This window comes from Massilia sp. IC2-278 (assembly GCF_020708045.1).
GTDB lineage: Bacteria > Pseudomonadota > Gammaproteobacteria > Burkholderiales > Burkholderiaceae_D > Telluria.
This window is the reverse complement of record NZ_JAJFES010000008.1, coordinates 56,319-113,989: the sequence shown is the minus strand read 5'-3', so window position 1 is coordinate 113,989 and position 57,671 is coordinate 56,319. Positions and strand designations below refer to the sequence as shown.

General features: G+C 64.6%; 50 protein-coding genes and 1 tRNA gene (2 of these 51 cut by a window edge). 31 read left to right on the top strand and 20 right to left on the bottom strand.

Going from position 1 to position 57,671, the window contains the following annotated elements; translation table 11 throughout:
• Positions 1-454 carry the 5' end (the start) of a flagellar biosynthesis protein FlhB gene (gene flhB / locus LK540_RS16190; protein ID WP_229438336.1) on the bottom strand. Its footprint begins 710 nt before the window's first position, so the window shows 454 of its 1,164 coding nt (coding positions 1-454); it begins with the start codon at positions 452-454; its stop codon lies off the left edge, out of view.
• 210 nt (positions 455-664) lie between these two features.
• Positions 665-1,780: a glycosyltransferase gene (locus LK540_RS16185; protein WP_229438335.1), complete on the bottom strand. Its 1,116-nt coding sequence runs from the start codon at positions 1,778-1,780 to the stop codon at positions 665-667.
• A 391-nt stretch (positions 1,781-2,171) separates the two neighbouring features.
• Here LK540_RS16185 and LK540_RS16180 point away from each other — a divergent pair, with 391 nt between their 5' ends.
• Complete coding sequence (locus tag LK540_RS16180) at positions 2,172-3,326, top strand: hypothetical protein (RefSeq protein ID WP_229438334.1); 1,155 nt, start codon at positions 2,172-2,174, stop codon at positions 3,324-3,326.
• 7 nt (positions 3,327-3,333) lie between these two features.
• On the opposite strand, the gene LK540_RS16175 is transcribed toward LK540_RS16180, so the two are convergent.
• From LK540_RS16175 to LK540_RS16165, 3 genes are all read right to left on the bottom strand, one after another.
• Positions 3,334-4,353 (bottom strand): fumarylacetoacetate hydrolase family protein, encoded by a 1,020-nt coding sequence (locus LK540_RS16175; protein WP_229438333.1) that lies wholly within the window; start codon positions 4,351-4,353, stop codon positions 3,334-3,336.
• A 60-nt stretch (positions 4,354-4,413) separates the two neighbouring features.
• Positions 4,414-5,454 (bottom strand): phospholipase A, encoded by a 1,041-nt coding sequence (locus LK540_RS16170; protein WP_229438332.1) that lies wholly within the window; start codon positions 5,452-5,454, stop codon positions 4,414-4,416.
• A 146-nt stretch (positions 5,455-5,600) separates the two neighbouring features.
• Positions 5,601-6,323: a pseudouridine synthase gene (locus LK540_RS16165; RefSeq protein ID WP_229438331.1), complete on the bottom strand. Its 723-nt coding sequence runs from the start codon at positions 6,321-6,323 to the stop codon at positions 5,601-5,603.
• 272 nt (positions 6,324-6,595) lie between these two features.
• On the opposite strand from LK540_RS16165, the gene LK540_RS16160 reads away from it, so the two are divergent.
• A complete protein-coding gene (locus tag LK540_RS16160) occupies positions 6,596-6,838 on the top strand; it encodes a hypothetical protein (protein ID WP_229438330.1) in 243 nt (80 codons plus the stop codon).
• Positions 6,839-7,123: 285 nt separating this feature from the next.
• Here LK540_RS16160 and LK540_RS16155 read toward each other — a convergent pair whose 3' ends face one another.
• From LK540_RS16155 to LK540_RS16140, 4 genes are read right to left on the bottom strand one after another with little or no spacing between them, the layout of a single operon-like run.
• Complete coding sequence (locus LK540_RS16155) at positions 7,124-8,116, bottom strand: S49 family peptidase (RefSeq protein ID WP_229438329.1); 993 nt, start codon at positions 8,114-8,116, stop codon at positions 7,124-7,126.
• 41 nt (positions 8,117-8,157) lie between these two features.
• A complete protein-coding gene (locus LK540_RS16150; RefSeq protein ID WP_229438328.1) occupies positions 8,158-8,520 on the bottom strand; it encodes a Rieske 2Fe-2S domain-containing protein in 363 nt (120 codons plus the stop codon).
• Positions 8,517-9,176, bottom strand: a complete 660-nt coding sequence (locus tag LK540_RS16145; RefSeq protein WP_229438327.1) for an HAD-IIIA family hydrolase — start codon at positions 9,174-9,176, stop codon at positions 8,517-8,519. Before LK540_RS16145 ends, LK540_RS16150 begins: the two co-directional genes overlap by 4 nt.
• Before the next feature lie 38 nt (positions 9,177-9,214).
• Positions 9,215-10,195: an RluA family pseudouridine synthase gene (locus tag LK540_RS16140; RefSeq protein WP_229438326.1), complete on the bottom strand. Its 981-nt coding sequence runs from the start codon at positions 10,193-10,195 to the stop codon at positions 9,215-9,217.
• 675 nt (positions 10,196-10,870) lie between these two features.
• Between LK540_RS16140 and LK540_RS16135 the strand changes: the two genes are divergently transcribed.
• The 6 genes from LK540_RS16135 to LK540_RS16110 all read left to right on the top strand — a co-directional run bounded on the left by LK540_RS16135 (position 10,871) and on the right by LK540_RS16110 (position 18,793).
• Positions 10,871-14,062 carry an Rne/Rng family ribonuclease gene (locus tag LK540_RS16135; RefSeq protein ID WP_229438325.1) on the top strand — a complete coding sequence of 1,064 codons (3,192 nt, stop codon included), beginning with the start codon at positions 10,871-10,873 and terminating at the stop codon, positions 14,060-14,062.
• A gap of 145 nt (positions 14,063-14,207) precedes the next feature.
• Positions 14,208-15,317: a GTP 3',8-cyclase MoaA gene (gene moaA / locus LK540_RS16130; RefSeq protein WP_229438324.1), complete on the top strand. Its 1,110-nt coding sequence runs from the start codon at positions 14,208-14,210 to the stop codon at positions 15,315-15,317.
• A gap of 19 nt (positions 15,318-15,336) precedes the next feature.
• Positions 15,337-17,214 (top strand): gephyrin-like molybdotransferase Glp, encoded by a 1,878-nt coding sequence (gene glp, locus LK540_RS16125; protein WP_229438323.1) that lies wholly within the window; start codon positions 15,337-15,339, stop codon positions 17,212-17,214.
• A gap of 123 nt (positions 17,215-17,337) precedes the next feature.
• Positions 17,338-17,886, top strand: coding sequence for a hypothetical protein (locus tag LK540_RS16120; RefSeq protein WP_229438322.1), 549 nt, complete (start codon positions 17,338-17,340; stop codon positions 17,884-17,886).
• A gap of 14 nt (positions 17,887-17,900) precedes the next feature.
• Entirely contained in the window at positions 17,901-18,353 is a 453-nt protein-coding gene (locus LK540_RS16115; protein ID WP_229438321.1) for a hypothetical protein, read from the top strand.
• The gene (locus LK540_RS16110; protein WP_229438320.1) at positions 18,350-18,793 is read left to right on the top strand and encodes a hypothetical protein; all 444 of its coding nucleotides are present in this window, start codon (positions 18,350-18,352) and stop codon (positions 18,791-18,793) included. Before LK540_RS16115 ends, LK540_RS16110 begins: the two co-directional genes overlap by 4 nt.
• A gap of 43 nt (positions 18,794-18,836) precedes the next feature.
• Here the strand turns inward: LK540_RS16110 and LK540_RS16105 are convergent, their stop codons facing one another.
• The 5 genes from LK540_RS16105 to LK540_RS16085 all read right to left on the bottom strand — a co-directional run bounded on the left by LK540_RS16105 (position 18,837) and on the right by LK540_RS16085 (position 24,805).
• Positions 18,837-19,388 (bottom strand): transposase, encoded by a 552-nt coding sequence (locus LK540_RS16105; protein ID WP_229438319.1) that lies wholly within the window; start codon positions 19,386-19,388, stop codon positions 18,837-18,839.
• Between the two features lie 38 nt (positions 19,389-19,426).
• Entirely contained in the window at positions 19,427-20,758 is a 1,332-nt protein-coding gene (rmuC, locus tag LK540_RS16100) for a DNA recombination protein RmuC (RefSeq protein WP_229438318.1), read from the bottom strand.
• Entirely contained in the window at positions 20,759-21,148 is a 390-nt protein-coding gene (locus LK540_RS16095) for a group II truncated hemoglobin (protein WP_229438317.1), read from the bottom strand.
• 63 nt (positions 21,149-21,211) lie between these two features.
• Positions 21,212-23,722 carry an ABC transporter permease gene (locus LK540_RS16090; protein WP_267498816.1) on the bottom strand — a complete coding sequence of 837 codons (2,511 nt, stop codon included), beginning with the start codon at positions 23,720-23,722 and terminating at the stop codon, positions 21,212-21,214.
• Between the two features lie 48 nt (positions 23,723-23,770).
• Entirely contained in the window at positions 23,771-24,805 is a 1,035-nt protein-coding gene (locus LK540_RS16085; RefSeq protein WP_229438315.1) for an adenosine deaminase, read from the bottom strand.
• Between the two features lie 576 nt (positions 24,806-25,381).
• On the opposite strand from LK540_RS16085, the gene LK540_RS16080 reads away from it, so the two are divergent.
• The 17 genes from LK540_RS16080 to LK540_RS16000 all read left to right on the top strand — a co-directional run bounded on the left by LK540_RS16080 (position 25,382) and on the right by LK540_RS16000 (position 46,014).
• The gene (locus LK540_RS16080) at positions 25,382-27,304 is read left to right on the top strand and encodes a PrkA family serine protein kinase (protein WP_229438314.1); all 1,923 of its coding nucleotides are present in this window, start codon (positions 25,382-25,384) and stop codon (positions 27,302-27,304) included.
• Between the two features lie 213 nt (positions 27,305-27,517).
• Entirely contained in the window at positions 27,518-28,789 is a 1,272-nt protein-coding gene (locus tag LK540_RS16075; protein ID WP_229438313.1) for a YeaH/YhbH family protein, read from the top strand.
• 46 nt (positions 28,790-28,835) lie between these two features.
• The gene (locus LK540_RS16070; protein WP_229438312.1) at positions 28,836-30,362 is read left to right on the top strand and encodes a SpoVR family protein; all 1,527 of its coding nucleotides are present in this window, start codon (positions 28,836-28,838) and stop codon (positions 30,360-30,362) included.
• Positions 30,363-30,914: 552 nt separating this feature from the next.
• The gene (locus LK540_RS16065; RefSeq protein WP_229438311.1) at positions 30,915-31,580 is read left to right on the top strand and encodes an energy transducer TonB; all 666 of its coding nucleotides are present in this window, start codon (positions 30,915-30,917) and stop codon (positions 31,578-31,580) included.
• A gap of 83 nt (positions 31,581-31,663) precedes the next feature.
• Entirely contained in the window at positions 31,664-32,602 is a 939-nt protein-coding gene (locus LK540_RS16060) for a MotA/TolQ/ExbB proton channel family protein (RefSeq protein ID WP_229438310.1), read from the top strand.
• Between the two features lie 32 nt (positions 32,603-32,634).
• A complete protein-coding gene (locus LK540_RS16055) occupies positions 32,635-33,066 on the top strand; it encodes a biopolymer transporter ExbD (RefSeq protein ID WP_229438309.1) in 432 nt (143 codons plus the stop codon).
• A 70-nt stretch (positions 33,067-33,136) separates the two neighbouring features.
• Positions 33,137-33,568, top strand: coding sequence for a biopolymer transporter ExbD (locus LK540_RS16050; protein ID WP_229438308.1), 432 nt, complete (start codon positions 33,137-33,139; stop codon positions 33,566-33,568).
• Positions 33,569-33,637: 69 nt separating this feature from the next.
• On the top strand, positions 33,638-34,867 hold the full coding sequence (locus LK540_RS16045) for a lipopolysaccharide assembly protein LapB (protein ID WP_229438307.1): 1,230 nt from the start codon (positions 33,638-33,640) through the stop codon (positions 34,865-34,867).
• A 482-nt stretch (positions 34,868-35,349) separates the two neighbouring features.
• On the top strand, positions 35,350-36,363 hold the full coding sequence (locus LK540_RS16040) for a bifunctional riboflavin kinase/FAD synthetase (protein ID WP_229438306.1): 1,014 nt from the start codon (positions 35,350-35,352) through the stop codon (positions 36,361-36,363).
• Positions 36,364-36,461: 98 nt separating this feature from the next.
• Positions 36,462-39,359, top strand: coding sequence for an isoleucine--tRNA ligase (ileS, locus tag LK540_RS16035; protein ID WP_229438305.1), 2,898 nt, complete (start codon positions 36,462-36,464; stop codon positions 39,357-39,359).
• An 82-nt stretch (positions 39,360-39,441) separates the two neighbouring features.
• Positions 39,442-39,960 (top strand): signal peptidase II, encoded by a 519-nt coding sequence (gene lspA, locus LK540_RS16030; protein ID WP_229438304.1) that lies wholly within the window; start codon positions 39,442-39,444, stop codon positions 39,958-39,960.
• Between the two features lie 39 nt (positions 39,961-39,999).
• A complete protein-coding gene (gene coaBC / locus LK540_RS16025) occupies positions 40,000-41,220 on the top strand; it encodes a bifunctional phosphopantothenoylcysteine decarboxylase/phosphopantothenate--cysteine ligase CoaBC (RefSeq protein WP_229438409.1) in 1,221 nt (406 codons plus the stop codon).
• Between the two features lie 26 nt (positions 41,221-41,246).
• Positions 41,247-41,696, top strand: a complete 450-nt coding sequence (gene dut, locus LK540_RS16020) for a dUTP diphosphatase (protein WP_229438303.1) — start codon at positions 41,247-41,249, stop codon at positions 41,694-41,696.
• Between the two features lie 13 nt (positions 41,697-41,709).
• Positions 41,710-42,795, top strand: a complete 1,086-nt coding sequence (locus tag LK540_RS16015; RefSeq protein WP_229438302.1) for a M48 family metallopeptidase — start codon at positions 41,710-41,712, stop codon at positions 42,793-42,795.
• A gap of 341 nt (positions 42,796-43,136) precedes the next feature.
• Positions 43,137-44,147 carry an XdhC family protein gene (locus tag LK540_RS16010; RefSeq protein ID WP_229438301.1) on the top strand — a complete coding sequence of 337 codons (1,011 nt, stop codon included), beginning with the start codon at positions 43,137-43,139 and terminating at the stop codon, positions 44,145-44,147.
• A gap of 98 nt (positions 44,148-44,245) precedes the next feature.
• The gene (locus LK540_RS16005; protein WP_229438300.1) at positions 44,246-45,139 is read left to right on the top strand and encodes a DMT family transporter; all 894 of its coding nucleotides are present in this window, start codon (positions 44,246-44,248) and stop codon (positions 45,137-45,139) included.
• Complete coding sequence (locus LK540_RS16000; RefSeq protein ID WP_229438299.1) at positions 45,139-46,014, top strand: AlkA N-terminal domain-containing protein; 876 nt, start codon at positions 45,139-45,141, stop codon at positions 46,012-46,014. The genes LK540_RS16005 and LK540_RS16000 overlap by 1 nt, the downstream gene beginning before the upstream one ends.
• A 39-nt stretch (positions 46,015-46,053) precedes the next feature.
• On the opposite strand, the gene LK540_RS15995 is transcribed toward LK540_RS16000, so the two are convergent.
• Both LK540_RS15995 and LK540_RS15990 read right to left on the bottom strand, forming a co-directional pair.
• On the bottom strand, positions 46,054-46,467 hold the full coding sequence (locus LK540_RS15995) for a T6SS immunity protein Tdi1 domain-containing protein (protein ID WP_229438298.1): 414 nt from the start codon (positions 46,465-46,467) through the stop codon (positions 46,054-46,056).
• A gap of 195 nt (positions 46,468-46,662) precedes the next feature.
• Positions 46,663-46,739 (bottom strand) — tRNA-Met (locus tag LK540_RS15990).
• Between the two features lie 183 nt (positions 46,740-46,922).
• Here LK540_RS15990 and LK540_RS15985 point away from each other — a divergent pair.
• The 5 genes from LK540_RS15985 (at position 46,923) to LK540_RS15965 (ending at position 51,209) form a co-directional block, all read left to right on the top strand.
• Positions 46,923-47,513, top strand: coding sequence for an NUDIX hydrolase (locus tag LK540_RS15985; RefSeq protein WP_229438297.1), 591 nt, complete (start codon positions 46,923-46,925; stop codon positions 47,511-47,513).
• 13 nt (positions 47,514-47,526) lie between these two features.
• The gene (aat, locus tag LK540_RS15980) at positions 47,527-48,249 is read left to right on the top strand and encodes a leucyl/phenylalanyl-tRNA--protein transferase (protein ID WP_229438296.1); all 723 of its coding nucleotides are present in this window, start codon (positions 47,527-47,529) and stop codon (positions 48,247-48,249) included.
• Positions 48,250-48,327: 78 nt separating this feature from the next.
• Complete coding sequence (locus tag LK540_RS15975; protein WP_229438295.1) at positions 48,328-49,056, top strand: arginyltransferase; 729 nt, start codon at positions 48,328-48,330, stop codon at positions 49,054-49,056.
• 65 nt (positions 49,057-49,121) lie between these two features.
• Positions 49,122-50,159: a quinone-dependent dihydroorotate dehydrogenase gene (locus LK540_RS15970; protein WP_229438294.1), complete on the top strand. Its 1,038-nt coding sequence runs from the start codon at positions 49,122-49,124 to the stop codon at positions 50,157-50,159.
• 3 nt (positions 50,160-50,162) lie between these two features.
• Complete coding sequence (locus LK540_RS15965; protein ID WP_229438293.1) at positions 50,163-51,209, top strand: aldo/keto reductase; 1,047 nt, start codon at positions 50,163-50,165, stop codon at positions 51,207-51,209.
• A gap of 53 nt (positions 51,210-51,262) precedes the next feature.
• Here LK540_RS15965 and LK540_RS15960 read toward each other — a convergent pair whose 3' ends face one another.
• From LK540_RS15960 to cysT, 4 genes are read right to left on the bottom strand one after another with little or no spacing between them, the layout of a single operon-like run.
• Positions 51,263-52,198, bottom strand: a complete 936-nt coding sequence (locus tag LK540_RS15960; RefSeq protein ID WP_229438292.1) for a CysB family HTH-type transcriptional regulator — start codon at positions 52,196-52,198, stop codon at positions 51,263-51,265.
• On the bottom strand, positions 52,195-53,268 hold the full coding sequence (locus tag LK540_RS15955; protein WP_229438291.1) for a sulfate/molybdate ABC transporter ATP-binding protein: 1,074 nt from the start codon (positions 53,266-53,268) through the stop codon (positions 52,195-52,197). The genes LK540_RS15960 and LK540_RS15955 overlap by 4 nt, the downstream gene beginning before the upstream one ends.
• Positions 53,265-54,176, bottom strand: coding sequence for a sulfate ABC transporter permease subunit CysW (gene cysW / locus LK540_RS15950; RefSeq protein WP_229438290.1), 912 nt, complete (start codon positions 54,174-54,176; stop codon positions 53,265-53,267). The genes LK540_RS15955 and cysW overlap by 4 nt, the downstream gene beginning before the upstream one ends.
• Positions 54,173-55,009: a sulfate ABC transporter permease subunit CysT gene (gene cysT, locus LK540_RS15945; protein WP_229438289.1), complete on the bottom strand. Its 837-nt coding sequence runs from the start codon at positions 55,007-55,009 to the stop codon at positions 54,173-54,175. The genes cysW and cysT overlap by 4 nt, the downstream gene beginning before the upstream one ends.
• Before the next feature lie 346 nt (positions 55,010-55,355).
• On the opposite strand from cysT, the gene LK540_RS15940 reads away from it, so the two are divergent.
• On the top strand, positions 55,356-57,671 hold the 5' portion of the coding sequence (locus LK540_RS15940; protein ID WP_229438288.1) for an AMP-binding protein. Its footprint extends 432 nt past the window's final position; the window shows 2,316 of its 2,748 coding nt (coding positions 1-2,316); its start codon is at positions 55,356-55,358; the stop codon falls past the right edge of the window.

Genomic DNA, 57,671 nt, shown 5'->3' with positions numbered 1-57,671 from the left:
TGGCGATGGCTTTCAGGAGTTCGATCAGGGAATTCGTCGACACCATGTTGCCGATGCCCGTAATCGGGTTCAGCTTCATGAAGTTCGGCATGAAGGCTTTCGAGCTGAAATTGAAGCCGCCGATCAGCATCGGCGCCGCCAGGGCGACGAGCATGATGGCAAAGGCCAGCGGCAGGCAGGCCAGCAGCACGCCGCCGACATCGTTGGCGATGCGCTCGAGCAGCACAGTGGGGTTGTAGACCTGCTCGCGGTCGAGCGTCAGGCCGGAGGCGAGCGCGCCTTCCAGGCGGCCGATCAGGCTGCCGCCGGTAATCCACAGGCCGGCGCCGGCGGTCATCAGGACGGCAAAGGTCGCCAGTTCACGCGAGCGCGGAATGTCGCCTTCTTCGCGTGCCTTCTGTAGTTTTCTGGGCGATGCGTCTTCTGTCTTCTCTGCGTCGCTGTCTTCCGACATACCCGGCTCCCCTGTTGATCGTCAATCTTGTGCAGGATGAGATTATCGCCGCTATTGCCGTAGAGCCATAGACGAAACAGGACAGGGAAAGGCCGGTAATTCGGCGCCTGCCGGGTGTAGTAGGGGAAAGCGAAACCGGCCCGGATGACGAGGCCAGGGGGCCGTCCGCCTCCCCTCACGCTGGTGAAGAGGAATGCGGACGTGATGCGGTCAGGTCTGGACCGGCTCGGGTTCGGCGGCGGCGGCCAGCGCCGCGATGGAAGCGGCCACGCGCGCCTGGCTGCGCATGGCGCGGCGGCGGCGGGCACGGGCGGCATGCGCCACGTACCAGTAGAAGCCGAGATACAGCGCGAAGCTGGCCAGCGTGGCCGGCAGCAGCGCCGGGGTGTTGCCGGCAAAGCGCACCGCCAGCCAGGCCGGTACGGCGGCAATGGCCCAGCAGAACGGCGACACGAAGGCATTGCGCAGCGGCGCGCTGAAGGCACGGAAGTAGCGGCCGGTAATCGCGATCTTGACCAGGCTGTGCAGGTGGCAGCTGTCCGGCTGGCCCGGATGGCGGCGGCACCATAGGCGGCGCGCGATGGTGAATACGGTTTCGAACACCGGATAGGCGCAGGCCAGCAGCGGCGCCCAGGGCGAAACGTCGGGGTTGCGGTAGACCAGCATCACCGACAGCCAGGACAGCAGGAAGCCGAGCAGGTAGGCGCCGCCATCGCCGAGGAACAATTTACCAAACGGGAAATTAACCAGGAAGAAACCGGCGGTCACGGCGCAGATCAGGAAGCACAGGCGCGCCAGTTCGGCGTCGCCGCAACCGTCCGCGATGAAGCCGAGCGCCACCAGGCCGATGACCACGGTACCACTGGCCAAACCATTGAAGCCGTCGATGATGTTCACGGCATTCGCCACGCCGCCCACCGCAAAGGCGGTAAACAGGACCGACAGCGGCAGCCAGGCCAGGGCCGCGTCGAGCGGACCGAGGCCGGTTTCCAGGATATGGACGTCGGTCAGCGCCCAGCACAGCACGCCGCTGGCCATGGTCGCGAGCAGGCGCGCGCCGATCGAGACGCGGCGCGTCAAATCTTCGGCGATGCCGAACAGGAAGGCGGGCAAGGAGGCGAGTAGCAGCGGCGCGAACAGGTCCTGCTGCGCATCCGACGACAGGGCGCAGGCGACGAACAGGCCGAAAATGATGGCCAGCCCGCCGATCCGCGGCGTTGGTGCGCTGTGGAACTTCTGTACGCCGCGCGTTGCATCCAGCGTAAACCGGCCGTGCCAGCGCGTCGTCGCAACGAGCACCAGCGAGAAGACCAGCGATACCGTCAAGCCGACTTCAGAGACTATGAAATGAGTTTCCAATCGATCCACGATGACACTTGAATAACTTAGCGATTCTATCTCATTTCTCTGAAGAAAGCACCCTCACCTCGGCAATCGTGCGTAGCAGCATGACATGTCGAGTCCTTACAACAGCTTTATGCCAAGTCGATGATTTAAATAGGAATTTATTCGCTTTTTGATGTGAATTGATTTTTGGCAAAAAAAGTTCCGCGCAATTTTCCTAATATTCCCGGACACTTTGTTACATTTTTTGACGTATTTCTGCCACGTTCAAACGCTCTCTTTTACAACTCGTAACACATTCAAATCGACCTATCTGATGATTCAATTTCCGCGAATCCAAATTGCATACTCCGTATTATGGATTATGGGTAACTTGGCATTGCCCGCGGCGGCCCAGGTAACGAAAGACGAGCTCGACGCTGCAAAATATGCGCTGGAATTACGCATCGCCCAGGTGGCCGGCGATGCGGTCGTGGCCCAGCGCGAGGCCGAGGCGCGCCAGGCCCGGCTCGAGGCCGAGCGCGCCGCCCTGCTCGCGCAGTTGCCGGCGGCGAACGTGCGCGCCCTGGCCGGCAGCGTCGAGACGCGCCAGTTCGGCGCCGCCGGCCTGGTGCGCGCCTTCGACCTGGCGCAGCAGCTGGCGCGGGAACTCTGCACCGCCCTGCCTCCTGGGGAACGCGTGGTGCTATACGACCCGCTTGCCAGCCAGGGCGTGCTAGCGGCGCGCACCGTGCACGACAGCCTGGTGCGCATGGGCGACGACATGGCGCGCCGCAACAAGGAGCTGCAAGCGTATGTCGATGCGCATACGCCGCCCGGCGCCGTGCTGGGCACGCTGTCGACCGCCCTCACCGTGGTGCCGGCCCTGCTGCGCGCCGGCGCCGATACCGCCTCGCTGTTCAAGACCGATGCGGGCGCCGCCGGCATGGCGTATGGCGACGGCGCGCGCGACCTGTTCGCCAGCGCCCTGGCCGCGTCCTGTCCGCAGCAGCTGGCCGGACTCGGTAACGGCTACCTCGGCGAACTCGACACCGTCCAGCACGAACGCCTGCTGGGCCGGCTGCGCGCACTGGCCGTGCACCGCGCCGACTACGCCAACCGCATCGCCCAGCTGCAAAGGCTGGCGGACGCGGCCAAGGGCGAGGAAAAGAAGGAACTGGGCGCGGTGGCCGCCGCGGCCGGAACCGCGCTGAAGGCGGTCGATGCCTTCATCGACTCGCTGAAGGCCGGCGAAACCGGCGAGCGCAGTCCGCTCTATAACGCGGCGCGCTACCTCGGCTACGCCAACCGCACCGCCGGCGCCGCCGTGCTCGACTTCGACCTGCGCCTGGAAGGCATGAGCATCGTGCGCGACAGCCTGTTTACCGGGCAGACGCTGCGCCTGTCCGGCGTCGCCCTGCTCTGGTACCGGGTGCACGCGCCGGACGGCAGCCTGCGCATGGCGAACACCCTGCGCCGCATCGGCAAGCCGGTCGAGGTCGACCTGAAGGGCGACGCGGTGGGCGGCGCCTTCTGGAACGGCCCCTGAGCCCCCGTCACCCCTTGCGCACGGTCTGCTCGATGGCGCCGAAGACCGGCTTGCCCGCTTCGTCCAGCATCTCGATGCGGATGGTGTCGCCGAAGCGCATGTAGGGCGTGCTCGCGGCGCCGTCGGCGATGGTTTCCAGCGCGCGCCGCTCGGCGATGCAGGCATGGCCCGGCGGCGCCTTGCCTTTGGTAGTGTCCCGGTTCGACACCGTGCCGGCGCCGACGATGCTGCCGGCACCTGCCCGGCGGCTCTTGCACAGGTGCGCGATCAGTTGCGGGAAATTGAAATCCATGTCGGCGCCGGCATGCAGCTGGCCCGCCACGTGGCCGTTCCAGGTGGCGCGCAGCGGCAGGTGGACCTTGCCGCCGCGCCAGGCGTCGCCCAGTTCATCCGGCGTGAGCGCCACCGGCGAAAAGGCCGTGGCCGGCTTCGATTGCAGGAAACCGGCCCCCCTGCTGAGCTCGGCCGGCATCAGCTGGCGCAGCGACACGCTGTTGGCCAGCATCAGCAGGCGGATCCTGCCGTGCGCCTCGTCGGGCGTGGCGCCCATCGGCACGTCGTCGACGATGGCGGCGATGCCGGCGCCGAAATCGATGCCCCATTCCTCGTGCGCCAGCAGGATGTCGTCGTGGGCGCCGAGGAAGGCGTCGCCCGCGCCCTGGGCCAGCAGCGGCTCCTCGCGCAGCGCATCCGGTAATGGGGCCAATCCCTGCGCCGGCTGCGCGCCATGCTGTGCGCGCCGCAGCAGTTCCAGGAGGTGCAGCCAGGCCGTTCCTTCGGCCCACTGGCAGGCGCGCGGCAGCGGCGCCATGCAGCGCTGCGGCTCAAATTCGAAGGCGCGGCGCGCTTCGCCGCGGTTCAGCTGGGCGTACAGGCTGTCGAGCTGGGGCGCGATGAAGGCCCAGTCGTCGAGCGCGGCTTGGAGCGTCGGCGCGATGGCGTCGGCCATGTGCGCGGTCTTCAGGTCGCGCGCGACGACGGCCAGCTGGCCGTCGCGGCTGCCGTCGTGGAGGGTCGCAAGTTTCATTGGAACTCAGGAAAACGGGAGTGCGCCATTGTAGTGCAGCGCCCGCTTCCCTGGCCGCCGTCAGAAGGTGCCGAGCACCCCGAAGCCGATCGAGCGCTGGAAGTAGTTGTAGTCGATCAGGCTCTGGCCATAGCCGGCAAAGGCCTGGGCATAGCCCTTCAGGTTGCCCGCCAGCGGGAAGGCCCAGCCGGCCTGGATCGCACCCTTGTCGGTGTGGAAGTTATAGCGCAGCGTCGACGAATAGATGTGGCCTTCGCGGCGGTAGGCCAGCGCCAGGTCGCCTCGGCCCATGTAGTCGACGATGTCCGGATTGTCGTCGTCGCTTTCGTTCAGGCGTTTCCAGACGCGCGCGGTGGCCGAAAAGCCGTCCTTTTCCACACCCAGCTGGGCATAGAAGCGGTTCCAGCTGCGCGACAGCGAGCCCGATTGCCCGTTCGACTGGTGCACGAAGCCGAGACCGGCGAAGCGCAAATCGACGCCGCCCAGGTTCACGGCCAGCGGCGCGATCGCCATGATCTCGGGCTGGTAATTGGTTTCGCGGAAGGGGCTGGACGCCTTGCTGTTCGCTGCCTGCCAGAAGCTGTTCTGGGTATAGCCGAACCAGAGGTCGACCGGCTTGCCGAAGGCGCCCTCGATCATCTTCATCTTGAAGCTCAGCTGGAAGGCCAGTTCGGCCTTCGACAGATCGGCATCGTCGTTCAGTTCGCGGTAAGGCGCGTACGGCGCCTCGTTCGGGCGGTAGCTGCGGGTGGCGATCAGGTAGCTCGCGTAGTGTGGACGGAACTTGAAGACGCCGCGGCGGTAGGGGCCGTCGAGCTCCCAATGGTCGAGCTGGCTGAACTTGGCGCTGCTTTCGGCGGAAGGCTGGGCCGTTACCACCGGCACGGTCGCGGCCGGGGTGCCGTCGACCGGATTCACCACCACCGCCGCCTCGGTGCGCGGGGCCGGCGTCGAGGCCAGGGTATCGAAACAGGCCAGGCGCGCGGTGTTGTCCTGAATGTTGGCGCAGTCGGCCAGGACTTTCGGTGTGTCTTGCGCGTGGGCGCCGGCGGCGCAAAGCAGGGGCAGCGTGAGCAGGAAGGGGCGGTATGGAAGCGGCATCTGGAGCTGAAACGAGATCAACGGTTGCAAAAAGGCGTCGTCGCGTCCGTCAGCGCACGCTCGCGCCGACCACGATCTGACGCGAGTCAATACAAGTTTGCAAGAAGATCAGATTCGTTGTCGCACGTTTAGATGCGACAAGCGTTTCAGGCAGCCGCGGGCACCAGCAAATCCAGCTGCGCCTGCTCTAGGAAGCACCACTCCCCTTCCTTCAGCCCCAGGGCCTCCAGCGTCAATCCGCCGATTGCCGAGCGGTGCAGCGCGCCGCAGTGGTTGCCGGCGGCGGCCAGCATGCGCTTGACCTGGTGGTACTTGCCCTGCTCTAGCACGATTTCCAGCTGGTGGTCGCCGCGCTGCACGCAGGACACGGCCTTCAGCGGCGCCGGCTCGTCGTGCAGTTGCACGCCGGTCAGCAATTGCTCGACCAGCTCGGGGGTGACCGGCTCGGCCGTGGTGGCCTGGTAGATCTTCGGCACGTGACGCTTGGGCGAGGACTGGGCGTGGATGAAGGGGCCGTCGTCGGACATCAGCAGCAAGCCGGTGGTGTCGTGGTCGAGGCGGCCGACCGGCTGCACCTCGCGCCAGCCGAACTGTTCCGGCAGCAGGGTCAGCACGCCCGGGTGGTGGCTGGGTTTGCGCGAACATTCGAAGTTCGCGGGTTTGTACAAGGCGATATAGACGTGCTCGCGGTAGACCCATTCTTCGTCGAACACGGTCAGCACCAGGCCGGCGGTGTCGACCGTGGCCTTGTAGTTGTCTTCGATGACGCCGTTCACGGCAACGTCGCCGTCCTCGATCAGGGCGCGGCAATACTTGCGGGTACCAAAACCCTGCGATTGCAGGATACGGTCCAGGGATAATTTACTCATGGGCGAGACTGTACCAGAAGCCTTCTGTGTGGCAAAGGCTGAGAAAATTACCATTTGGACAGAGATGACGTGCTCGTTTGACCTAGATCAATCGGAGCGGACCAACCATTGATAGACTTCAACTTCATTAGGAATCGGCCTAACGCAACCAGCAGAATTGATGAGGGAAGCGGTAGGAATAACCAGCAGGAGTTCAGAGGATTACGATAATGCAACCAGTGAAAGTTACCCAGGACAGTGGTCCCCCGGCCGCCCCGGCATCGATCAAAGCAATGAGGCTGTCACTGGCCCGTTCGCATACGGTCATGTTCCCGACCCGCCTCGCGTTTGCCCGCTGGACCAGCGGCGGCAATGTCCCGCACCTGAACGGCCAGACCAACGCGCTCCTGCGCGCTGCCTGGTTTGCCCGCGCCCAGCGCGATTTCCAGTCCTGGCTCGAAGCCGGCGGCTTCGTCCAGCATGACGACGGCGCTCCCCTGCTCCACGCAGTCGAATCCGACGACGCCCGCGCCTGAATCCTGTCTCGCCATTCTCCACAAAAGAAAACGACGGCTTGCACCGTCGTTTTCACTTCCCCCGGAGGGCAGGTGGTGTGAGGAATGGAATTCTCTCAAATACCGCACGCATGCGGTGCGAGCGTCAACGAATGAAACATTGCGAACAGGTTGGCACTTGTTATTGGTCGCCCTCCCTGGAAAGAACCACGAAGTCCACTATAGGACACTTTGCGGAACTTTCAAGGAGCAATTGAGTAAGATCAGTTCAATGGGGGATCGGTTCCATTCGAACCGGTTCCCACCTTACTTCAGCTGCGGCAACACCGTGTGCGACATGGTCTTCACCGCGCCCTCGCCCACCGAGGCGCCGAATTTCTTCAGCACCCGCTCCGGCAAGCCTTCGTGGGCCGTGTAGTCGACGATGTCCTCGGCCTTCACGATGTCGCGCGCTACGGTGTCGACCGTGCCGAAGCCGTCGGCCAGGCCCATGTCCACCGCCTTGGCGCCGGTCCAGTACAGGCCGGAGAAAGTTTCCGGGGTTTCCTTCAGGCGCGCGCCACGGCCGGCGCGCACCACCGAGATGAATTGCTGGTGGATTTCGTTCAACATTTCCTGGGCATGCTCGCGGTGCTTCTCCGACTGTGGGCTGAAGGGATCGAGGAAACCCTTGTTGGCGCCGGCCGTCATCAGGCGCCGTTCGACGCCCAGCTTTTCCATGGTGCCGGTAAAGCCGAAGCTGTCCATCAGCACACCCACCGAACCGACGATGCTGGCCTTGTTGACGTAGATCTTGTCAGCCGCGGCGGCAATGTAATACCCGCCCGAGGCGCAGATTTCGTCGACCACCACATATAGCGGCTTGTCCGGATAACCCTTTTTCAGGCGCAGGATCTCGTCCACGATGATGCCGGCCTGGACCGGGCTGCCGCCGGGGCTGTCGATGCGCATCACTACCGCCGCCGAGCCGGCGTCGGCAAAGGCCTTGTTCAGCGAAGGGATCACATTATCGGCGGAACCGCTGCCTTCTGCTTCGATCTCGCCGTTAATTTCAATGAGCGCGGTATGGCGGCCGAGGTTTTCATCGTCGCTGCCGAAGCTCAGGCCGAGGTAAGTCCAGAGGCCGATGATGAGCACCAGCAAAAAGGCGAGCCGGAAGAAGATGCTCCAGCGCCGCGCCGCGCGCCGCTCCTTGATCGTGGCGAAGACGAGCGTCTCCAGGGTTTCGCGTTCCCAGTTGCTTGCGGTCGGGTTGGCGGCCAGCCGGCTTTCGCCATCGTTCCTGATGTTGTCGCTCATAAGCAGTCGATAAAGTTAAGGGCGTGCGCTTGTCCAGTCCATCATGCCGGCGCGCCGATGCGCTCGTCGGGTTGCCACAGTACCTGGCCATCGGCTTCGCGCACGGCAATTGCTCGCAGGCGCGCTCCACGGCAAGGCCCGCCCGCGCAGACGCCGGTCTCGGGGCGGTAGACGGCGCCGTGCGTGGCGCACATCAGGAATTCGCCGCTCGACTCGAAGAACTGGCCTTTTACCCAGTCGAGCTCGGTAGGCACGTGGGCGCAGCGGTTCAGGTAAGCATAGACCTGGCCGCCGAAGCGTACTACGAAGCCGGTTGCCGGGTCGCCAAAGGCGCGCACCGGGAAGCGCACGCCCTGGCCGCCATCGACCAGGTCGTGCGAATCGCAGATGAACACTTCAATCATGCGTTCTCGGCCAGCCAGGCGTGCAGCTCGACCGCGGTCTTCGCGGAAAACACCGGATGGCAGGCCAGCAGCTGGTCGACCGGGTGCGCGCCGTATTCGACCGCGATGCCGGCGGCGCCCGCGTTGTTCGCCATCAGCAGATCGTGGGTGGTGTCGCCGATCATCACGGTGCGGCGCATGTCCTGGCCCAATTCGCGCGTGAGTTCCTGCAGCATGGCCGGGTGCGGCTTCGAAAAGGTTTCGTCGGCGCAGCGGGTGGCGTCGAACATCGACAGCAGCCCGGCCGCGTTCAGGGCCCGGTTCAGGCCGACCCGGCTCTTGCCCGTGGCCACCGCCAGGAAGTACCCCTGCTGAGAAAGTTCGGTCAACATCTCGCGAACGCCCTTGAACAGCACCAGTTCGTGGTCCTTCGTCAGGAAATGGTGGCGGTAGCGCTCGACCATGCGCGGGTACATCGCCGGCTCCATGTCGGGCACGGCCACCTGCATGGCTTCGGGCAGGGCCAGGCCGATGACGTGCGAAGCCGCCTCGTCGCTCGGCACCGGCAGGCCGACGTCGCGCGCCGCCGCCTGGATGCACTTAACGATGGCGGCAGTGCTGTCCATCAGCGTGCCGTCCCAGTCGAACACGATCAGATCAAATTGCTTTCTTGGCATTTCTCCCGGCTGGGCCGGCTCCTGTGTGTTCCGTAATATTAGTTAAGCGGCTGACCCAAGCTTACCAAGAAACGATCGCACTCGGCGGGCAAGGGTGCCTGCAGCGTCATCTTCGCGCCGGTATCTGGGTGCGTGAAGGTGATTTTATAGGCGTGCAGGAACATCCTACGCAGCGCGCCGCGCTTGTCCGTGGCTTTCTGCAATTGCTTGTTGAGTGCGAAATCGCCGTATTTCTCGTCACCAAGAATGGGGAAGCCCGACGAAGCCAGGTGAACGCGGATCTGGTGCGTGCGCCCGGTCTTCAGCTCGGCTTCCAGCAGGGCGAACTCCGGCCACTTGCGCAGCAGGCTGAACACCGTGTGCGATTCCATGCCGCCGGCCTGCACCACCACGCGGCGCTCGCCGTCGGGCGTGCTGTATTTATGCAAGGGCAGCTTCACGTGCTGGCGCTTGTTGACCCAGTCGCCGGTGACGGCGGCCAGGTAGCGCTTGTCGGTGTGGCCGTCGCGCATTTGCTCGTGCAAATTGGTCAGTGCCGAACGCTTCTTGGCCAGCAGCAGCAGCCCCGAGGTTTCGCGGTCGAGGCGGTGCACCAGTTCCAGGAACTTGGCGTCCGGCCGCGCCGCGCGCAGTTGCTCGATCACGCCATACGACACGCCCGAGCCGCCATGCACGGCCACGCCGGCCGGCTTGTCGATCACGAGCAGGTGGTTGTCTTCGTGCACGATGCGGAATTCGGCGCCCGGCACCGGGGCCGCGCTCGCCTTTTCGGCAATCCGGATCGGTGGAATGCGCACCAGGTCGCCCGCTTCCAGACGGTAGAGCTGGTCGATACGCCCCTTGTTGACCCGCACCTCGCCCGAGCGCAGGATGCGGTAGATATGGCTTTTCGGTACGCCCTTGCACACGCGTAGCAGGTAATTGTCGATACGCTGGCCGGCTTCTTCTTCGGTGATGGTGACGAAACTTGCTGCTAACGCCTGTGATGAAGGGGGAACAACATCGTTTTGCATCTTCATTTGCCCTGTCTTCCCAGAAATTCTCTCTAAGTCCTTCATTTTGAATATATAATCGACAGGCGGCGGTGAAACCTCTGCAGGTGTAAGAATTAAAACGATATTTTACACAGGGGCGCGTTCCATCGGCCCCGCTGGTAGCAAATTCGATGGAAAAAACGTGTACGCACATTCCTGCGTGGATCAGGGTTGCACCGCAGTTGTAATCGGATCACGCGCAGGAGTGCCGGATTGGATTGTTTGGAACTGTAAGGATAAGTACCGGCAAGCCTGTGTTTTTCAGGCTCGCCGGTTGATGGTGTCGATAACGCTTGTCGTTCGCCCGACCTGATGTAGGCCTCATCCATAAGACTGGAGAGCAAGGCTGATTTTATCGCCTGCAGATCGCAGTCTTGGTATGTAAGCTGGCACGGTTTGGCTGGTAGTTGCGCGCACCGCCTGGCTGACTCTGTTGCGCCGCTCCTGAAGCGGCCCGGGTACAGCTACAGTTGCGGCGTGCCCTCGGCATGACGATCGACCCCATTTGCGCCCTGTGGCGGCAGCGACGCGTTTGCGTTGCCGGCCCCCATGCCCGGGCAACCACCCCCTCCAACACTCCCCTCCCGCGTATGTCCCTGTACTTTGGCCGCCCTGGCAAGGCGGCTTTGACACGGCCCACGGGCCGCGGAGTTTATAAAAATGAAACGTATGTTGTTTAACGCTACGCAGCAAGAGGAGCTGCGCGTAGCGATCGTCGATGGCCAGAAACTGATCGACATCGATATCGAAACGGCCGGACGCGAACAGCGCAAGTCGAATATCTACAAGGGTGTCATCACCCGCATCGAACCCTCCCTCGAAGCCTGCTTCGTCAGCTACGGCGAAGACCGCCACGGTTTCCTCCCCTTCAAAGAAGTTGCCCGCTCCTATTTCCGCGACGGCGTCGATGTGCGTAACTGCAGCATCAAGGAAGCCCTGCGCGAAGGCCAGGAAATCATGGTGCAGGTCGAGAAAGAGGAACGCGGCAACAAAGGCGCCGCCCTTACCTCCTTCATTTCGCTGGCCGGCCGCTACCTGGTCCTGATGCCGAACAACCCGCGCGGCGGCGGCGTATCGCGCCGTGTCGAAGGCGAAGAGCGCCAGGAACTGCGCGAAACCATGGACAAGCTCGACCTGCCGACCGGCATGTCGGTGATTGCCCGCACCGCCGGCATCGGCCGCAACGTCGAAGAACTGCAGTGGGACCTGAACTACCTGATGCAGCTGTGGCGCGCCATCGAAGGCGCCGGCAAGTCGGCCGCCGGTCCTTTCCTGATCTACCAGGAGTCGTCGCTCGTCATCCGCGCCATCCGCGATTACTTCCAGCCTGACATCGGCGAAGTCCTGATCGACACCGACGACATCTACGACCAGGCCCAGCAGTTCATGAGCCACGTGATGCCCGACATGGCGCACCGCGTGAAGCACTACAGCGACGACGTGCCGCTGTTCTCGCGTTTCCAGATCGAACACCAGATCGAGACCGCCTACGCGCGCACCGTGCCGCTGCCATCGGGCGGCGCGATCGTCATCGACCACACCGAAGCCCTGGTCTCCATCGACGTCAACTCGGCACGCGCCACGCGCGGCTCGGACATCGAGACCACCGCCTTCAACACCAACTGCGAAGCGGCCGACGAAGTGGCGCGCCAGCTGCGCCTGCGCGACCTGGGCGGCCTGATCGTCATCGACTTCATCGACATGGAAGTGGCGAAGAACCAGCGCGAAGTCGAGCAGCGCCTGAAGGACGCGCTGCACCACGACCGCGCCCGCGTACAAATGGGCAAGATTTCCCGGTTCGGCCTGATGGAACTGTCGCGCCAGCGCCTGCGTCCTTCGCTGTCGGAAGGCTCGCACGTCACCTGCCCGCGCTGCTCGGGCACCGGCCACATCCGCGATACCGAATCCTCGGCCCTGCAAGTCCTGCGCATCATCCAGGAAGAGGCCATGAAGGAAAACTCGGCCACCATCCACGTGCAGGTGCCGGTCGACGTCGCCGCGTTCCTGCTGAACGAAAAGCGCGGCGAAGTCCTGAAGATCGAGAACCGCCACCGCATCACCGTGATCCTGGTGCCGAACAAGCACCTCGACACCCCGCACTACAAGCTCGAGCGCATCAAGCACGACGATCCGCGCCTGGAAGAAGCGCCGTCGAGCTATACCCTGGCCGAAACCGCCGAAACCGACATGGCCTACAGCAAGCGCCAGAAGGAAGAAGCCAAGCCGCGCCAGGAAGCCGTGGTCAAGAGCATCACCCCGGCCCAGCCAGCCCCGGTGGTCGACCGCAGCGAGCCTGTGAAACCTGCCAAGCCGGTCGAGCCGCCGGTCGTGGCTGCCCCGGTCGCCCCGGCGCCGGTCGGCTTCATGGCCAAGCTGAAGAGCTTCTTCTTCGGCGCCCCGGAACCCGTCGCCCCGCCGCCAGCCCCGGTGGAAGCGGTCAAGCCGGCCGCCCCTGCCCCGGCCGAACGTGGCGGCGACCGGAATAGCCGTGGCCCGCGCGCCCGCAATGGCCGCAACGGCAAGCCTGGCCGCGAGCGTGAAGAACGCGACCTGAGCGCCAAGCCGGGCGTCGACGAGACCGCCAAGGCCGAGCGCGAGGAAAAAGCCCCGCGTCCACCACGTCCACCGCGCGAAGGACGCGAGCCGCGCGCACCGCGTGAGCCGCGCGAGCAGCTCGATACCGCCCAGGGCGCAGCAGCAGCGACCACCGCCGCACCGCGTGCGGACCGTGGCGAACGCCAGGAACGCGGCGAGCGTGCCGAGCGTCCGGAACGCGCACCGCGCCAGCCGCGCGAGCGTGGCGAACGCAGTCAGCCTGTGGAAACCAAGGTCGAGGAGCTGAACGCGGTCGAGGCAATCCCGACGCCGGTAAGCGAACTGTCGACCACCACGCCGCATGGCGACCAGCTCGATCACGCGGTGAAAGCCGTCGTCTCGACCGGTCCCAACGGCGAGGAACTCGATGCCGAAGGCGGCGACGAGCCGCGCCGCCGCCGCCGCCGCGGTGGCCGCAACCGCAACCGCCGCGACCGCGACCAGGCCGAGGGCATGGAAGCGGGCGAACACGGCGAACACGACGGCGCCCCGGTCTTCATGCCGGTAGCCGACGAAGAAGCCGCCAAGGTCCAGGCTGCCGCCGGCGCCGAGAAGCCAGGCCGCAAGCCGCGCGCACCGAAGCAGGACAAACAGGCGCCATGGCCCTTCCCGACCGCTGCTTCGGTAGCCGCCGCCCAGGCCAAGGCTGTAGCGAAAGCCGCGCCGGCCGCCCCTGCTCCAGCCGCTGCGCCGGCGCAAGCCGCCGCACCTGCGGTGCAGGCGCCGACTGCCGACGCGTGGTTCTTCCCGACTGCGGCATCGATGACCCCGCGTCAGGCGACGCCGGCTGTCGAGCCAGTTGCACCGGCGACCGAGCCTGTTGCGATTGCCGATGTGCCCGTAGTGTCTGCACCTGTGGCCAAACCTTTGGCTGCACCTGTGGCCGAACCAGCTGCCGCACCGGCTGCCGAACCTGCTGCGGCCCCGGCCGCAGCTGAGCCGGCACCAGCCGCCGCGCCGGTGAAAGCCGAGCCGGCACCGGTCCAGGCCGCCGTTGCACCTGCGCCTGTTCCTGCGCCTGCGCCTGCGCCTGCTCCAGTAGCAGCGCCTGCTCCGGCACCGGCAGCCGCGTCGGGCAATCTCGACGAGATGCTCGGCAGCGCCGGCCTGACCCTGGCCGCGACCGATCCTGAAAAGCTGCGTGCAGCCCAGGAAGCCGCCGCGGCAGCCGCCGCTCCGGTCCGCCTTGGCCGTGCCCGCAAGCCGGTCGTGGCGCCGGTCGACGAGCCGCTGATCCAGGTCGATACGCGCCAGTAATCCCGGCAGCGTTGCTGTAATTGAAAGGGGAACCCGCGGGTTCCCCTTTTTTCATACCCGGGCCGAATGTCCGGCATTGGCCTGCGGCCGTGCCCGATTCCGGCCCCTCGCCTGTGCGCTTCCCCCTCGCATGCTATCGTATCGCATGGCTGAAAAAATCATCATGCTGAACGACCTGCGCTCGCCCGCGCTCGCCGTTCCCGCAACTCCCGAACACCCCACCGGCCAGCTGGCCGATGCCCTTGCGCGTCCGCTGCACGACCTGCGCATCTCCGTTACCGACCGCTGCAATTTCCGTTGCGTGTATTGCATGCCGAAGGAAGTCTTCGGCAAGGACTACCCTTACCTGCCGCACGGCGATCTGCTGTCGTTCGAGGAGATCACGCGCGTGGCGCGCATCTTCATCGCCCACGGCGTGGAAAAGATCCGCCTCACCGGCGGCGAACCGCTGCTGCGCAAGAACCTGGAACACCTGGTGGCGATGCTGCGCGCCCTGCCCACTGTCTCCGGCCGTCCGCTCGACCTGACCCTCACCACCAACGGCTCGATCCTGGCGCGCAAGGCGCAGGCCCTGAAGGATGCCGGCCTGGACCGCGTGACGGTCTCGCTCGACGCCCTCGACGACGCCGTCTTCAAGCGCATGAACGACGTCGATTTTGCCGTGGCCGACGTGCTGGCCGGGATCGAGGCCGCGCATGCCGTGGGCCTGGGGCCGATCAAGGTCAACATGGTCGTCAAGCGCGGCAGCAACGACGACCAGATCGTGCCGATGGCGCGCCACTTCAAAGGCTCGCCCGTGATCCTGCGTTTCATCGAATACATGGACGTCGGCGCTTCGAACGGCTGGAACATGGACGAAGTGGTGCCCTCGAGCGAAGTGGTGCGGCGCATCGGCGCCGAGCTGCCGTTGGCGCCTCTGAGCGCCAACTACACCGGCGAAACCGCGGCGCGCTGGCGCTACCTCGATGGCGGCGGCGAAATCGGCGTCATCTCCTCGGTGACCGGCGCCTTCTGCAAGGATTGCAGCCGCATGCGTTTGTCGACCGAGGGCAAGCTCTACACCTGCCTGTTCGCCACCCGCGGCCACGACCTGCGCGCCCTGCTGCGCGCCGGGCACGACGACCTGGCGATTTCCGGCGCCGTCGCCCGCCTCTGGCGCGGCCGCGACGACCGCTATTCGGAAACGCGCACCATCAATACCGATGGCCTGCAGCGCGGCGCGCGGCGCGTCGAAATGTCCTACATCGGCGGCTAGGGTCCGCCTTGAACATCACATGAACAAGAAAGCATCGATCAGCGGCTTGATCCTCGCGGGCGGACGCGGCTCGCGCATGGGCCACGTCGACAAGGGCCTGCAGCCCTTCCGTGGCAGCACCATGGCGGCGCACGTGCTGGCGCGCCTGGCGCCGCAGGTGGCAAATGTCGCCATCAACGCCAACCAGAACCTCGACACCTATGCCGCCTTCGGCGTGCCGGTGTGGCAGGACGATTTAACCGGCTTTGCCGGTCCCCTGGCCGGGCTGGAAACCGGACTGCGGCGCTGCACGACACCGTATCTGCTGACTGCCCCCTGCGATTCGCCCTTCCTGCCGTCCGACCTGGCCGAACGCCTGCTGGCCGCGCTGGAAGACCAGGATGCCGACCTCGCCTTTGCCGCGACCGCGGAGCCGGGCATGCGGGTGCAGGCGCATCCGGTGTTCTGCCTGGTCAAGACATCGCTGCTGCCGGTGCTGTCGTCCTACCTGGCCGAGGGTGGCCGGCGCATGGACGGCTGGCACAAGGACGTCAAGGCGGTCGAGGTGCTGTTCGAGGATGCCGACGCCTTCCGCAACATCAACACGCTCGACGAGCTGCACAGCCTGGATCCTACCCGCCCGCCGCGCCTGGCCGACGTCACGAGCTGCCTGTCCGCCTACGATCCCGAGGCGCTGCCGGTGCGCGACGCCCAGCGCATCATCCGCGAATTCGTGCAGCCGGTCGGCGCCGTCGAGCAGGTCGCCTTGCGCGCCGCACTCGGCCGGGTGCTGGCGCGCGACATCGTCTCGCCGATCGACGTGCCCGCGCACGACAACTCGGCGATGGATGGCTATGCGCTGCGCGGGGGCGACCTGGTGCCGGACGGCGACACGCGCCTGAAAGTGGTCGGCACCGTGTATGCCGGCCGTCCCTCCGATGTGGCGCCGGGGCCGGGCGAATGCGTGCGCATCATGACCGGCGGCGTCATGCTGGCAGGCTGCGACAGCGTGGTGCCGCAGGAATTCGTGGCCCAGGAAAGCCCGGGCGAAATCGTGCTGGCCGCCGGCACCATCCGCGCCGGCGACAACCGTCGCTTTGCCGGCGAAGACCTGAAGGCCGGCAGCCCTGCCTTACGCGCGGGGAAGATCATCCGCCCGGCAGATTTGGGGCTGGTGGCTTCGCTCGGCATCGCCGAACTGCCCGTGGTGCGGCGCCTGCGCGTCGCCTTTTTTTCGACCGGCGACGAACTGCGCTCGATCGGCCAGGCCCTGGACAGCGGCAGCGTCTACGACAGCAACCGCTACACCATCTACGGCATGCTGCAGCGCCTGGGCTGCGAGATCGTCGACATGGGCATCGTGCGCGACGACCCGGCAGCACTGGAAGCGGCCCTGCGTACCGCCTGCGAGAACGCCGACGCCATCATCACCTCGGGCGGCGTGTCGGTGGGCGCGGCCGACTACACGCGCCAGATCATGGCGCGCCTGGGCGACGTCACCTTCTGGAAGATCGGCATGCGTCCGGGCCGCCCGCTGGCCTTTGGCCGGATCGCCTCGAACGGGCGCAACGCCTTCCTGTTCGGCCTGCCCGGCAATCCGGTGGCGGTGATGGTGTCGTTCTACTTCTTCGCCCGCGAAGCCCTGCTGCGCATGATGGGCGCCGACGCCCCGCTGCCGCTGCTGCGCGCGCGGTCCGAAGGCGCGATCCGCAAGAAGCCGGGCCGCACCGAATACCAGCGCGGCATCCTGTCGCATGGCGAAGAGGGCATGCCGCAGGTGCGCATCACCGGCGCGCAGGGTTCGGGCATCCTGCGCTCGATGTCCGAGGCCAACTGCATGGTGGTGCTGCATGACGGGCAGGGGAATGTCGCGGCCGGCGACATGGTCGATATCCTGCCATTCGAGGGATTGATCTAGGCGACGCGATCGCGCGGCCAGGAGGCATGACGAAAACGCCACAACAGCAATAAATTTCGCTCGGGCATTAAAAAATGGATAAAATTTACTTCTGGTAATTACCATTTATTTACTCGACAAATCATGATGCTGAAAAACGTTGTTTTCCCTTTGCTTATTGCCGCCGCATTGGCGGGCTGCGCCCATGGCCCCACGGTCCAGAATGACTTGCCGAATTCGCTGACGGCGCACGTCAACAACGACGCCACCGGCACGATGGTCATGCGCGGCGCTAACCTGTACACGTTTGGCAATGAGCACTGTGAATCGGCAGAGATGAAAGCCTCGAACATCTCCATGAGCAGCCAGGAAGCACTGTCCACCATTCCTCTGACTCCAGGCAAACCGCTCACCTTCGCGCTGACGACCGTCAATGCGCAGGGATTCAAAGGCAACTGGGGCTGTTCTGTCACCGCAACCTTTACCCCGGAAAATGGCAAGCGTTATTCCGCCCTGTTGCAGACCGAAGGCGATAACCGCACTTGCCAGATGACGGTGACGGACCAGGACAACAGGATCGTTCCGACGATGATGCCCGAATACTCCTGCGTCAAGACGCTGGCCGGCACGGTCAAGAATGGCGAGCGGCACGCGTCGTCGCCTTATGTGCCCGGAATCCGCGTGGTCCGCTAAGCCGGCCGCCGCCCATGCACAATCTCACGGCAAGCCGCCGCCTGGCGCTGATGTCGATATTGGCTGCGACACTGACGGCATGCTCGACGGCCTACCAGGACGGGCGCTCCTCGTCGCTATTGAAAAATCCGAGGGGCGGCTACGATGAGGAAAAAGGGCCGGGCGGACTGATCAAGGTAAGGTATGTCGGCAATCGCGAGATATTGATGTACCAGGTTCAGCACTACGCCTTGTATCGGTGCGCGGAGATCGCCCAGCGCGAAGGCAGTCCCTACTTCGCCCTGTATCAGACCCTGGCGGACGCGCTGCAGGATCGCCGCGCCGACACCGTGCGGCCAACGACCTTGCTCGGCATCCCGCATGCGGAGGTCTACATCCAGCTGCACCCGGCAGCCGGTCCCGGCTTGCTGTCGACCGCGCGAAGGCTGTCCGACCTGAAACCGATCGTGTTCAAGGACCCGACGTGAAGCGCCGGAACGGCTTGCCTGGCCTGTCGTATGCCATGACACCGTTCGCCATGACACTGTGCGCGATGACGCTGTGCGCCTGCGCGGCCCCCGATTACCAGCCGGCGCCATCTGCAGCGCTTGCGCAGGTCCGCTTCGTGAACCTCGGCCGGCCACACATCTGCGTCTCCGGCACATCGTTCGCCCTGCACCCCGACGCGCGCGGCTATGCGAGCGTGCCGGCAGGCCGCATGGTGCACTTGACGGCGGAATTCAAACAAGGGGCGGGCCACTGCTCGCCGGCGCTACGGTTCATGCCGCAGGCGGGCCAAACCTATGACCTCGCCGTCGAGGCGCGCGCCGAACAATGCTTCGTCACGGTGATGCGGCACGACCCGTCGGCACAATACGGACTGCGCCTTGTCACGGACGCGGCGCCGGCACCGGGCATCTGCAGATAATGGACGAACAAGGCGCGGACAAGACGCGCCGCGCCATGCTGCATTACTCGATCCACATCGCCTGCACCTGCGGCGTCCCGCTCCAATCGGCCGGATACACACCCTGTTTCAGGTACCGGTGAAACGTCGAATACGGCCAATCCGCCGCACGCGCCGCATGTCCATGCCGCACCGGATTGAAATGGATGTAATCCACGTGACGCGCAAACTCGCGGTCGTTGCGGATCTCGTGCGCATCGACGCCCCGCTGCCAGACCGACGCATCGCGGTGTTCGATGCGTGAGGGATTGCGCGTACCGGTCGATACCGTGGACACCAGGGCAACGCGCGACACGGCGTTCCTGATCATCGCCCAGCGTGCCGCATGGTCGGCATCGCCCTCGGGCAGGGTCCAGATGCAATGCAGGTGATCCGGCATCAGCACCCATGCGTCGATGTCGAAGGGGCGCGTGCCGCGGACGTCGACGATGGCGCGGCGCAATGCCGAGCGAATCGGCGGCAGGCACAGGACAGGATTGCGCCGGAACGACACCAGCGTGAAGAACCAGGTGTTGCCCGTAGGGAGCCGGCGATGGCGGGGCATGGTGGCGCGCATGGCAGAGGATGCGTCGGGCCCTTATGACGGGCGCGCGCTCAGTCGTCCCGGTCCGCGCCGTCCGGCCCCAGCATCAGCTGCGCCGCCTCGCTCGGCAGGGCCTCCACCGATTTCAGCTTGCGCGCCATCTGGCGGCTGCGCACCTCGGCGTTTTCGATGTTCTTCGCGGCCTTTTCCAGTGTCGCCTTGGTGGCCGCCAACACGTCGCCGAACTTGGCGAACTCGGTCTTCACCGCGCCCAGCACCTGCCACACTTCCGACGAGCGCTTTTCCAGCGCCAGCGTGCGGAAGCCCATCTGCAGGCTGTTCAGCAATGCCGTCAGGGTCGACGGGCCGGCAATCGTCACGCGCAGGGAACGCTGCAATTCGTCGGCCAGGCCCGGCCGGCGCATCACTTCGGCATACAGGCCTTCAGTCGGCAGGAACAGGATGGCGAAGTCGGTGGTCTGCGGCGGCGACACGTACTTGTCGCAGATGGTTTTCGCTTCGCCCCGCACCGCGCGTTCGAGCTCGGCGCCATGGCGCGCCACGCCGTCGGCGTCGGCGCGGTCCTGGGCATCGAGCAGGCGTTCGTACTGCTCCTTCGGGAACTTGGCGTCGATCGGCAGCCACAAGGGCGCGCCGCCATCGACCACGCCCGGCAGCTTGATCGCGAATTCCACGCGCGCGTTCGAGCCCAGCACGGTCTCGACGTTCTTCGCGTACTGGTCGACGGTCAGCACCTGCTCGAGCAGCATCTCGAGCTGCACTTCGCCCCAGGTGCCGCGCGTCTTGACGTTGGTCAGCACCCGCTTCAGGTCGCCCACGCCGATGGCCAGCTGCTGCATTTCGCCCAGGCCTTGGTGTACCTTTTCCAGGCGCTCGGAGACGTGGCGGAAGGATTCGGTCAGGCGGTTTTCCAGCGTCGTGTGCAGCTTTTCGTCGACGGTCTGGCGCATTTCCTCGAGCCGCCTGGCGTTGTCTGTCTGCAGGTCGCGGATCTTGGTTTCCAGGGTCGCGCGCACTTCCAGCATGCGCTGGGCGTTCGATTCGGTGAGGTTGGCCAGGGTCTGCTGCAGGGTGTCGGCGAAGCGCTTCAGGGCGCGCGCCTGTTCCTCGCGGCCGCCGGCGGCGTGCAGCTGCATCTGCTGGCGCATGCTGTCGAGCTGCTGGACGGTGGCCGCCTGGTGCTGGGCCATGTGGCCGGCCAGTTCCTGGCGCGTGGCTTGCGCACTGTGCTGCAGCTCCAGGCGCAGCTCGCGCTCGACGCGTTCGAACTGCTGGCCCTGGCCGGCGCCATCGCTCGAGCGTGCGCGCAGCAAGACCAGCACCTGCAAGACGACGATGGCGGCCAGCGCCACCACCAGTACCGCGAATTGAAGGGTGCTCATTCAGTCGGCCTTGTTGCGCATCCAGTCGGCGGTCTGGTAGAAGGAGGTCATCAGGCGCATGCGCAAGTCATCGTCCATGCCGATGTCTTCCATCGCCCAGGCCATGGCGCGCAGCCACTGGTCACGCTCGCTCGTGCCGATACCGAACGGCAGGTGGCGTGCGCGCAGGCGCGGGTGGCCGTAGCGTTCGATGAAGAGGTCGGGCCCGCCCATCCAGCCGGACAGGAACATGAACAGCTTTTCGCGCGAGCTGTCGTTCGGTTTCGGGTGCAGCGCGTGGATGCCGGCGAATTCCGGCTCCAGTTCCATCAGGTCGTAGAAGCGGTCGACCAGTTCGCGCAAGCGGCTTTCGCCGCCGATGATTTCGTACAGGGTTTGGTTCTCGGACATACCGTGATGATAGCGCGTCGGCCGTCCCGATGGGAACGGCCGGCGCCGTCATTTACATCTCCGTTACGCTTCCCGCAGCGTCTGCAGCGGCGGCTGGCGCAGCACGCTGCGCAGGCCCAGCCAGCCGCCGACCAGCGCACAGGCCGCGCCGACCGCGATCCCCGCCAGCCACACGCCCGGCTCGAAGGCCCACTCGAACTTGAACTGGTAAGTCGCCAGCCCCCAGCCCAGCGCCGCGGCGCCGGTTGCCGCCAGCAGCCCGGCCAGGCCGCCGACCAGCACGAACTCGATGCGCTGCGCCGTCGCCAGCTGCTTGCGCGTGGCGCCCAGCGCCCGCAACAGCCCCGCTTCGCGCGTGCGCTCGGACTGCGATCCCATCAGCGCCGCATACAGCACCAGCACGCCCGAGGCCAGCGTGAACAGGAACAGGAACTCCACGGCGGTGACCACCTGGTCCACCACTTCCTGGATCTGGCGGATGATGCCGCTGACGTCGATCACGGTCAGGTTCGGGTAGGCGCGCGCCAGCGTGCTGGCCAGGTTGGCGCCGCGCTCGGGCAGGTGGAAGGCCGTCATGTAGGTGGCCGGTGCGTTCGCCATCGCCTGCGGGTTGATGATGACGAAGAAGTTGGCGCGCATTGAGCCCCATTCGAGCTTGCGCAGGCTGGTGATCTTCGCATCGACCACGATGCCGGCCATGTCGAAGCGCATCACGTCGCCCAGCTTCAGGCCCAGGGTTTTCGCGATGCCCTGCTCGACCGAGGCTTCCGACACGCCCGGCGCGTCCCGGTACCAGCTGCCGGCGACGATGTCGTTGCCCTCCGGCGCATCGGCCATGGTCGACAGATTGAATTCGCGGTTCGCCAGGCGGCGCGCATCGTCGCTCGTGTAGGTGCTGGAGGTGACCGGCTGGCCGTTCACGGCGGTGAGGCGGCCGCGGATCATCGGGTACAGCACCGGCTGCTCGACGCCGGCGCCCGCGATGCGCTTGGAGACATCCTCCTTCTGGTCGGGCAGCACGTTGATGATGAAGCGGTTCGGCGCATTCTCCGGCGTCGAGCGCTGCCAGGCCGCGACCAGGTCGCCGCGCACCACGGTCAGCAGCAGCAGCGCCATCAGGCCCAGCGCCAGCGACACCACCTGCACCACGGTGGCGCCGGGGCGGCGCTGCAGCGAGGTCACGGCGAAGCGCCAGCTCTGGTTGCTGGACACGCCGCGCAACCGGCGCAACAGGCGCAGGCCGAGCCAGGCAACCAGGGCGAAGAAGGCGAAGCCGGCCAGGAAGCCGCCGGCGGTGATCAAGGCCAGCTTCGGGTCGCCCGCCTGCCACAGCAGCAGGGCGACGAACACACCCGTGCCCAGGCCATAGGTGGCCAGCGCCATGGGCTGGGGCGCGGCCTGTTCGCGCCGGATCACGCGGTTGTGCGGCACGTTGCGCAGCTGCAGGACCGGCGGCAGCGCGAAGCCGACCAGCAGCAGCATGCCGGTGGCGATGCCCTGCAGCGCCGGCAGCAGGGACACCGGCGGCAAGTCGGCCGGCAGCAAGGTGCCGATCAGTTCCAGCAGCACGAAGTGGGCCGCAAAGCCCACCGCTACGCCGACCAGGCTGCCCGCCAGGCCGACCAGCGCGAACTCGATCAGGTACATGGCGCCGACCTGGTTCTGGGTCATGCCGAGGCAGCGCAGCATGGCGCACGCGTCCAGGTGCCTTTGCATGAAGCGGCGCGCCGCCATTGCCACGGCCACTGCCGCCAGCATCGCCGACAGCAGGCCGACCAGCGACAGGAAGCGGTCGGCGCGGTCCAGCGTGGCCTGCATTTCGGGGCGGCCGTTTTCGAGCGACTCGACGCGCACGCCTTTCACGTTGTCGGCCTTGATGCGCGCCCGTACCCAGGTCTCGTACTCGCGCACGCGCGCCAGGTCGTTCTTCGAGGGCGCCGCCACCTGCATGCGGTAGGTCACGCGCGCAAAGTTGTCGACCAGGCCGGTAGCTGGCAGGTCGGAGATATTCAGCATCACGCGCGGCGCGAAATTGGCGAACGAAGCCCCGCGGTCCGGTTCGGCCGCAAGCAGCTGGGCGATGGTGAAGCGGCTGTCGCCCAGCTGCAGCGCGTCGCCGACCTTCACGCCGAGGGCCGGCAGCAAATTGGCGTCGACCCAGACCGTGCCGGGCGCCGGCACTTCGCGCGTGCGCTGGCCGATGGCGCTGCTCGCGTCGTCCGGGTTGATGGTGATTTTCAGCTCGCCGCGCAGCGGATAGCCGCTAGAGACGGCCTTGATCGAGGCCAGCTGGGCCTGCGAATCCTCGCCCTCCCCGCCTTGCGCCATGCTGGGGAAGGTGACGGTGTCGGCCAGCAGCAGGCCGCGCCGCTGGGCTTCCGCGCGCCAGGCAGGCGCCACCTGTTGGTCGGCATTCACCAGCAGGTCGGCGCCGAGCAACTGGTTGGCGTCGCGCGCCAGGCCGGCGCGCATGCGGTCGATGAAGAAGCCGACCGAAGACAAGGCGGCGACGGCGACGATCAGCGCCACCAGCAGGAAGCGCAGTTCGCCCGCGCGCCAGTCGCGTGCGGTCATGCGGAGGGACTGGATCAGCACGGGCGGCTCCTTGTTGTTATCGCTGCGTTAAGTCGGGTTGACGACGGTGTCGGCCGCCGCGTGCTCGAAGAAGGTGTCGACTTCGGCCAGGAAGGCGCGCTTCTGTTCGTCGTCGAGGAAGGCGGCGGCGAAGCTGTTGCGCGCCAGCTGGCGCGCATGCGAGACGTCCAGCGGCAGCGCATCGAAGGCGGCGATGAAGTTCTCGTTCAGGTAGCCGCCGAAATAGGCCGGGTCGTCGGAGTTGATGGTCACGGCCAGGCCCTTGTCGAGCAGGGTGCGCAAATTGTGCGCGGCCATCACGTCGAACACGCGCAGCTTGATGTTCGAGAGCGGGCAGACGGTCAGCGCCATCCGTTCGCGCACCAGGCGCTCGACCAGTTCGGGGCTTTCCAGGCAGCGCACGCCGTGGTCGATGCGCTCGACCTTCAACACGTCGAGCGCGCTCTCGATGTAGGCCGGCGGCCCCTCCTCGCCCGCATGCGCCACGGCGCGCAGGCCGAGCCCGCGCGCACGCTCGAACACGCGCGCAAATTTTTCCGGCGGGTGGCCGACTTCCGAGGAATCGAGGCCGACGCCGATGAACTTGTCGCGGTGCGGCAGCGCCTGGTCCAGCGTAGCCAGCGCGTCTTCTTCGGACAGGTGACGCAGGAAGCACATGATCAGCGTGGCGCTGATCGGGCCCTCCTGGCAGGCGCGCCAGATGCCGTTGATGACGGTCTCGAAGGGCACGCCGCGCGCGGTATGGGTCTGCGGATCGAAGAAGATCTCGGCGTGGCGCACGTTGTCGGCGGCGGCCCTGGCCAGGTAGGCCGCGGTCATGTCATGGAAGTCCTGCTCGGTGAGCAAAACGCTGGCGCCGGCGTAATAAATGTCGAGGAAGGATTGCAGGTCGCTGAAAGCGTAGGCCTGGCGCAACGCCTCGACCGAGGGATAAGGCAGAGATACATCGTTCCTTTGCGCCAGCGCAAAGATCAGTTCGGGCTCCAGCGAGCCCTCGATGTGGATGTGGAGCTCCGCTTTCGGCATCTGTTGTAGGGTGGTGCGCAGTTGCTCGGTCAGCATGATTTTCTCCAGCTAAAGTCGGTATGGTAGGGCTCGACCGGCAAGTGTACCGCATGCTGCCGCAGCCCTGTTTTCATTCGCTAAGTGAGGTTAAGAACGGGCTGGGAACAGTATGCAGTATGCGTGCGCCACCTGTTGGCGGTATCGTGCACTATCGACTCGACGCTTTTGACAACTCATCAGTTTGCACCGCGAAAACAGGGCGAGACAACCCTCTGGCGGGGTTCGCCCGAACCATTTTTCGCCCTTCTCCATACTGCCTAAAAAACCTTGTTTTCCCTTCACAATCAAAGACTTGTTGCTGTTACGGTCGTGCACACGATACTGCTTTGACTTCGAGAACGGATAGGCACATAATAAATTTCAGCAATACAAGAAGACTCTCCACAAAGGAAAAGCCGGTCACAAGCCGCTCATAACAAGAAGTATTCGCCTGAGCCGCCGCCATTTGCGCGTCGCTACCCGGGGCGCCCGCTCATAACAAGGAAGTACGCCAAGAAAAAAACGGGACTTGGCAGTCGGCATGGTTCGACTGTCGTGACAGTGATCGTCGTTAGCAAACTAAAGGACATGCACATGACCATTTTTGACAACTACGCAGCCCGTTATGAGCGTACCCGGGAAGAAGAATATTCCCTGTCGGAGTACCTTGCCCTGTGCAAGAAAGACCCGCTGACCTATGCCAGCGCGCCCGAGCGCATGCTCGCGGCGATCGGCGAGCCGCAGCTGGTCGATACCCGGCTCGATCCGCGGCTGTCGCGCATCTTCGCCAACAAGGTCATCAAGATCTATCCCGCCTTTAAGGAATTCTACGGGATGGAGGAAGTCATCGAGCAGGTCGTCTCCTACTTCCGCCACGCGGCGCAAGGCCTGGAAGAGCGCAAGCAGATCCTCTACCTGCTGGGGCCGGTTGGCGGCGGCAAGTCCTCGATCGCGGAAAAGCTGAAACACCTGATGGAACAGGTGCCCTTCTACGCGATCAAGGGTTCGCCCGTGAACGAGTCGCCGCTGGGCCTGTTTAACGAAGAAGAAGACGGCGTCATCCTCGAAGAAGACTACGGCATCCCGCGCCGCTACCTGCGCTCGATCCCCAGCCCCTGGGCCGTGAAACGCCTGCACGAATTCGGCGGCGACATCAACAAGTTCCGCGTCGTCAAGCGCTATCCGTCGATCCTGAAGCAGGTCGCGATTTCGAAAACCGAACCGGGCGACGAAAACAACCAGGATATCTCTTCGCTGGTGGGCAAGGTCGATATCCGCAAGCTCGAGGATTATTCGCAGGACGATCCCGACGCCTACAGCTATTCCGGCGGCCTGTGCCTGGCAAACCAGGGCCTGATGGAATTCGTCGAGATGTTCAAGGCGCCGATCAAGGTGCTGCACCCGCTGCTGACCGCGACCCAGGAAGGCAACTACAAGGGTACCGAGGGCTTCGGTGCGATTCCCTTCGAGGGCATCATCCTGGCGCACTCGAACGAATCCGAGTGGAAGAGCTTCCGCAACAACCGCAACAACGAGGCTTTCCTCGACCGTATCTATATCGTGAAGGTGCCGTATTGCCTGCGCGTGTCGGACGAAATCAAGATCTACGACAAGCTGATTCGCAATTCCTCGCTCGAGCGTGCGCCCTGCGCGCCGGGAACGCTGCGCATGATGGCGCAGTTCGCGATCCTGTCGCGCCTGAAGGACCCGGAAAATTCCAGCGTGTACTCGAAGATGCTGGTCTACGACGGCGAAAACCTGAAGGACACCGACCCGAAAGCCAAGTCCCTGCACGAATACGTCGACTATGCCGGCGTCGACGAAGGCATGAACGGGCTGTCGACGCGCTTTGCATTCAAGATCCTGTCGAAGGTCTTCAACTTCGATAACACCGAAGTCGCGGCCAATCCGGTACACCTGCTGTACGTGCTGGAACAGCAGATCGAGCGCGAGCAATTCCCGCCGGAGCAGGAACAGCGCTACCACTCGTATATCAAGGAACACCTGGCCCAGCGCTACGTCGACTTCATCGGCAAGGAAATCCAGACCGCTTACCTGGAAAGCTATTCCGAATACGGCCAGAACATCTTCGACCGTTACGTGACCTTTGCCGACTTCTGGATCCAGGACCAGGAATTCCGCGACCCGGATACCGGCGAAAGCTTCGATCGCGAATCGCTGAATGCCGAGCTGGAAAAGATCGAAAAGCCGGCGGGCATTTCGAACCCGAAGGATTTCCGCAACGAGATCGTCAACTTCGGCCTGCGCGCCCGTGCCACCAACGGCGGCAAGAACCCGGCCTGGACCAGCTACGAAAAGTTCCGCACTGTTATCGAGAAAAAAATGTTCTCGAATACGGAGGAACTTTTGCCGGTTATTTCGTTCAATGCCAAGGCCAGCGCCGAGGATGCGACCAAGCACGCCGACTTCGTCAACCGCATGGTCGAAAAGGGCTACACCGCCAAGCAGGTACGCCTGCTGTGCGAATGGTATCTGCGCGTGCGGAAATCCTCGTGATGGCATGACGGAACGGGCGCCCGCCTCTGGCGCCTGTTTCGTGAAGGAAGGTCGAGGCGCTGCCGGGCAGCATCCCAGGCCCGGTGTGCGCATTTTTGACGACCCTGCCAGCCGTGCGCACCCCTCATGCGCACGGGGAGGATTAAGATAGGGGTGCCGCGCAGGCGTTGACACGACTGCCGGCCCGCCCCGAATTTCAGCAGGAGGCATGTTTTGACTTACCTCATCGACCGACGCTTGCAGGGCAAGAACAAGTCCGCCGTCAACCGCGAACGCTTCCTGCGCCGCTACAAGGCGCAAATCAAGGATGCGGTCGGGCGCGCCATCAAGGGCCGCTCGATCACCGATATCGAGAACGGCGAAAAGGTCTCGATCCCGGTCAAGGACGTCAACGAACCGCATTTCGGCCATGCCCACGGCGGCGTGTGGGAAACCGTCAATCCCGGCAACACCGAATACCAGAAAGGCGACCAGTTCAACCGCCCGCGCAGCGGCGGCGGCGGCTCCGGGCGCGGACGCGCCGGCAACAGCGAGCAAACGGTCGAGGACGATTTCATCTTCGAACTCTCGCGCGAAGAGTTCATGAACTACTTCTTCGAGGATCTCGAGCTACCGAACATGGTCAAGACGCAATTGACCCAGACCATCGACTTCAAGACCCAGCGCGCCGGCTACAACGTGTCCGGCACACCGTCCAACATCCACGTGCTGCGCTCGCTGCGCGGCGCCCTCGGCCGGCGCATCGCCGTGGGCGGACCGAGCCGGCGCGAGCTCGAGCGCGCCAAGGAAGAACTGCAGGCGCTGCACGAGCAGGAAGTGAGCGAAGACGATCCGCGCGTGATCGAATTACGGCGCCAGATCCACCACTACCACACGCGCATCAACGCGATTCCCTTCATCGACCCCTTCGACCTGCGCTACAGCAACCGCATCAAGGTGCCGAAACCCAGCACCCAGGCCGTGATGTTCTGCATCATGGACGTCTCGGGCTCGATGGACGAAACCCGCAAGGACACGGCCAAGCGCTTCTTCATCCTGCTGTACCTGTTCCTGAAGCGCGTGTACGAACGCATCGACGTCGTCTTCATCCGCCACCACACGGCCGCGGCCGAGGTCGACGAGGACGAATTCTTCCACTCGCGCGAATCCGGCGGCACCGTGGTGTCCTCGGCCCTGCACCTGCTGCAAAAGGTGATCGGCGAACGCTATTCCACCGCCGACTGGAACACCTACGTGGCCCAGGCCTCGGACGGCGACAACTGGGACAACGATTCCGTGCTGTGCAAGCAATTGCTGAGCAACGGGATCATGCCGAAAGTCCAGTACTACACCTATGTCGAGATCACCGACGGCCCGCCCCAGAACTTGTGGGAGCAATATACCGAGGTGGCGGCCCACCACCCCAATTTCGCCATGCAGAAGATCGTGACGCCGGCCGACATTTATCCGGTATTCCGGGAGTTGTTCAAGAAACAGCCGAAATAGGCGGGGAGCCTTCGCCGCCCGCCCTACTATATATATAGGCACGCATATGCCAGACGACCGTACCCCCAACCCCAGGGCCCTGCCCGAACAGTCGGAGTGGACCTTCGACCTGATCGAGCAGGCGCACGAAGAAATCCGCCGGGTCGCGCAAAAATTCGGCCTCGACACCTACCCGAACCAGCTCGAGATCATCACCGCCGAGCAGATGATGGATGCCTACACCTCGGTCGGCATGCCGGTGTCGTACAACCACTGGTCCTTCGGCAAGCATTTCCTCACGACCGAAAAAAGCTATAAACGCGGGCAGATGGGCCTGGCCTACGAAATCGTCATCAACTCGAATCCCTGCATCGCCTACCTGATGGAGGAAAACAGCCTGACCATGCAGGCGCTGGTGATCGCCCACGCCGCCTATGGCCACAACTCCTTCTTCAAGGGCAATTACCTGTTCCGTACCTGGACCGACGCCGAGGCGATTGTCGACTACATGGTGTTTGCCAAGAACTACATTGCCGAATGCGAGCAGCGCTATGGCATCGACGCGGTGGAAGACCTGCTCGATTCCTGCCATGCGATCCAGAACTACGGCGTCGACCGCTACAAACGGCCGGCGAAACTGTCCGTGGCCCAGGAAGCGGCGCGCCAGAAGGAGCGCGAAGAGTATGCGCAATCGCAGGTGAACGCCCTCTGGCGCACCGTGCCGCGGCGCGAGGAAGAGGAACGGAACACCCCGCCGCCGCGCTTCCCGATCGAACCCGAAGAAAACCTGCTGTACTTTATCGAGAAGTACGCGCCGCTGCTCGAACCCTGGCAGCGCGAACTGGTGCGCATCACGCGCAAGATTTCCCAGTACTTCTATCCGCAGCGCCAGACCCAGGTGATGAACGAAGGCTGGGCCACCTTCTGGCACTACACGATTTTGCAGGAACTATATAAAGAGGGGATTGTCGGCGACGGCTTCATGCTCGAATTCCTGCAAAGCCATACCAACGTGGTCTTCCAGCCGGCGGCAACCAGCCCGTATTACTCGGGCATCAATCCCTATGCCCTCGGTTTCGCGATGATGAGCGATATCCGCCGCATCTGCGAGAACCCGACCGATGAAGACCGCTCCTGGTTCCCGGACATCGCCGGCAGCGACTGGCGCAAGACCCTGGACTTCGCGATGCGTAACTTCAAGGACGAAAGCTTCATCGCCCAGTACCTGTCGCCCAAGCTGATCCGCGACTTCCACTTCTTTGCCGTGCTCGACGACGACCGCAGCGACAAGCTAACCATTTCCGCCATCCATGACGAAGCCGGCTACCGCTACGTGCGCCAGCAGCTGGCCGAACAATACAATATCGGCAACCGCGAGCCCAACATCCAGGTCTGGCAGGTGAACACCCGCGACGACCGCGCCCTGACCCTGCGCCATACCCAGTTCCAGCGCCGCCCCCTGAACGGCCAGGCCCAGGAGGTGCTGAAGCACGTAGCCCGGCTCTGGGGTTTCGACGTGCGCCTGGAAACCGTCGACACCGCCGGCCACGTGGTGAGCTTCCTCGATTGCCGGCGCGAGAAACGCAGCCGCTGAGCGCACTCCGCCTTCCCATCCCTCCAAATCCGAGTCCGAAGGCACGAATTCTCAGGAATTCGTGCCTTTTTGCAACTCTTCTACTGAGCCATATCAATAAGTTGTATCGACATCATCGGGACTCATGCCCATGCCCCGTGCACTCTATTGCTGTGTTACCTAACGCACGCCCCACTTTGGTGAAACTGGCTATAGTTTGCAAAAAGCTCAGCATTGCACTATATGATATTTGCTAGGCAGCAAATTCGGCGTGCAAAATTCGGTCTAGGTGCTGGTCTTTCCTGATGTTCTACAGTTGGTACGGAAACAAGGTGGTTTCTTGTAATTTTTGCTAGTATTTGAGTGCGCTTTTTTGCACAGCGAGAGTGCGGCCGGATGAGCTGTATTGCTTGTTTTTACAGGCATTTACGTGCGTTTCAGGGCCTCAAAAATACCTGTGCAAAAAAGAATTCGTAGGTATAATTCGCCGATGTCCCGGATGCGGCCTTGTCTTTTCGTCGTGTTTTGTGGGTTTAGTAGCAACAAAAAGAGTTGGTATTGGAGAAAGCAGGCATGAATTTTTCACATGATAAGGAACCGGGGAAGAATCTCACTGGTATCACCATTGTGGTCCTGTTGCACGTCTTGGTCGGCTGGGGGATCATTAATGGTCTCGGTACGAAAGTGATCACGAAGGTGCAGGAGGCAGTGGAGACCAAGCTGATTGAAGAGGTGAAGCCGCCTCCGCCACCGGAAACCCCGCCGCCACCGCCACCGCCGGAAATGAAGGCACCGCCACCGCCATTCATCCCGCCGGTCGAGGTCCAGGTGCAGCAACCGCCGCCGCCGCAAAACACCATTGTAGCCGCGACGAACACGCCGCCACCGACGACCAACCTGGCGCCACCGGCACCACCGGCTCCGCCAGCTGCGCCTCCAGGCCCGGCACCGGCACCGGTCAGCACCCCGGCAGTCGCAGACTTCAGCACCTGCGCCAAGCCAGAGTATCCGAAGTCGGCAGCACGTAACGAAGAAGAAGGTACGACGACGCTTTCGTTCCTGATCGGTGTGGATGGCCGCGCAATGGACTCCAAGGTCACGAAATCGAGCGGTTCGCGTGATCTGGACAGGGCCGCTCAGGCAGCCATCGGCAAGTGCCGCTTCAAACCGGCCGTCGTCAACGGTCAGCCTCAGCAGGCATGGGCTCCAGTTCAGTACGTCTGGTCGCTGGACCAATAAACCGAGACAGCTCACCGTCTCACATTATGATTTTCGTTGTCATCTGATCAGCGAACTGTCTATTTTATATTTCTGGAGGAAGCATGTTTAAGAATACCCGTTTGTCCGCTGTTCTGGCGGCTGTCCTGTTCTCGGTTACGGCGGCATCGGCCCTGGTCTCGGCACCGGCCTTCGCTGACGCACCGGCTGCAGGCGCAGAAGCCCCAGCGGCAACCGCTCCGGCAACCGACGCAGCTGCCGCTCCGGCCGCTGACGCCGCTGCCGCTCCTGCAGGCGACGCAGCCGCTCCGGCCGCCGCCGCTGGCGAAAAAGAAGAAGTCCACAACCCGTACGGCTTCACCGCCATGTGGGAAGAAGGCGACTTCGTCAACAAGGGCACCATCATCATCCTGTCGCTGATGTCGATGGGTTCGTGGTACATCATCATCACCAAGCTGATCGACCAGTCGAAGATCATGCGCCAGTCGAAAGAAACGTCGCAGAAGTTCTGGAAAGCCAACTCGATCGCTGCCGGTTCGGCCGCGCTGAAAGAAGGTTCGCCATTCCGCTTCATCGCTGAAACCGGCACCAAGGCAACCCAGCACCACGACGGCGCCCTGCTCGAGCAGATCGACCTGTCGACCTGGGTGACCATGCAGATCCAGCGCGCAGTGGACCGCGTCCAGTCGCGTCTGCAAGATGGCCTGTCGTTCCTGGCAACCGTTGGTTCGACCTCGCCGTTCATCGGTCTGTTCGGTACCGTCTGGGGCATCTACAACGCACTGACCGCCATCGGCATGTCGGGTAACGCGTCGATCGACAAGGTTGCAGGTCCTGTGGGTGAAGCACTGATCATGACCGCCTTCGGTCTGTTCGTTGCAGTTCCTGCCGTTCTGGGCTACAACTGGCTGGTCCGCCGCAACAAGTCGGCCATGGAAGACATCCGTTCGTTCAGCGCCGACGTGCACTCGGTCCTGATCTCGGGCGCGATGAACACCTCGGAAGCCGCTCGCGCTGCTGCGTCGGCCAAGAAGATCGGCTAATACCCGGTCCGTCTAATAAGATTGGATAAATTATGGGAATGAGTGTCGGCTCCGATTCCGGAGATGATGATGCCGTGATGTCAGAGATCAACACGACGCCGCTCGTCGACATCATGTTGGTTCTTCTGATCATCTTCCTGATCACCAGCCCGGTGGTCCTGCAGCTGCAAAAAGTGAATCTGCCGGCGGAAGTCAACCAGGTCACCAAGACCGCGCCGGAAGACATCAACATCACCGTCAACAAAGACGGCGAGATGTACTGGAACCAGTCGCGCATCGCGAATACGGACGAGCTGTTCAAGTTCTTCGCGGAGCAGTCGGTGAAAGTGCCGCAACCTGCAGTGAAGGTGCGTGGCGACCAGACCACTCGATACGAATCGATTGGCCGGGTCATCTACACGGCACAGCGTGCTGGGGTGCAAAAGGTCGGTTTCGTTATCGAACCACCTGACAAGGGCGGCTGACAAGCCAACCAGTGAACCGGGCTTCGGCCCGGTTCGCGCCCGCCTCCCCAACATTTGAAAAGGAAACACCATGGGTATGAACGTAGGTTCAGGCTCCGCCAAAGGAGCTGATCCGGAACCGATGATGGAAATGAACATGACCCCCTTGATCGACGTTCTGTTGGTCTTGATTATCATGTTGATTATCACGATTCCGAAGCAAAACCACTCGGTCAATCTGAACATGCCGGTCGGCACGCCGCCGCCGCAGACTGAAGAGCCCCGAGTCGTCACGATCGACGTGGACTTCGACGGTACCGTTCTCTGGGACGGCCAGGCAATCCCGGATCGTGCGACCCTGGAAGCCAAGATGAATGAAGTGGCAGCCCAGCCCAACCAGCCGGAAGTGCACCTGCGTCCGAACAAGCTGGTCGAGTACAAGGTTGTTGCCGGTGTCATGGCTACCGCCCAGCGTCTCGGCGTCACCAAGATCGGCATGGTCGGTAACGAGCAGTTCCAGTAACCGCACCAGGTTTGACCAACACGGCAGGGTTTCCCTGCCGTGTCCATTTCCAAAGAGGATTTTCGACACATGAGCAAATTCCGTCTCGCACACCTCGGCCTCGCACTGGCCGCCCTCGGCTTCACCGCAGCAACTCCCGTCATTGGCCTGGCCCCTGCCCACGCGGCAGAAGCCGTGCGCGCCGAGATCGGCAAGCCGCTGCAGGCAGCCCAGGCGCTGATGAAACAGGGCAAGCACAAGGACGCCCTGGCAAAACTGCGCGAAGCGGACAAGGTGTCCAACAAGACCGCCAACGAAAGCTTCCTGATCGAGCGCGTCCGTGCCTCGGCAGCCTCGTCGGCCGGCGACTATGACACCGCCGCCAAATCCTTCGAAGCCCTGATCGCTTCCGGCAAGCTGTCGGCGGGCGAACGCGGCCAGTTCTCGGAAGGCCTGATCGGCATCTACATGCGCGGCGGCGACCTGAACAAGGCAAACGAAGCCATCCAGCGCCAGCTGAAGGACCGCGACGATCCGAAACTGCGCGCCTACCTGCTGCAGAACTATTACAAACAGGGCAATGTCGCCGCCCTGGAATCCGAGCTGCGCGCCGCCGAAAAATCGGGCCGCATGAACGAAGACATGCTCGGCATGCTGGCCAACATCCAGCTGAAAAAGAACGACAAGGTCGGCTACGTTAACACCATCGAGAAGCTGGCCGCCAGCTATCCGAAGGCCCAGTATTGGAACGACCTGCTGAACCGCGTCCAGGGCAAACCCGGCTTCTCGGGCCGCCTGGCCGTCGACGTCTACCGCCTGAAGCTGGCCAACAACCTGCTCAAGAAGCCGAGCGAGTACATGGAAATGGCCCAGCTCGTGCTGCAAGCCAAGGCCCCGGCCGAAGCCCTGAAGATCATCGACAAGGGCTACAAGAGCGGCGCCCTGGGCACCGGCACCGACGCAGCCCGTCACCAGCGCCTGAAGGACCTGGCCGAGAAGACCCTGGCCGAGCAGAACAAGGGCATCGCTGCCCTGGAAGCCGAGTACACGGCGGCCAAGGACAACGACAACCTGGTGGGCCTCGGCTACAGCCTGGTGCAGTCGGGCCAGGCCGACAAGGGCCTGAAACTGATGGAAAACGCCATCAAGGCAGGCGGCCTGAAGTACCCTGACGAAGCCAAGCTGCGCCTGGGCGAAGCCTATGCCGCAGCCGGCAAGAAGCAGCAAGCGATCAACACCCTGAAAACCGTGGCAGGCAAGGACGGCACCGCCGACCTGGCACGCTACTGGATCATGGCGATCAATAAGCCGCTGGCTTGATTGTTCGACTGCTTTGATGCGTGCAAGCGCCGCCCTTCGGGGCGGCGTTTTTTTTGTGGATCGAAGTCGAATACGACGCGTCCCCCGACGATCAACAGAGATGTCAACGCCAACGTAAGGCGGGGTGTTTGAGACTGGGGGCCTCAAACACAAAGTGCCCACGCGGTACGTGCGCATCCGGAAGTTGTTGATCGCAATTTAACGCTCGCGAAATATGCAACGGACGGCAAGGCAGAACGATCGGGGCTACGCTCTGCATCATGAGCGACACTTCGCCGCCAACGCAAAGCGGACGTGCACGTAACAGCGTGGGCACGGAGTGCCCACCGTACGATTAAGCTAACGCAGAGAACCCGTAAGGATGAGCGCGACAGCACGTCCACATCCCACCTCCCCGCCCTCTTCCGCTATGCAACAAGCCGATACCGTATAATCAGGTATTTCACCCCGGATTGACGGGCGAGCATGGCACTCTGGAACCAATGAAGGTATTTCGCGGACTTCCCAATGACCAGGCGCGCGCACCCTGCGCCCTCACGATCGGCAACTTCGACGGTGTCCACCGCGGACACCAGGCCTTGCTCGCGCGCGTGCGGGCGGCTGCCGACAGCCTCGGGCTGGAAGCGGCCGTGATGACCTTCGAGCCGCACCCGCGCGAGTACTTCGCGCGCCGCGCCAACGACCTGAGCCGCGCCCCGGCCCGCATCGCCAACCTGCGCGACAAGCTCGAGGCGCTGGAACACGGCGGCATCGACCGCGTCATCGTCGAGCACTTCAACGAGCACTTTGCAGCCATGTCGCCGCAGGAATTCACCGAGCGCGTGCTGGTCGAGGGCCTGCACGTGAAATGGCTGATGGTCGGCGACGATTTCTGCTACGGCGCCAGGCGCGCCGGCAATGTCGCCATGCTGATCGAAGCGGGCAAGCGCTACGGCTTCCAGGTCGAAACCCTGCCCACGGTACTGGAAGGCGAGCAGCGCATCTCCTCGTCGGCGGTGCGCGCGACCCTGGCTGCCGGCGACCTGGCAGCGACGCAAGGCCTGCTCGGCCACCCCTACTCGATATCGGGCCACGTGATCCACGGCGCGAAGCTGGGCCGCACGCTCGGCTTCCCGACCCTGAATTTGCGCGTCATGCACCGCCCCGCCCTGCAAGGCATCTTCGTGGTGCAGGTGCATGGCCTCACCGATGCACCGCTGCCGGCGGTCGCCAGCCTGGGTGTGCGCCCGACCGTCGAGGACGCCGGCCGCATGCTGCTGGAAGTGCACATCTTCGACTACGCCCAGTCCTGCTACGGCAAGCTGGTGCGCGTGGAATTCCTGCACAAGCTGCGCGACGAAGAAAAATACGTCGACCTGCCGACCCTCACTGCCGCCATCGACCGCGATGCCGAGCAGGCGCGCGCCTGGTTCGCCCGCCGCGATGCGGGAGGCCAGCAAAACGGCGGCAGCGAAACAGCACGCGCCGGCGCCCTCACCGCCACCGACCGAATTTGACGCGCAAGGCCTCCGCCCAGCGCGGCTGCCTGAACTGGCGCGACCAGCATCGCCATGCCAGCGCAGCCAACACCGAATACTCCTACTGAAAAAAGCATATGTCCGAAAACAGCAAACCCGTCCAGAATGCCCCTGCCCAGAAAGGCGCCAAGAAGCCTGAGAGCAAATACCCGGTCAACATGACCGACACCCCGTTCCCGATGCGCGGCGACCTCGCCAAGCGCGAGCCGGGCTGGGTGAAACAGTGGCAGGACAAGCAGATCTACAAGCGCATCCGCAAGGCAGCGGCCGGCCGTCCAAAGTTCATCCTGCACGACGGTCCGCCGTATGCGAACGGCGACATCCACCTCGGCCACGCCGTGAACAAGATCCTCAAGGACATGGTCGTCAAGTCGCGTACCATGGCCGGCTTCGACGCGCCTTACGTGCCGGGCTGGGACTGCCACGGCATGCCGATCGAGATCCAGATCGAAAAACTGTACGGCAAGAACCTGCCGACCGCCGAAGTCTTGCAGAAAGCCCGCGCCTACGCACTGGAACAGATCGACCGCCAGCGCGCCGGCTTCATCCGCCTGGGCGTGCTCGGCGAATGGGAAAACCCCTACATGACCATGGCTTACGGTAACGAGGCCGACGAGCTGCGCGCCCTCGGCAAGCTGCTCGACAAGGGCTACGTCTACCGCGGCCTGAAGCCGGTCAACTGGTGCTTCGACTGCGGTTCGGCCCTGGCCGAGGCGGAAGTCGAATACCAGGACAAGCGCGACCCGGCAATCGACGTCGGCTTCCCGTTCGCGGAAGGCGAGAAACTCGCCGCCGCCTTCGGCCTGCCGCAGTTGCCGACCATGAACGGCTTCATCGTGATCTGGACCACCACCCCATGGACGATCCCGTCGAACCAGGCACTGAACGTGAACCCGGAAGTGACCTACGCGCTGGTGCAAGCCGAGCGTGACGGTCAGCCCCTGCTCCTGATCCTGGCGCAAGACCTGGTCGCATCGAACCTGGAGCGCTACAAGCTCGAAGGCACCGTGATCGCCACGACGACGGGCGACAAGCTGGAAGGCATCCGCTTCAAGCACCCGCTGCACGCGCAGGACGCCTTCTACGACCGCACTTCGCCGGTCTACCTGGCCGACTACGTGACCACCGACAGCGGCACCGGCGTGGTCCACTCAGCCCCTGCCTACGGCCTGGAAGACTTTATCTCGTGCAAAGCGCACGGCATGAAGGACGACGAGATCCTGACCCCGGTGATGGGCGACGGCCGCTTTGCGGGCAGCCTGCCGCTGTTCGGCGGCATGACCATCTGGGAAGCCAGCAAACCCATCTGCGACGCCCTGCGCGGCGCCGGCGCCCTGTTTGAACTCAAGATGTTCGACCACAGCTACATGCACTGCTGGCGCCATAAAACCCCGATCGTCTACCGCGCCACCAACCAGTGGTTCGCCGGCATGGACATCACGCCGAAGGACGGCGGCGCCACCCTGCGCGAAACCGCGCTGGCCGGCATCGAGAAGACCCAGTTCTTCCCGGACTGGGGCCAGGCGCGCCTGCACGGCATGATCGAGAACCGTCCGGACTGGACCCTGTCGCGCCAGCGCCAGTGGGGCGTGCCGATGGCCTTCTTCATCCACAAGGAAACCGGCGCCCTGCACCCGCGCACGCCTGAGCTGCTGGAGCAGGTGGCCAAGCTGATCGAGGAAGGCGGCATCGACGCCTGGCAGGCGCTGGATGCGCGCGACCTGCTGGGCGACGACGCCGACATCTACGAGAAGAACAAGGACACGCTGGACGTCTGGTTCGACTCGGGCGCCACCCACCAGACCGTACTGCGCGGCTCGCACAAGGAGCAGTCCGCCTTCCCGGCCGATCTCTACCTGGAAGGCTCGGACCAGCACCGCGGCTGGTTCCACTCGTCGCTGCTGACCTCGTCCATGCTGAATGGCGTGCCGCCATATAAAGCGCTGCTGACCCACGGCTTCACGGTCGACGAAAACGGCAAGAAGATGTCGAAGTCGCTGGGCAACACGCTGGCGCCGCAAAAGATCTCGGACAGCCTGGGCGCCGATATCCTGCGCCTGTGGGTGGCCTCGACCGACTACACCGGCGAACTGGCGATCAGCGAAGAAATCCTGAAGCGCGTCACCGAAGCCTACCGCCGCATCCGCAACACGCTGCGCTTCCTGCTGGCGAACACCTCGGACTTCGACCCGGCAGTGAACGCCGTGCCGGTGGCCGACATGTTCGAGATCGACCGCTACGCGCTGGCCGAAACGGCGCGCCTGCAGCGCGATATCGCCGCCCACTTCGAGCGCTACGAGTTCCACCCGGTGGTCTCGCGCCTGCAGAACTTCTGCTCGGAAGACCTGGGCGGCTTCTACCTCGACATCCTGAAGGACCGCCTGTACACCACCGGCGTGGATTCGGTCGCGCGCCGCTCGGCCCAGACCGCGCTGTGGCACATCGCCCATTCGCTCTTGCGCGTGATGGCGCCGATCCTGTCCTTCACCGCCGAGGAAGCCTGGGCCGTGTTCGCGGGCCAGCAGACCTTTGCTGACAGCGACGAGACCATCTTCACGCAAACGCTGTGGAACTTCCCTGAGCAAGCCGATGCCGAAGCGCTGCTGGCGAAGTACACCCAGCTGCGTGCGGTGCGTGCGGATGTGACCAAGCAGCTGGAAGAAGTGCGCGCCTCGGGCGCCATCGGCTCCTCGCTGCAGGCCGAGCTGACCATCAAGGCCGCCGGCGAGAAGCACGACCTGCTGGCCAGCCTGGACGACGACCTGAAGTTCGTCTTCATCACCTCGCAGGCCAGCGTCGAGCAGGCAGCCAACGAGGAAGAGGAAAGCGTGCAGGTGACGCCGTCGGAAGCGCAGAAGTGCGAGCGCTGCTGGCACTACCGCCGCGACGTCGGGGTCGACCACGCGCACGCTGGCCTGTGCGGCCGCTGCGTGGCGAACCTGTTCGGCAAGGGCGAAGCACGCCGTTTCGCGTAAGCTGTAGTCAAGCAACCGCCATGTCGTACCCGGCATGGCGGTTTTTTTACATCTGATTCCTTAATCTTTCGCAAACAAGCCCATGGCAACCAAGAAGAAACCAGGCATTTCCACGATCCACAAATCCGGCGCCGGCATCGCCCCATGGCTGGGCATCGCCTTTCTCGTCGTGCTGGTCGACCAGCTGACCAAGATCACCGTCTCGAAGCTGTTCACCTATGGCGAGACCCTGCCGGTGACGAGCTTCTTCAACCTGGTGCTGGTGTATAACCCGGGAGCGGCCTTTTCCTTCCTGGGCGACCAGGGCGGCTGGCAGCGCTGGTTCTTCACCGCGATTGCCATCGGTGCGATCTGCTTCATCCTGTATCTGCTCAAGCGTAACGCCGGCCAGCGCCTGTTCTGCTGGTCGCTGGCCCTGATCCTGGGCGGCGCCGTGGGCAACGTGATCGACCGCGTCGCCTATGGCCACGTGATCGATTTCCTGGATTTCTACTGGCGCGGTTGGGGCCACTTCCCGGCCTTTAACGTGGCCGACATCGGCATCTCGATCGGCGCCGCGCTGTTCATCCTGGACGAGCTGCGCCGCGTAAATAAAAACTGAGCAAGAACTGAATCAACACTGAAGGAGGCTGACATGAGCATGGACTTGCAAGGCAAGAAAATCGTCCTCGGCCTGTCCGGGGGCGTGGCCTGCTACAAGGCGGCCGAACTGTGCCGCGCGCTGACGAAACAGGGCGCGAAAGTGCAGGTCGTAATGACCGAAGCGGCGACCCATTTCATCGGCACGGTCACCATGCAGGCCCTGTCGGGCAACACGGTCTGGCTGGATCAATGGGACCCGCGCATGCCGAACAACATGGCGCACATCGACCTCACGCGCGGCGCCGATGCCGTGCTGATCGCGCCCTGCTCGGCCGACTTCATCCGCAAACTCGCGCACGGCGCCTGCGACGATTTGCTCTCGACTTTGTGCCTGGCGCGTCCGCACGGCGTGCCGCTGCTCGTCGCCCCGGCGATGAACGTCGAGATGTGGCAGAACCCGGCCACCCAGCGCAACGTCGCCACCTTGCAAGGCGATGGCGCCTGCATCTTCGGCCCGGCGGCCGGCGAGCAGGCCTGCGGCGAAGTCGGCCTGGGCCGCATGCTGGAACCCGAGCAATTGCTTGAAGAATTGGTCGCTTCCTTCCAGCAGAAAGTCCTGGCCGGCAAGCGCGTCCTGATCACGGCCGGCCCGACTTTCGAGGCGATCGACCCGGTGCGCGGCATCACGAACCTGTCCTCGGGCAAGATGGGCTATGCGATTGCCCGCGCCGCGCGCGAAGCCGGCGCCGAAGTGACGCTGGTGTCCGGCCCGACCGCCCTGGCCACGCCGCACGGCGTGCGCCGCATCGACGTGCTGTCGGCGGCGCAGATGCACGACGCGGTGATGGCGGGCGTGGAAGGCCAGCACGTGTTCATCGGCGTGGCGGCGGTGGCCGACTGGCGCGTGGTGAATGCCAGCGAACAGAAGCTCAAAAAGCAGGAAGGCGGCGCCCCGCCCCAGCTGGAATTCGCCCAGAACCCGGACATCCTGGCCGCGGTGGCGGCGACCACCTCGCTGTCGGGCTGGCCCTACTGCGTCGGGTTTGCGGCGGAGTCGGAAAACCTGGTCGAGTATGGCGCCGCCAAGCGCGAAAAGAAGGGGATTCCTCTGCTGGTCGGCAACATCGGCCACCACACCTTCGGGCAGGATGAGAATTCCATCGTCCTGTTCGACGACAGCGGCCACACCGTGCTGCCGCGCGCCGACAAGCTCACGCTGGCGCGCCAGCTGGTTTCCGAAATCGGCAAGCGCCTCGAACAGCGCTCGCTGCTGACTTAAATTCACCGATTCACGAAGTAACACGCATGAAAACCATCGACGTCAAAATCCTCGACCCGCGCATGAAGGAACTGCTGCCGGCCTATGCAACCCCCGGCAGCGCCGGCCTCGACCTGCGCGCCTGCATCGATGCGCCGCTCGTCATCGAGCCGGGCCAGACCGTCCTGATCCCGACCGGCCTGGCAATCCATGTCGCCGATCCGGGTTATGCGGCAATGATCCTGCCGCGCAGTGGGCTCGGCCATAAGAACGGCATCGTTCTGGGCAATCTGGTAGGCTTGATCGACTCCGACTACCAGGGCCAGCTCATGGTGTCGACCTGGAACCGCAGCGCTGCCAGCTTCACGCTGCAGCCGCTCGACCGTCTGGCCCAGCTGGTGATCGTGCCTGTCCTGCAGGTTGGCTTCAACGTGGTAGAGGAGTTCGCATCCAGCGAACGGGGCGCCGGCGGGTTCGGCAGCACCGGAAAACAATAACCCGAGGAGGACCATGATCCGCATCCATCGCCTGCGCCCTGCGGCGCTGGCCGTTACCGTCGCCGCGCTGCTGAGCGCCTGCGCCACGCCAGGCCCCGGTGGCCAGACCGGCGGCTTCCCGAATGCCGCCACCGAAACGCCGCAGGCCCAGCCGCTCACCCCGCAAATGGCCGCCGCGGCCGACACGCTCACTAAAATGGCAGCACTGCAGGACCGCCTGTACCGCGTGGCCGCGCCGCTGCTGATCGACAATGCCGAGCTCTGCACGCGCCACGCGCGCAACCTGCTCGGCTTTACCGCCAAGAACCGTTACTCCTACCCGGGCGAATACAACGAGGCCGCGCACGTGGCCTTCGGCATGGATGAACGCCTGCAGGTGACCGGCGTGCTGGCCGGCAGCGGCGCGGCGAAAGCCGGCCTGCGCCTGGGCGACGGCCTGGTCTCGGCCGGCGGCAAGCCGCTGCCGACCGGGCCGACCGCCCCGAGCACCGTCGGCGCCGTGTTCGGCCCGCTGGTGGCGGCGCAGTCGAATTTGCCGTTCACGATCGAGCGCGACGGCCGCACGCGCGAGCTGACCATCCCGGTCACGCGCGCCTGCAGCTTTGCCATTGAACTGGGCAATGCGGACAACGTGAACGCATATGCCGACGGCGGCCGGGTGATGGTCACGCGCGGCATGATCGCCGCGGCCAGGAGCGACGACGAGCTGGCCTACGTGCTGGCGCGCACCATGGCGCACAACATGCTGGGCCACCCGGCGGCGCAGCGCAATTCCGCTACCATCGACAGCGTGATCACCAACCTCACGCGCGTGACGCCGGACCTGTCGATGCTGAACGGCTCCGCCGGCATCAAGGCCATGCCGGCCGGATCGGACGCGGCGGCGGACCGCCTGGCGATTTACCTGCTGGCGCGCGCCGGCTACAACATCGAAGGCGTGTCGGCGTTCTGGAAGCGCTTCGCGGCAGCCTACCCGGCCAGCGTGGCGAACGGGCATACCGCGAACCACCCGGGCATGGCGGCGAGGCTGGCGGCGATCGATGCGGCGGTGGCGGATGTGAAGGCGAAGCGGGCGGCGAAAAGGGCGATTGCGCCTTGATCGTTGGAGGCCGCGTGTCCTTCATGGGGACGCGGCCGGGTTGGCACGTTTTCACGTTCAAATCGCGCCAACATGACGCATCGTTCCGCGTGGGCACGGGGTGCCCACCGTACGGTTAGCGTACCGGGCCATTTGCAAATATCGTTGGCCATGCTCGTACGGTGGGCACCCCGTGCCCACGCGAACATTCGCCCGGTGTTGGCCATCTTCAGGCCGCGCAGCCATCGCTCTGCCTGCGCATCCAAAGGAAAGACCCGCTGCCCCATCCTCCCCGCCGACACCCTGCCCGCTTTTTTTGTATGATTGTCATCCATACTGCACAAGCGCCAGCACCCTGAACCATGGACAGCCTCGACCTCGACGTACTGAAAACCGCCGCCAGCTGGATCGCCGCGGGCCACCGCTGCGAACTGGTCACGGTGATCAAGACCTGGGGCTCGAGCCCGCGTCCGATCGGCGCCACCCTCGCCGTGCGCGACGATGGCCGCGTGATCGGCTCGGTTTCCGGCGGCTGTATCGAGGACGACCTGATCGAGAACGTGCGCGCCAAGGGCATCTCGCCCGAGGCCAAACCGCACATCGTCAGCTACGGCATCAGCGCCGACGACGCCCACCGCTTCGGCCTGCCCTGCGGCGGCACCATCGAGCTGGCCATCGAACCCTTGAGCGCCGCCAGCGGCATCGGCGAACTGCTGCATCGCCTCGAAGGCGGCGAACTGCTGGAACGCCGCATCGACCTGAACACGGGCGTGGTCACGCTCAGCCCGGCCGCCCCGAACGCCGTGCTGCGCGTCGAGCACGAAGCCCTGGTCACCGTGCACGGCCCGCGCTGGCGCCTGTTCATCATCGGCGCAGGTCCCTTGTCGCGCTTCCTGGCGCAAGTGGCCAGCGGCATGGATTACCGCGTCATCGTCTGCGACCCGCGCGAGGAATACCGCGCCGACTGGAATGTGCCGGGTGTGGAGCTGGTGCACGCCATGCCCGACGACCTGGTCATCGAATCGCGCCTCGATGCGCGCTGCGCCGTGGTGGCGCTGACCCACGACCCCAAGCTCGACGACCTGGCCCTGATGGAAGCGCTGAAGTCCGACGCCTTTTATGTGGGCGCGATCGGCTCGCGCGTCAACAATGCGCGCCGCCGCGAGCGCCTGAAACTATTCGACCTGGACGACGAACAGCTCGATCGCCTGCATGGCCCGATCGGCCTGTACATCGGCAGCAAGACCCCGGCCGAGATCGCGATTGCCATCCTGGCCGAAATGACGGCCATCAAGAACGGCGTGCCGCAAGCGATGCTGGTGCCGCATGCGGCCGCGCCGCAGCCGGCCGGCACCGACATCTGCGCTATCTGAAGCGAGCGGCTACAATTCCAGAGCAATAACAGGGATGCGCGCCACGGCAGCGCGCGTCACGATGCGCCTTTGCCCCCGCCTTTGCCGACAATAACAACATGAACACGTCCAACTTCCTGCGTCTGCTGCTGCTCGCCGCCATCTGGGGCGGCTCCTTCCTCTTCATGCGCATCGGCGCCCCGGTGCTCGGGCCTGCCGTGCTGATCGAATACCGGGTACTGTTCGCCGCCCTGTTCCTGGCCCTGGTTGGCCTGGTGCTGCGCAAGCGCCTCGACATCCGCGCCAACTGGAAGCATTACCTGATGCTGGGCTTCTTCAATTCCGCCCTGCCCTTCCTGCTGTTCGCCTGGGGCGCGCGCACCCTGAGCGCCTCGGTGCTGTCGGTGCTGAACGCCACCGCGCCGATGTGGGGCGCCCTGCTCGGCGCGCTCTGGGGCCGCGGGACCATCACGCCGCGCACCGGCCTCGGCCTGGTGCTGGGCACGGCCGGGGTGGCCCTGCTGGTCGGCTTCGACGATGTGTCGAGCCGTCCGGGCGCCGCGCTGGCCGTGGCTGCCGCGCTGGCGGCGGCGCTGTGCTACGGCATCGCCAGCCTGTACGCCAAGTCGGCCAAGAGCGTCGATCCGTTCGCAAATGCCCATGGCACCATGTGGGCGGCGGCCCTGTTCGTGCTGCCGGCGCTGCCCTTCTTCCCTGCACCGGCAACGCCCACGCCGGGCGTCTGGGCCGCAGTGCTGGCGCTGGGCGTGCTGTGCAGCGGCATCGCTTACCTGATCTACTTCAAGCTGATCGACGATGTCGGCCCGACCTCGGCGCTGACGGTGACCTTCCTGAACCCGGTGTTCGGCATCCTGTGGGGCGCGCTGTTCCTGGGTGAAGCGGTGGGCTGGCATACGCTGGCCGGCTCCGGCATCGTGCTGGTGGGAACGGCGCTGGTGACCGGCTTCGTGCCGCGCCTGGGTCGCACCGCGGTGGCCGGCGCAGGCAAGTAATGTCCACGCAAACCTTGTCCCTGGCGCTGCCGCCGCAATACCGGGTGGACGAGGTGCTGGCTTTCCATGCGCGCGATGCGGAAGGATTGGCCGAACAGGTCAGCGGCCGCACCCTGCGCAAGGCGGTGCTGCTGGGCGGGGTGCCGCTGCTGTTCACCGTGGACTTCCTCGATGACGAGGCGCGCTGCCGCATCGAGGCGGATGGCGAGCTCGACGCAGCCACGCAGGTACTTGCCGGGGAAGCGCTGCGCAGCATGCTGGCCCTGCGCATCGATCCGGCGCCGTTTGCCGCATTCGTGCGCGGTGATGTCTTCTTCGGTCCACTGGTCGAGCATCTGCCGGGCCTGCGCATCGTGCAATCGGCGACGGTGTTCGAGGCGCTGACCTGGGCCATCATCGGCCAGCAGATCAATCTGCCGTTTGCCATCAGCCTGCGCCGCAGTTTTATCGGGCAGGCGGGCCGGCCGCACAGCAGCGGGCTGTGGTGTTATCCGGAGGCTGCGGACGTCGCGCGGCTTGCGCTCGACACGCTTACCAGCCGCAAGTTTTCGCGCGCGAAGGCGGAAACGCTGTTGCGCGTGGCGCGCATGGCGGCGGATGGCGAACTCGATTTGCGTTTGAACGACGATCCACAGGGCAGCGCGGCGCAACTGCTGGCGATCAAGGGCATCGGACCCTGGACGGTGAACTACACGCTGCTGCGCGGCTATGGCTATGCGGATTGTTCGCTCGAGGGGGACGTGGCGGTACGCAGCGCCATCGGACGGGCGCAGGGCATGGCGGAGAAGCCGTCGATCGCGCAGGCGCAGGCCTGGCTGGCGGCGTATGCGCCGCACCGGACGATGGCGGCGGCGTATTTGTGGGCGAGTTTGTAGCGGGGCCGGTGGGGACGAGTCCCCACCCTACACACCCATTCAACACCAGCGCGGCAGGCCTTCGAGGTGCTGGGCGCCTTCCCCCGAGAAGCGGATCAATTGCGACAAGGGCACCGTGGCCAGGTTTTCGCGCCCGTAGTGCCCGCCGAGCGCGCTGGGAATCTTGAGGCAGTAGGTGCGGTCTTCGGTGAGCGGGCCGAGCGTGGATTCGGCCAGGTCCACGAGTTCCGGCATGTACCAGTCGTTCAGGAAATCCTGGTTATAGGACAAGGCGTCGAACGCGGCGCGGTCTTCAGCCACCGGTTCGCAGCACAGGTCTTGCGGGCGCAGGCGCCAGTAGCTGCCGTCGGCGTCGCGGATGATCAAATTGCCGAAGGCGTTGGCGCCCAGCACTTCGACGGCGGTCAGCCCCACCCAGCCCCAGGCCTCGTTGATGTCGTCAACAGTAATCATGGTCGAGTCCGTTGTTTGCTCCAATCAGCATGGAATCGCCGGCGCGCTGCGCTTCTACAGCCGAGCCAGTCTCCAGTTCGACAATACCGGGCTCGGCAAGTGCCGTGGAAACGCTGGGTGTTTGATTTACATCGAGTGTTTTCCGACTGGAAAACGAAAAAGCCGTTGATCCCAGGGAATCAACGGCTTCGAATTTGGTTGCGGGGACAGGATTTGAACCTGTGACCTTCGGGTTATGAGCCCGACGAGCTGCCAGACTGCTCCACCCCGCGTCTGATGAAATGAATTATACGCGGCTTCGGCCGTTTAGGCAAATGCAATCCTCCGCCGATGTGCGATTGCAGCACACACGCTTCTTCCGGTGGCCAGGCGGATCGCCACTGCCGGGCTGCACTCGCGGCACAGCCGGGGCCATTCGGTGTAAAGTAAGCACACGTCCATTTTCGTCACTATCTATGAAATTCTGTTCCGAGTGCGGCCACGCGGTCGCGCTGGCCATCCCCGAGGGCGACAACCGGCCGCGCCATGTGTGCCCGCAATGCGGCACCATCCATTACCAGAACCCGAAGAACGTGATCGGCACCATTCCAGTCTGGGAACACGAAGGACAGCTGCAGGTCCTGCTGTGCCGGCGCGCCATCGAGCCGCGCTACGGCTACTGGACCCTGCCGGCCGGCTTCATGGAAAACGGCGAAACCACGGGCGAAGCGGCCGCGCGCGAAACCGAGGAAGAAGCCGGCGCCAACATCGAACTCGGCCCCCTGTTCGCCCTGCTGAACGTGGCGCACGTGCACCAGGTCCACATGTTCTATCTTGCGCGCCTGGTCGACCTCGATTTCCATCCCGGCGAGGAAAGCCTGGAAGTGCAGCTCTTCACCGAAGCCGAGATTCCCTGGGACGACCTGGCTTTCCCGACGATTCGCAAGACGCTGGAACTGTTCTTTGCCGACCGCGTCAAAATGCGCGAGGGCGGGAAGAACGTGGGCCATGGCGTGCATACCCACGATATCGTTCGCCCGATGATCGCCCCACGCGAACCCGACTGAGCAGCGAGGCCGCATGATCCCCTGGCTCGAGGCGCATACGCCCTTCCCCGATGTGTCCGAGGCGCTCACCATCGATGCGCCCGGCCTGCTCGCGGCCGGCGCCGACTTGTCTCCGCAGCGCCTGCTGCAAGCCTACCGCAACGGCATCTTTCCCTGGTTTTCCGAAGGCCAGCCCATCCTCTGGTGGAGCACCGACCCGCGCATGGTGCTCTACACCGACCATTTCAAGGTCAGCGACAGCCTGAAGAAAACCCTGCGCCGCGTCGAGCGCAGCCGTACCAGCGGCGGCCCCTGGCAGGTGCGCTTCGACAGCGACTTCGAGGCCGTGATGCGCGCCTGCGCCGCCCCGCGCAAGGATGGGCCCGGCACCTGGATTTCCGAGGACATCATCGCCGGCTATGGCGGCCTGCACGAGATGGGGCATGCGCACTCGTCGGAAGTCTGGCTCGATGGCGAACTGGTCGGCGGCGCCTATGGCGTGTGCATCGGCCGCATGTTCTATGGCGAATCGATGTTCGCGCGCGTCACTGACGCCTCGAAGGTGGCGCTGGCCTACCTGGTGTCCTTCCTGCGCGCGCACGGCGTGCGCATGATCGACTGCCAGCAGGAGACCGGCCACCTGGCCTCGCTGGGCGCGGCGCCGATCGCGCGCAGCGCCTTTTTGCAGCATCTGCGGTCCGCGATCCGCGAACCGGGCATCGAACGCTGGGAAGTGGCGCCGCCGCTGGGCGCATGAGCGCACGGTTGACCACTTAACTGTGCGCAGCGCCGGTTTCGTTAGAATAGGTCCATCACGCCGTCCCGAGAGTCTTGCATGACGCACCTAAACGACCTGCCCTTCTCCACGCTGCAGTTCTATACGACCGCACCCTATCCGTGCAGCTACCTCGACGCGCGCCAGGCGCGCTCGCAGGTGGCCACGCCTTCGCACCTGATCAATGCCGACGTGTATTCCGAGCTCGTGAAGAACGGCTTTCGCCGCAGCGGCATCTTCACCTACCGCCCGTATTGCGACGGCTGCCAGGCCTGCATCCCGGTGCGCGTGCGCTGCGCCGAGTTCGCTCCCAGCCGCACCCAGCGCCGTGCCTGGAAGCGCCATGGCGACCTGAGCGCTATGGTTGCCAACCTCGCCTTCTCCGACGAGCACTACGCGCTCTACCTGCGCTACCAGACCACGCGCCACGTCGGCGGCGGCATGGACCAGGACAGCCGCGACCAGTACGCCCAGTTCCTGCTGCAAAGCCGGGTCAACACGCGCCTGGTCGAATTCCGCGAACCCGACGGCACGCTGCGCATGGTGTCGATCATCGACGTGCTGTCCGACGGCTTGTCGTCGGTGTACACCTTCTTCGACCCCGACGTGCCGGGCGCCTCCTTTGGCACCTATAACGTGATGTGGCAGGTGGGCCAGGCGCGCGAGCTGGGGCTGCCGTATGTCTACCTCGGCTACTGGATCGAGCAAAGTCCGAAGATGGCGTATAAAACGAATTTCCGGCCTCTGGAAGCGCGCATCGGCGGCAAGTGGGGGATACTGGAACGGTAAGCAAGGATTGTCGGTACGCCATTCACACACGGTACAATGCTTGCGATCCTTTCTACGAGCGTTCCATGTCCGACAAACTCCTGTACACCCTCGCCCGTCCCCTGCTGTTTACGCTGCCCGCTGAAACCGCCCACAACCTGACCCTGCCAGCCCTGCGCCGCGCCGCCGAGCGCGGCATGACGGGCATGTTCAGGAAGCCCGCGTCCGATCCGCGCACCGTCATGGGCATCACCTTCCCGAACCCGGTCGGCCTGGCGGCGGGCCTGGACAAGGATGGCGCCTACATCGACGGCCTCGCCGCCCTCGGCTTTGGTTCGATCGAGATCGGCACCGTCACCCCGCGCGCCCAGGCCGGCAACCCGAAGCCGCGCATGTTCCGCCTGCCGGCCGCGCAAGGCATCATCAACCGCATGGGCTTCAATAACGGCGGCGTCGACGCCTTCGTCGCCAACGTACAAGCTTCGAAATTCCATCAGGAGAAACAGGGCGTGCTCGGCCTGAACATCGGCAAGAACGCCGACACGCCGATCGAGCGCGCGGCCGAGGATTACCTGCACTGCCTGCGCAAGGTCTACCCGTACGCGAGCTATGTGACGGTGAACATCTCCTCGCCGAACACCAAGAATCTGCGCCAGCTGCAGGGCGCCTCGGAACTCGACGACCTGCTGGCCCAGCTGAAGGCGGAACAGACGCGCCTGGCCGACGACACCGGCCGCTACGTGCCGCTGGCCCTGAAGATTGCCCCGGACATCGACGCCGACCAGATCCAGAACATCGCCGGCGCCCTGCTGCGCCACCGGATCGACGGCGTGATCGCCACCAATACCACGCTCAGCCGCAACCACGTGGTCGGCCTGCGCCACGGCCACGAAGCCGGCGGCCTGTCGGGCATGCCGGTGTTCGATCTGTCGAACATCGTGGTGCGCGCGATGAAGAAGGAACTCGGCGACGACATCCCGATCATCGGCGTGGGCGGCATCCTGTCGGGTGCGGACGCCAAGGCGAAGATGGACGCCGGCGCCCAGCTGGTGCAGCTGTACAGCGGCCTGATCTACCGCGGCCCGGCGCTGGTGCGCGAATGCGCGGATGCCTTGAGAGGATAAAACATGGAACGCAAACGCTTGGGACGCAGCGATTTGCAGGTATCGAAGGTCTGCCTGGGCACGATGACCTTCGGCGAGCAGAACACCGAGCGTGATGCGCACGCCCAGCTCGATTATGCGCTCGAACGCGGGATCAATTTCATCGACACCGCCGAGATGTACCCAGTCATGGGCCGCGCCGAAACCCAAGGATCGACCGAGCGCTTCATCGGCAGCTGGCTGAAGGGGCGCGGGCGGCGCGACGACGTGGTCATCGCCTCGAAAATCGCCGGTCCGAATGCGAACATGGCCTGGATCCGCGGCGCGGGCCACGACCTGGATGCGGCCAACGTGCGCGCGGCGGTGGAGACCAGTTTGCAGCGCCTGCAGACCGATTACATCGACCTGTACCAAGTGCACTGGCCGAGCCGGAACGTGCCGATCTTCGGCTCGAACAGCTTCAATCCCAAGCGCGAACGCAACAGCGTGCCGATCGAGGAAACGCTGGGTGCGCTGGACGAACTGGTCAAGGCCGGCAAGATCCGCCACATCGGCGTGTCGAACGAAAGCCCGTGGGGCGTGAGCGAGTGGATCAAGCAGGCGGAGACGAAGGGCCTGCCGCGCATCGCCACCATCCAGAACCTGTACAACCTGACCGCGCGCGCATTCGAGACCACGCTGCTGGACGAGACCTGCTTCCGCGAAGACGTGAGTTTGCTGGCCTACAGCCCGCTCGCCTTTGGGCAGCTGACCGCCAAGTACATCGACGATCCGAAGGCGCACGGGCGGTTGACGATCTTCCCGCCCAACTGGAGTCCGCGCTATGTACGGCCCGCCGTGCTGGAAGCGACTCGCGAATATGCGGCGCTGGCAAGGGCGAACGGCTTGACGCCGGCGCAGATGGCGCTGGCCTGGTGTTATTCGCGCTGGTTCGTGGGGGCGACCATCATTGGGGCGACCACGTTGGCGCAGCTGAAGGAGAACATCGATGCGGCCGAGATCGTGTTGTCGCGCGAGGTGACGGATGCGATCGATGCCATCCACGCGCGCATCACGAATCCCGGGCAGTAATCTTGGGCAATAAGCCCGTGCAGTAAGCCCGGGCAGTAAGCAGCGCGGGCCGATTAACTTGCTTCGACTTCCACCTGCAAGGTCCGCTCGATATCCGAGCGCGTAAACCCCGGCGCAAACCGCTCGATGAAGTGGTAGGCATATGCCCGCAGGTAGGCCCCGCGCCGCACGGCCAGCCGCGTGACGTTCGGCGCAAACAGGTGCGAGGACTCCACCGCCCGCAAGCCCTTGTCGCGTCCATGGTCAAACGCCATCGAGGCGATGATCCCCACGCCCATCCCCAGCGACACGTACTGCTTGATGACGTCCGAATCCATGGCGGTGAGCACGATGTCCGGCGACAGCCCGGCCGTGCGGAAGGCTTCGTCGATGTGGCCGCGGCCCGTGTAGCCGACGTCGTAGGTAATCAAGGGATAATTCGCCAGGTCCTCCAGGCGCAGCGGCGTGCTGGCCAGCAGCGGATGCCCGTCCGGCGCCACCACCACGTGGCTCCAGCGGTAGCACGGGAAGGACACCAGGTCCGGAAACGCCGACAGGCCCTCGGTGGCGATGCCGATGTCGGCCCGCCCCGACAGCACGTATTCGGCGATGTGCTCCGGCGCGCTTTGCTGCAGGGCGATGCGCACGTTCGGGAAGGCGTTGCGGAAGGACTGCACCACCTGCGGCAGCGCATAGCGCGCCTGGGTGTGGGTGACGGCAATCGTCAGCGTGCCGCTGTCCTGGTCGGCGAATTCCTGGCTCGCCTGCGCCAGGTTTTCCGCCTCCACCAGCAGGCGCTCGACGATCTTCAGGATGCCTTTGCCGGGCGCGGTGAGCCCGGTCAGGCGCTTGCCGTTGCGTTCGAAAATAACGACGCCGAGTTCTTCCTCGAGCTCGCGGATCTGGCGCGACACGCCGGGCTGCGACGTGAACAGGGCATTGGCCACGTCGGTGAGGTTGAAGTTGCGGCGCGCCGCTTCGCGCACCGAGCGCAGCTGCTGGAAGTTCATATGCCGCCTCCCCCGTCGACGAACACTTCGATGCGGCGCGGACGCACGACCAGCGTCTCGCCTTCCTTGAAGCCCAGGCGCGCAAAGCGCTCGTTCGGAATCACCGCTTCGATCAGCTGGGCATTGTCTTCGCGCTCCAGGTCGAGCTGGGCCAGCGGGCCGATGGCGTGCGCGCGGCGCAGCTTGACCACGATGCCCTCCTGGCCCGGCGTGTAACGCTCGACGTCCAGGTCGTGCGGACGCACGTAGCCGATGCCTTCGGCATTGCTCACGCCATTGAGCTGCGGCGCATCGAACAGGGCGTCGCCGCTGGCCAGCACACCCTCGTGCACGCGGCCGTGGAACAGGTTCACGTTCCCCAGGAAGCCATACACGAAAGGCGACGCCGGCTGGTTGTACACGCTTTCCGGCGTGCCCAGCTGCTCGACGCGGCCCTTGTTCATGAGGACCACCTGGTCGGCCACTTCCAGCGCTTCTTCCTGGTCGTGGGTCACGAAGATCGAGGTCACGTGCAGCTCGTCGTGCAGGCGGCGCAGCCAGCGGCGCAGTTCCTTGCGCACCTTGGCATCCAGGGCGCCGAAGGGTTCGTCGAGCAGCAGCACGCGCGGCTCCACGGCGAGCGCGCGCGCCAGGGCGATGCGCTGGCGCTGGCCGCCCGACAGCTGCGGCGGATAGCGGTCGGCGATCCAGTCCAGCTGCACCAGCTCCAGCAGCCGCTTCACCTTCTCGCGGATCTGCGCTTCGCTCGGGCGTTCCTTGCGCGGCTTGACGCGCAGGCCGAACGCCACGTTCTCGAACACGGTCATGTGCTTGAACAGCGCATAGTGCTGGAACACGAAGCCGACCTGGCGCTCGCGCACGTGGCGGTGCGAGGCATCCTGGCCGTCCAGCAGCACCGAGCCCGAATCCGGGTGCTCGAGGCCGGCGATGCAGCGCAGCAGCGTGGTCTTGCCGCAGCCCGAAGGGCCGAGCAAGGCGGTCAATTGGCCGTCGGGGAACTGCAGCGAAACGTCGTCGAGCGCCTTGAACTGGCCGAACTGCTTGCGGATGTGTTGGACTTCGATCGTCATTGCGTGCGCTCCGTGGTGCCGGCGTCGCCACTCCTGGACTGGTGCAGACGCCATTCGATAAAGGATTTGACGGCCAGCGTCACCAGCGCCAGCAGCGCCAGCAGCGACGCGATCGCGAACGCGGCCGTGAAGTTGTATTCGTTGTAGAGGATTTCCACCTGCAGCGGCATGGTGTTGGTCTCGCCGCGGATGTGGCCCGACACGACGGACACGGCGCCGAACTCGCCCATCGCACGGGCGTTACACAGGATCACGCCATACAGCAGGCCCCATTTAATGTTCGGCAGCGTCACGCGCCAGAAGGTCTGCCAGCCGGAGGCGCCCAGCACCAGCGCCGCTTCTTCTTCCTCGGTACCCTGCTGCTGCATCAGCGGAATCAGTTCGCGCGCCACGAACGGGAAGGTAATGAACACGGTCGCCAGCACGATGCCCGGCACCGCGAACAGGATCTTGATGTCGTGCGCGGCCAGCCATTCGCCGAACCAGCCCTGGGCGCCGAACAGCAGCACGTAGATCAAGCCGGCGATCACCGGCGACACCGAGAACGGCAAATCGATCAGGGTCAGCAGCACGCTCTTGCCCTTGAAATCGAACTTGGCAATCGCCCACGAGGCTGCTACGCCGAACACCAGGTTCAGCGGCACGGCGATGCCGGCCGCGATCAGGGTCAGCTTGATGGCGGAAATCGCGTCCGGGTCGAGGATGGCTTCGATGTAGGTGTCCCAGCCGCGTTTCAGGGCTTCGGTGAACACCGCCACCAGCGGCACGAACAGGAACAGCGTCAGGAAAGCAAGCGCGACGGCGATCAGCGTCCAGCGCACCCAGCGCGGCTCGAAGGTGTTGGCCGGCGCGCTGCGCACATGGTGCGGTGGCGCGGCCACGGTTGGTTTGTCAAGTACGGCGCTCATTTCTTGCCTGCCCGTTTGCGCGTCCATGCCTGGAGCAAGTTAATCGTGAGGAGCAGGATGAACGAGAAGATCAGCATCACCACCGCAATCGCGGTGGCGCCGGCATAGTCGTACTGCTCCAGTTTGGTGATGATGAAGAGCGGCGTGATCTCCGACACCATCGGCAGGTTGCCGGCGATGAAGATCACCGAGCCGTATTCGCCGGTGGCGCGCGCGAATGCCAGCGCGAAGCCGGTCAGCAGCGCCGGCACGATGCCCGGCAACACCACGCGAATGAAGGTTTGCAGCGGGCTGGCGCCCAGGCTGGCGGCGGCTTCCTCCAGTTCGCGCTCGGCTTCTTCCAGCACCGGCTGCACCGTGCGCACCACGAAGGGCAGGCCGATGAAGGTGAGCGCCACCACCACGCCCAGCGGCGTGAAGGCGACCTTGATGCCGACTTTATCGAGGTACTGGCCGATCCAGCCGTTGGCCGAATACAGCGAGGTCAGGGTAATGCCGGCCACGGCGGTAGGCAGCGCGAACGGCAAATCGACCAGGGCATCGACGAAGCGCTTGCCGGGAAAGCGGTAGCGCACCAGCACCCAGGCGACGATGCCGCCGAAGACGACGTTGAAACTTGCCGCGATCAGCGAGGCGCCGAAGCTGAGTTTATAGGAAGCGATCACGCGCTCGGAGGTGACGGCGCGCCAGAACGCTTCCCAGCTCATGGTGAAGGTGTTCAGGAACACGGCGGACAGCGGGATCAGCACGATCAGTGCGAGATAAAAGATCGTGAACCCGAGCGAGAGCCCGAAGCCGGGAATGACCCGGCCGGGCGCGCGTGGCTTTTTCATGGATGCCTTATTACATTTTCTTCTAATAGGCGTCCATATTCTCACTTGCTACTCATAAAACAAACGAAAGAAACGTCATTTGCATAGATGAATACGCTATTAACCGGACGCTAACGATTGGGCGCTACCTCGCCGGCGCCCTCCTCTTCTGACCACACCTGCCAGAAAAATTCCTCATGGAAATTTAATTTTTACAACAGAATCACTTTACCCGCTTTACTTAATAACAATTTCTTTTATACTTACAGTAAGTGGAAAATCTATCCACAGTCACAATCCAAGACGCCCTGACCGCGCCATTGCCGGCATGGGACCGGCTTACGCGCCATTCGGGAGAGACGCATCCATGTCGGAACTGTTGTTTGCAAGGCGCCTGCGCGAACGCGGCGCCGCGCCTGCCATCGTCACCGATACCGGAGTGCGCCTGAGCTACGCGCAACTGGCCGAGGCCGTCGAGGCCCAGGCCGCACGCCTGCCGGCCCCGGGCCGCCTGGTCATCCTTGAAATCGCCAACACCGTCGACTGCGTGGTCGCCTACCTCGCCTGCCTGCATGCGGGCTATCCGGTGGTGCTGGCCGAACCGGGCTCGACCGCAGCCGACCCGCGCACCAGCCTCACCTATGGCGCGGCGCTGGTCTACCGCGAAGGAGAACATGGCTGGGGCTTCGAAGCCTTGCCGGCGGCGCATGCGCCCGCGTTGCACCCTGACCTGTGCATCCTGCTGTCGACCTCGGGCACGACCGGCAGCCCGAAGCTGGTGCGCCTGTCGCGTGCGAATATCCAGTCGAACGCCGCCGCGATCGCCGACTACCTCGGCATCGGCGCCGGCGACCGCGCCATCACCAGCCTGCCGCTGTACTACTCGTACGGCATGTCGGTCCTGAATTCGCACCTGCACGCCGGCGCCGCCATCCTGCTCACCGCGCGCTCGGTCGCCGACCCGCAGTTCTGGACCTTTTTCGAGGAAGAAGCGGCCACCAGCCTGTCGGGCGTGCCGTTTACCTTCGACCTGCTGGAACGCATGGGCTTTCGCGGACGCCACTATCCCTCCCTGCGCTACCTGGCCCAGGCCGGCGGACGCCTGCCGGCCGAGCGCGTGCGCCTGTACGCGCAATGGGCGGCGGCCGCGCGCAAGCAGGTCTTCGTCATGTACGGCCAGACCGAGGCCAGCCCGCGCATGGCCTACGTGCCGCCGGAACAGCTGCTGGAGAACATCGATGCCATCGGCGTCGCGATTCCCGGCGGCAGTTTCGAACTGATCGGCGAAGACGGCGAACCGGTGCTGGCCGCCGACACCCCGGGCGAACTGGTCTACCGCGGTCCGAACGTGATGATGGGCTATGCCGAATCGGCCGCGGACCTGGCGCTGGGCTGCGGCCCGGACGTCCTGCGCACCGGCGACCTGGCCTGCCGCAAGGAAAACGGCTGCTATGCCATCGTCGGCCGCAAGAGCCGCTTCTCGAAGATCGTCGGCCTGCGCATCAGCCTCGACGAGATCGAACGCTGGGTCCATGCGCGCGGCCTGCAAGGCATCGTCAGCGGCGACGACACCCTGGTGGTGGTGGCGCTGACCGGCGCCGCTGATCCGGCCGGGGTGAAGCAGGAGCTCAGGCAGGCGCTGGCGCAACGCTTCGGCCTGCCGCTGTCGGCGCTGGCCGTGCTGCACCTGGACGCGCTGCCGGTCCTGCCCTCCAACAAATTCGACTACCGCGCCGTGCTGCGCCTGGGCCATGACGCCGTGGCCCAGGCGCAGGCCCAGCCAGGACAGCAGCGCCTGATCGATGCCTACCGCGACATCCTCGGCAACCCCGACGTACGCCCGCAGGACAGTTTCCTCGACCTGGGCGGCGACTCGATCAACCTGGTCGAGCTGTCGCTGGCGCTGGAACAGTACCTGGGCACGGTGCCGGACAACTGGGAGGCGCAGTCGATTGCCTCGCTCGAAGCCTTGAAGGACCAGCCTGCGGCGGCCCCGGGCGGCGCGGCCAACGATGCCAGCTGGCGTTCGAGCGGCCTGCTGCGCGCCGGCCTGGTGGCGCTGGCCCTGCTGGCGGGCGGCGAAGCCCTGCTGCAGGCGCGCGCCTACCTGAAAACCGGGCGCAGCGCGCTCGACCTGGCCACCGGCCAGAGCCGGGTGGCGATGAACGAGCACTACGGCGTCAAGACCTACCGCCCCAATCTGCGCGACGTGTCGCAAAAAGAGGGCCGCGAATTCAGCACCAACTCGCTGGGCTTTCGCAGCGCCGAGATCACGCCGGAACCGGCCCCCGGCGAATTCCGGCTGGTCGTCGTCGGCGCCTCGACCGTCGCCGGCGCGTATGCCAAGACCAACAGCGCCACCTTCCCGGCCCTGCTCGAACGCCAGCTGCGCCAGGCCATGCCGGGCCGCACGGTGAACGTCATCAATGCCGGCGTCGAGGGCTATACCCTGCGCGAAATCGAGATCCTGGTCGAACGCGGCATCCTGCCGCTGCGCCCGACCGCGGTGCTGGTGTATGCGGGCTTCAACGACATGGCCTATATCTGCCGCGACAGCGCCGGGGTCTCGTCGCCGCTGCAGCCGCTGCCGGCGCCCTCGCTGCCGGGCTGGTCCCTGAGCGGCACCATCATTGCCAAGAATACCGTGGCGCTGCGCGATTCGCCGGCGCGCGCTGGCATCGTC

What these genes read in the sequence shown, in the direction of transcription:
- rmuC (WP_229438318.1), bottom strand. Translation starts at nt 20,758, where the DNA reads ATGAGCACCCTTCAATTCGCGGTACTGGTGGTGGCGCTGGCCGCCATC.
- LK540_RS16175 (WP_229438333.1), bottom strand. Translation starts at nt 4,353, where the DNA reads ATGAAACTTGCGACCCTCCACGACGGCAGCCGCGACGGCCAGCTGGCC.
- coaBC (WP_229438409.1), top strand. Translation starts at nt 40,000, where the DNA reads ATGGACTTGCAAGGCAAGAAAATCGTCCTCGGCCTGTCCGGGGGCGTG.
- LK540_RS16140 (WP_229438326.1), bottom strand. Translation starts at nt 10,195, where the DNA reads ATGAAGATGCAAAACGATGTTGTTCCCCCTTCATCACAGGCGTTAGCA.
- LK540_RS16085 (WP_229438315.1), bottom strand. Translation starts at nt 24,805, where the DNA reads ATGCTGACCGAGCAACTGCGCACCACCCTACAACAGATGCCGAAAGCG.
- LK540_RS16065 (WP_229438311.1), top strand. Translation starts at nt 30,915, where the DNA reads ATGAATTTTTCACATGATAAGGAACCGGGGAAGAATCTCACTGGTATC.
- LK540_RS16150 (WP_229438328.1), bottom strand. Translation starts at nt 8,520, where the DNA reads ATGATTGAAGTGTTCATCTGCGATTCGCACGACCTGGTCGATGGCGGC.
- LK540_RS16120 (WP_229438322.1), top strand. Translation starts at nt 17,338, where the DNA reads ATGATGCTGAAAAACGTTGTTTTCCCTTTGCTTATTGCCGCCGCATTG.
- LK540_RS16115 (WP_229438321.1), top strand. Translation starts at nt 17,901, where the DNA reads ATGCACAATCTCACGGCAAGCCGCCGCCTGGCGCTGATGTCGATATTG.
- LK540_RS16005 (WP_229438300.1), top strand. Translation starts at nt 44,246, where the DNA reads ATGAACACGTCCAACTTCCTGCGTCTGCTGCTGCTCGCCGCCATCTGG.
- LK540_RS15970 (WP_229438294.1), top strand. Translation starts at nt 49,122, where the DNA reads ATGTCCGACAAACTCCTGTACACCCTCGCCCGTCCCCTGCTGTTTACG.
- LK540_RS15965 (WP_229438293.1), top strand. Translation starts at nt 50,163, where the DNA reads ATGGAACGCAAACGCTTGGGACGCAGCGATTTGCAGGTATCGAAGGTC.
- LK540_RS16000 (WP_229438299.1), top strand. Translation starts at nt 45,139, where the DNA reads ATGTCCACGCAAACCTTGTCCCTGGCGCTGCCGCCGCAATACCGGGTG.
- LK540_RS16045 (WP_229438307.1), top strand. Translation starts at nt 33,638, where the DNA reads ATGAGCAAATTCCGTCTCGCACACCTCGGCCTCGCACTGGCCGCCCTC.
- LK540_RS16095 (WP_229438317.1), bottom strand. Translation starts at nt 21,148, where the DNA reads ATGTCCGAGAACCAAACCCTGTACGAAATCATCGGCGGCGAAAGCCGC.
- cysT (WP_229438289.1), bottom strand. Translation starts at nt 55,009, where the DNA reads ATGAAAAAGCCACGCGCGCCCGGCCGGGTCATTCCCGGCTTCGGGCTC.
- ileS (WP_229438305.1), top strand. Translation starts at nt 36,462, where the DNA reads ATGTCCGAAAACAGCAAACCCGTCCAGAATGCCCCTGCCCAGAAAGGC.
- LK540_RS15975 (WP_229438295.1), top strand. Translation starts at nt 48,328, where the DNA reads ATGACGCACCTAAACGACCTGCCCTTCTCCACGCTGCAGTTCTATACG.
- glp (WP_229438323.1), top strand. Translation starts at nt 15,337, where the DNA reads ATGAACAAGAAAGCATCGATCAGCGGCTTGATCCTCGCGGGCGGACGC.
- moaA (WP_229438324.1), top strand. Translation starts at nt 14,208, where the DNA reads ATGGCTGAAAAAATCATCATGCTGAACGACCTGCGCTCGCCCGCGCTC.
- LK540_RS16135 (WP_229438325.1), top strand. Translation starts at nt 10,871, where the DNA reads ATGAAACGTATGTTGTTTAACGCTACGCAGCAAGAGGAGCTGCGCGTA.
- LK540_RS16015 (WP_229438302.1), top strand. Translation starts at nt 41,710, where the DNA reads ATGATCCGCATCCATCGCCTGCGCCCTGCGGCGCTGGCCGTTACCGTC.
- LK540_RS16050 (WP_229438308.1), top strand. Translation starts at nt 33,137, where the DNA reads ATGGGTATGAACGTAGGTTCAGGCTCCGCCAAAGGAGCTGATCCGGAA.
- cysW (WP_229438290.1), bottom strand. Translation starts at nt 54,176, where the DNA reads ATGAGCGCCGTACTTGACAAACCAACCGTGGCCGCGCCACCGCACCAT.
- LK540_RS16155 (WP_229438329.1), bottom strand. Translation starts at nt 8,116, where the DNA reads ATGAGCGACAACATCAGGAACGATGGCGAAAGCCGGCTGGCCGCCAAC.
- LK540_RS16165 (WP_229438331.1), bottom strand. Translation starts at nt 6,323, where the DNA reads ATGAGTAAATTATCCCTGGACCGTATCCTGCAATCGCAGGGTTTTGGT.
- lspA (WP_229438304.1), top strand. Translation starts at nt 39,442, where the DNA reads ATGGCAACCAAGAAGAAACCAGGCATTTCCACGATCCACAAATCCGGC.
- LK540_RS16040 (WP_229438306.1), top strand. Translation starts at nt 35,350, where the DNA reads ATGAAGGTATTTCGCGGACTTCCCAATGACCAGGCGCGCGCACCCTGC.
- LK540_RS16055 (WP_229438309.1), top strand. Translation starts at nt 32,635, where the DNA reads ATGGGAATGAGTGTCGGCTCCGATTCCGGAGATGATGATGCCGTGATG.
- LK540_RS15995 (WP_229438298.1), bottom strand. Translation starts at nt 46,467, where the DNA reads ATGATTACTGTTGACGACATCAACGAGGCCTGGGGCTGGGTGGGGCTG.
- dut (WP_229438303.1), top strand. Translation starts at nt 41,247, where the DNA reads ATGAAAACCATCGACGTCAAAATCCTCGACCCGCGCATGAAGGAACTG.
- LK540_RS16080 (WP_229438314.1), top strand. Translation starts at nt 25,382, where the DNA reads ATGACCATTTTTGACAACTACGCAGCCCGTTATGAGCGTACCCGGGAA.
- aat (WP_229438296.1), top strand. Translation starts at nt 47,527, where the DNA reads ATGATCCCCTGGCTCGAGGCGCATACGCCCTTCCCCGATGTGTCCGAG.
- LK540_RS15985 (WP_229438297.1), top strand. Translation starts at nt 46,923, where the DNA reads ATGAAATTCTGTTCCGAGTGCGGCCACGCGGTCGCGCTGGCCATCCCC.
- LK540_RS15955 (WP_229438291.1), bottom strand. Translation starts at nt 53,268, where the DNA reads ATGACGATCGAAGTCCAACACATCCGCAAGCAGTTCGGCCAGTTCAAG.
- LK540_RS16160 (WP_229438330.1), top strand. Translation starts at nt 6,596, where the DNA reads ATGAGGCTGTCACTGGCCCGTTCGCATACGGTCATGTTCCCGACCCGC.
- LK540_RS16060 (WP_229438310.1), top strand. Translation starts at nt 31,664, where the DNA reads ATGTTTAAGAATACCCGTTTGTCCGCTGTTCTGGCGGCTGTCCTGTTC.
- LK540_RS16145 (WP_229438327.1), bottom strand. Translation starts at nt 9,176, where the DNA reads ATGCCAAGAAAGCAATTTGATCTGATCGTGTTCGACTGGGACGGCACG.
- LK540_RS16010 (WP_229438301.1), top strand. Translation starts at nt 43,137, where the DNA reads ATGGACAGCCTCGACCTCGACGTACTGAAAACCGCCGCCAGCTGGATC.
- LK540_RS16170 (WP_229438332.1), bottom strand. Translation starts at nt 5,454, where the DNA reads ATGCCGCTTCCATACCGCCCCTTCCTGCTCACGCTGCCCCTGCTTTGC.
- LK540_RS16105 (WP_229438319.1), bottom strand. Translation starts at nt 19,388, where the DNA reads ATGCGCGCCACCATGCCCCGCCATCGCCGGCTCCCTACGGGCAACACC.
- LK540_RS16090 (WP_267498816.1), bottom strand. Translation starts at nt 23,722, where the DNA reads ATGACCGCACGCGACTGGCGCGCGGGCGAACTGCGCTTCCTGCTGGTG.
- LK540_RS16070 (WP_229438312.1), top strand. Translation starts at nt 28,836, where the DNA reads ATGCCAGACGACCGTACCCCCAACCCCAGGGCCCTGCCCGAACAGTCG.
- LK540_RS15960 (WP_229438292.1), bottom strand. Translation starts at nt 52,198, where the DNA reads ATGAACTTCCAGCAGCTGCGCTCGGTGCGCGAAGCGGCGCGCCGCAAC.